This window comes from Chromohalobacter beijerinckii (assembly GCF_023061185.1).
GTDB lineage: Bacteria > Pseudomonadota > Gammaproteobacteria > Pseudomonadales > Halomonadaceae > Chromohalobacter > Chromohalobacter beijerinckii.
In genome coordinates, this window is the sequence record NZ_JAKGAK010000011.1 from 1 (window position 1) to 57,671 (window position 57,671).

Consider the following 57,671-nt stretch of genomic DNA (forward strand, 5'->3'; position numbering starts at 1 on the left):
TAGTGCCGTGATTGTCAAGGCGTTAGCCGAGGTGACAATCGCTGATAGCGGCCGATACGGCGGCGATATCAGAGGCCTTTCGAGGTGCGGCGCATTTTACCGAACTCGGCGTCACTGTCAAGCGAGAAAGCCACCCGAAGGTTTGAATTTCTCAAGCAAGTCAGTCACTTGCGCTACCTCTCCACCGCTGGCTACGAGGTCCGTCGCCGGCAGCGGATGCGTACTTTACGATCCACAGCGGCTGAACGCAAGGGGACGATTTAAAAATAGTTGCCGCTCGATTGGCGGCAGCTATACCTCGCCGCTATTCGCCTTATCCACACCCTGAACGAGGCGGCACATAAAAGAGGGTGTGGATAAGCCAATACCACACCTTGTAGCCACTGGGTGTGAACGAACTCAGCGCATTTTGCGCATGAGTGCGAGCAGAGGCCCCGATACCACATAGCAGCCGAACAGGATCAACAGCATGAGCGAGGGCTCGAGTGAAATCACCACGAACGCGAGCACAATCGCCAACAGCACGACGAAGGGAACGGGGCCCTTGAAATCGACCTCCTTGAAGCTGTGGTAGCGGATGTTACTAACCATCAATACCCCTGCCGCCGCAACGACGAACGCGATGAACAGTTTGAAACCCAGGGCGTCGGCGTCGAACTTATGCAGCGTCCATACGCAGCCGGCGACGAGTGCGGCGGCGGAAGGACTCGGCAAGCCAACGAACCACTTCTTGTCGGTACTGCCGATTTGCACATTGAAACGAGCTAGGCGCAAGGCTGCCCCGGAAGCAAAAATAAAAGCAGCGATCCAACCGATCTTGCCGACGTCTTGCAGGATCCAGGAGAACGCGACCAGAGCCGGTGCCACCCCGAACGAAACCATGTCGGCCAGGCTGTCGAACTCGGCACCGAAGGCGCTTTGCGTGTTAGTCATCCGTGCCACGCGTCCGTCTAGCCCATCGAGCACCATGGAGACGAAAATCGCGATAGCGGCTCCGGAGAAGTTGCCGTTCATCGCCGCGATAATGGAGAAGAAGCCAGAAAACAGCGCCGATAGCGTGAATAGGTTGGGCAACAAATAAATGCCTCGCCGGCGCACGCGCTTCCCGTTCTCGATGGTTTCCTCGATGATTTCGTCTTCGTCCTGAAACGCCGAATTGTCATCCGAGACATCCTCGGTGTCGGCTTTCTTGGGCGATTCTGGCGTGCCCGATTCTTGCGTCATATAAAGTCATCCGTTGCCATGGGACGGCCCTTGATGGGCCATTCCGACATTTTACACACTGCAAGCCTAGTCGACAGACGGCCTCCTTGACGACCCAAAACGTAAACGGGCGCGGCCAATTGGCCGCGCCCGCTCGATAACGACTCGCAGACAGCGCTTAGTTCTTGCTCTTGTCGACCAGTTGGTTGGCCGCGATCCAAGGCATCATGCCACGCAGCTTCGCCCCCACCTGCTCGACCGGATGCTCGGCATTCAGGCGGCGACGCGCATGCATCGACGGATAATTGCTGTTGCCTTCGTTGATGAACATCTTAGCGTATTCGCCGGTCTGAATGTCCTTCAGGGCATGGCGCATTGCTTCTCGCGACTGCTCGTTGATGATCTTGGGACCAGTGACGTACTCGCCATACTCCGCGTTGTTGGAGATGGAGTAGTTCATGTTGGCGATCCCACCTTCGTACATCAGGTCAACGATCAACTTGAGCTCGTGCAGGCACTCGAAGTAAGCCATCTCGGGAGCGTAACCAGCCTCAGTCAGCGTTTCGAAGCCAGCCTTGACCAGTTCCACGGTACCGCCGCACAGCACCGCCTGCTCACCGAAGAGGTCGGTCTCGGTTTCATCCTTGAAGGACGTTTCGATGATGCCGCTGCGGCCACCGCCGATACCGGCTGCGTAGGAAAGCGCCAACTCCTTGGCCTGACCGGTGGCATCCTGCTGGATGGCAATCAGGTCGGGAACGCCGGCACCGCGCACGAACTCGGAGCGCACCGTATGACCCGGCGCCTTCGGCGCGATCATGATCACGTCCAGGTCCTGGCGCGGCGTCACCTGGTTGTAGTGGATGTTGAAGCCATGCGCAAAGGCCAGCGTCGCACCTTCCTTCAAGTTGGGCGCGATATCCTGCTCGTAGATCGCCTTCTGATTTTCGTCGGGCGCCAGCAGCATCACCACATCGGCCGTCTTGCAGGCCTCAGGAACGGAGGCCACCTTGAAGCCCGCATCTTCGGCCTTGGCCACGGACGAAGAGCCCGGGCGCAGCGCCACAGTGACCTCGACGCCGGACTCCTTGAGGTTATGGGCATGAGCATGGCCCTGGGAACCATAACCTACGATGGTGACGTTCTTCGCCTGGATCAGCGAGAGGTCGCAATCTTTGTCGTAATAAACGCGCATGTCGTACTCCAGATATCGAAGAAGAAACGTATGAAGTGTCAGCGTTGATGGCTTTCCGCCATGAGCGTCGTCTGCCGCGACGCTTTGATGTCACCTTACGCCAGCCCCAAGCGTTGCGTAAAACGCTATATTTGCAATACCGTATGCCGAAAATTGAAATGATATTGCCATGGATACTCGTCCCTACCAGCAGTTCCTCAGCCTGGCCGATACCCTGCACTTTGGCCGCTCCAGTGAGTTATGTCACGTCAGCCCTTCGACGCTGAGCCGCACGATCCGCCAACTCGAGACACAGCTCGGCGTTACCTTGTTCGAGCGCGACAACCGCAGTGTCCGCCTGACCCATGAAGGCCGCCTCTTCCAGCGTTATGCACGCGATGCATTGGAGCAATGGGACGTATTTCGTCACTCGCTGATGGCGAAAAGCCGCGAACTATCCGGCGAAATCAGCATCTACTGCTCGGTGACTGCCAGCTACAGTTTTCTCTACGAGTTGCTCAGCGAGTTTCGCCAGCGCCATCCACGCATCGAATTGAAGCTGCATACCGGTGACCCGGCCAGCGCGGTTTCACGCGTCCTCAGCGGCGAAGAAGACATGTCGATCACCGCGCGCCCCGAAACCCTGCCCACACAGCTGGCATTCAAGCCAATCGCCACGTCGCCGCTGTTGTTCATAGCACCGCGTACCATGCCGGAATGGCTGGCCGGCCTCACCGCCACGACGGACGCCGCCAGCTGGGGCAGCATTCCCATGATCCTCTCGGAGTCGGGCCTTGCCCGCGAGCGAACGGATGCCTGGTTCCGCCAGCTGGGGATCAAGCCGCGCATCTATGCCCAGGTCGCGGGCAACGAAGCCATCGTCAGCATGGTCGGGCTGGGCTTCGGGGTCGGCGTAGTGCCGCAGATCGTGGTCGACAACAGCCCATTGGCCGAGCGCATTCAGGCCCTCGAGGTCGAGCCCGCGTTAACGCCTTACGAGGTCGGGCTCTGCGTCACCGAGAAGAAGCTGCGCAATCCGCTGGTCAAGGCTCTATGGTCGCAGATTCGCTAACCTTGACCCCTTAAAGCCAAAAAGGCCGCTCGTGAGAGCGGCCTGTAATGGCATGGCATAAGAGCACAGGCTCAGAGGCTGAGTATCTTGTCACCTCGCGAGATGCCCGATACCCCGGTACGCGCGACCTCGAGAATACCGATCGGCGCCATGGCCTGGACGAAGGCATCCAGCTTGCCGGCATCGCCGGTGATCTGCACCGTGTAGACACTCGGCGTAACGTCGACGATCTGCGCGCGGAAGATATCCACCGTACGCTTGACCTCGTCGCGGCTCGCGCCCAACGCCTTCACCTTGACCAGCATCAGCTCGCGCTCGATGTGATTGCCCTCGGTCAGATCGACCAGCTTGACCACATCGATGAGCTTATTGAGATGCTTGGTGATTTGCTCGATGACGCGATCATCGCCTTCCGTGGTCACGGTCAGGCGCGACAGGCTCGGGTCCTCGGTAGGCGCCACGTTGAGCGTTTCGATGTTGAAGTTGCGCTGGGAGAACAACCCCACCACGCGGGACAGGGCGCCGGGTTCGTTTTCCAACAGGATCGAGATGATGTGGCGCATCAGGTCCGCTCCGTCTTCGAAAGCAGCATGTCACGCATGGCGCCCAGGGGCACCTGCATCGGATAGACGTGTTCCCGGGGGTCGACGTCGATATCGAGGAACACCAGTTCGTCGTTGTCGGCGAACGTGCGCTCCAGCGCCGCATCGAGCTCGTCGTGATGTTCCACCTTGAGCGCCGTGAAGCCGTAGGCCTCGATCAACTTCTGAAAGTCCGGCAGCGACTCCACGTACGAGTGCGCATGGCGCGACTTGTAGTTGAGGTCCTGCCACTGGCGCACCATACCCAGCGTTCCGTTGTTGAGGTTGATGATCTTCACCCCGGTGCCGAACTGCTTACAGGTCGACAATTCCTGCATCATCATCTGAAAGCTGCCCTCCCCGGTGAAGCACACCACGACGTCATCGGGGAAGTTCTGCTTGATGCCCATTGCCGCCGGAAAACCGAAGCCCATGGTGCCCAGCCCCCCAGACGTGATCCAGCGATTGGGCTTGTCGAACTTGTAGTATTGCGCTGCGAACATCTGGTGCTGGCCGACATCGGTGGTCACGAAGGCCTCACCACGCGTGATGTGATACACCGCTTCGATGACTTCCTGCGGTTTGAGGCGCTCGCCCGGCTGAGACGCCTCGTAGAGCTTGCCTTCGCGTTCGGCACGCCAGCCATCGATGGTCGTCCACCACTCCGGCAGCGCCTCGGCATTAGCCATTTCCCGGCCTTGCAGCAGGCTGATCATTTCATTGATGACGCTATCCGCCGGTCCCACGATCGGCACATCGGCGCGCACCGTCTTGGAGATCGAGCTGGGGTCGATATCCACATGCACGATCTTGGCCGTGGGACAGAACTTCGAGGTGTTATTGGTCACTCGGTCGTCGAAGCGCGCTCCGATGGCGATAATCAGATCGGCATGATGCATGGCCATGTTGGACTCATAGCTGCCGTGCATGCCCAGCCAACCCAACGACTGCGCATCGGTCTGCGGATAGGAGCCGATGCCCATCAACGTGGTGGTGATAGGGAAGCCCAGGCGCTTCACCAACGCCGTCAGATTTTCGCTCGCGCCGCTGGTAACGATTCCGCCGCCGGTATAGAACACCGGGCGCCGCGCCTTGAGCATCATGTCCACGGCTTTCTTGATCTGGCCAGTATGGCCCCGCGTGACCGGGTTATAGGAACGGATCTTGACCTTCTTCGGATAGACGTACTCATAACGTTCGGTGGGCGCCGTCATATCCTTGGGGATATCCACCACCACCGGTCCGGGACGACCGGTCGCGGCAAGATAGTACGCCTTCTTGAGCACCTCGGGGATTTCCGAAGGGTGCTTGATGGCGAAGCTGTGTTTCACGATAGGGCGCGTCACGCCAACGATATCGGTTTCCTGGAAGGCATCTTCACCGATCAGATGACTGGCCACCTGACCACACAGCACCACCATCGGGATCGAGTCCATGTAGGCGGTGGCGATGCCAGTCACGGCGTTGGTCGCGCCGGGGCCGGATGTGACCAGCACCGTACCTGGCTTGCCCGAGGCACGGGCGTAGCCATCGGCGGCATGGGTGGCAGCTTGTTCATGACGAACGAGGATGTGTTTAACCTTGTCCTGGCGGAACAACGCATCATAGATATGCAGCGCTGCGCCACCGGGGTAGCCGTAGATACGCTCGACGCCCTCATCCTGCAGGAAGCGGGCGATCATATCGGCGCCGGAAAGCAATTCCACTGGTAGTTCTCCCCTGGAGATAACGAGTGCCATTCCACCGCCGCGTTACGGGCAGTGGAGTGTCGATGCGGCGGTACGCCGCTGCCGGCTGCGCCGGCACCTGATGCCATAATCCTGGCTCTGGGCCCGGGGTGGGGACCCGCACTCATAGAAACCACCGAGACCGGCTGGTCCGAGCGGTTCCTGGCACGGCAGATCGCCGTGTCGGGGTTGGCGGGAACAGGCGTTTGGCCCATACCCTTGATCTCCTTCGACAGGCGGGTAGAGGCATTTTTCAACCTACCCTTCACGCAGCGGCCGGGGATCACCCGTCAATGGCTGCGCCCGCAATCAGGAATCACCTAGATTCCATCAGCGCCCCCGAGCTGTCAACCTCCGACGCTCATACGCGCCCGGCAGCGCTTCGCAATCTCCCCTTAGTGCATCGTTCATCCACTAAAGTTGAATGCTTACCGACGGCATTATTAAGTCATCGCTGCTGTAATTTTGGTTAAGCTTCATAGGTTAGTGAATGGATTCACCCACACTGCAAAGGAGTCGCTCATGTCGCCCATCCTGAAATGGTCCGTCTTCGTCGCCATGGCGGGCTTCCTCTTCGGCTTCGACACTGCCGTGATTTCCGGAGCGGACAGACCCGTGCAAGAACTCTGGGGACTCAGCGATCTCCAACACGGCCTCTTCATCATGTCGATGGCGCTATGGGGGACGGTACTGGGCGCGATCTTCGGCAATTGGCCCACCGACCGCCTGGGACGGCGCAAGACACTGTTCGCGATCGGCGTCCTCTATTTCGTGTCGGCCGTGGGCTCTGCGCTCGCCACCGACCCGTTCTGGTTCTCCTTCTTCCGCCTGATCGGTGGGTTCGGCGTGGGCATGTCATCGGTCGCCGCGCCGGCCTATATCTCCGAGATCGCGCCAGCCGAACGGCGTGGCAACCTGGTAGCGCTCTATCAGTTCAATGTGGTGTTCGGCATTTTCATGGCCTACGTCTCGAACGCGATTCTCGGCAGCTTGCTCGGCGCTGATGCCTGGCGCTGGATGGTCGGTATCGAAGCCGTACCGGCACTCGTCTATACCCTAGCACTGTTCAAGGTACCCGAGAGCCCTCGCTGGTTGATCCTCAATCGCCACGACACCCAGGGCGCCGCCGCGATACTGCGCCAGGTCGATGCCACGCGCGATGTCGATGTGCAAATCGAGGAGATTCAAACCGCCGACCGCGAAGACAACAAGGTTCACTCCCGCTTCTTTTCGCACCGCTATCGACTGCCGATCACGCTGGCGTTCTTGATCGCCTTCTTCAATCAGTTCACCGGTATCAACTTCGTGCTCTACTACGCGCCACGCATTCTCGAGTCGGCACAGCTCGGCGCCAGCGCTTCCTTGCTCTCCACCGCCGGCATCGGCTTAGTCATGGTGATCTTCACCATGATCGGCATGGCGCTGATCGACCGCTTCGGCCGTCGCAAGTTGATGTATATCGGCTCGGTGGGCTACATCATTTCGCTATCGATCATTTCGCACGCGTTCTTTACCGATAACTTGGGCGGCGCGCTGATTCCTCTTCAGCTATGCCTCTTCGTCGCCGCACATGGCATCAGCCAAGGCACGGTCATCTGGGTCTTCATTTCCGAGATATTCCCCAATCGCGAACGCGCCCGCGGTCAGTCGCTGGGCAGCTTCACGCACTGGTTCTTCGCGGCCGCGATCACGCTGGTCACGCCCTGGGTGTTGGGCGTTTTCAACGGCGGGCCGGTGTTTGCTTTCTTCGCCTTCATGATGGTGCTGCAGATCGCCTTCGTTGCCTTCCTGATGCCGGAGACGAAAGGCGTTTCCCTCGAAAAGCTGCAACGCAAACTTTCCCCGCAGGAGTAATCGAGCCTGAAGGCGCTGCCCCAGAAGAGAGGCACAAAAAACCCGCGACACAGCATGTCGCGGGCGGGAAGACGGTCAGGACGCGACCGTGTATGGTGAGAGCATCGGGCGGCCCGGAGTTCCGGGCCGCTCGCGTTACTTGGCGAAGACGAGGTGGCCGTCTTCTGTGGTGACGCGGATGGTGTCGCCCGCCGCGAAATGCCCGGCGAGCAATTCCTGCGCCAGTGGATTCTCGATCCGGCTCTGGATGGCACGCTTGAGCGGTCGCGCGCCAAAGACCGGATCGAAGCCTACCACCGCCAGCTGTGCCAGGGCGTCGTCGCTGACCTCGAGACGAATCTCGCGCTCGACCAGGCGCGCCTGGAGCCGCTCTAGCTGGATCGCCGCAATGGACTGGATCTGCTCCTGCCCCAAGGCGTGGAACACCACCACTTCGTCGATGCGGTTGATCAGTTCCGGACGGAAATGATCGCCCACCACCCCCATCACGGCATCGCGCATCACGGCATAATCGGCGTCATCGCCGCCCATGCGCTGAATGATGTCCGAGCCCATGTTGGAAGTCATCACGATCACCGTGTTACGGAAGTCCACCGTGCGCCCCTGTCCATCGGTCAGCCGGCCATCCTCGAGCACCTGCAACAGGATGTTGAATACGTCCGGATGCGCTTTTTCGACCTCGTCGAGCAGCAGCACCGAATAGGGCTTGCGGCGCACCGCCTCGGTCAGATAACCGCCTTCCTCATAGCCGACATAGCCCGGCGGTGCGCCGATCAGCCGCGCCACAGAATGCTTCTCCATGAACTCGGACATGTCGATACGCACCATGGCCTCCTCGGTATCGAAGAGGAAGTTGGCCAGCGACTTGCACAGTTCGGTCTTGCCGACCCCGGTGGGCCCCAGGAACAGGAACGATCCATTGGGACGATGCGGGTCGGCCAATCCGGCGCGCGAACGGCGCACGGCGTTGGCCACGGCGGTCACCGCCTCATCCTGACCGATGACGCGCTCGTGGAGTGCCTCTTCCATGCGCAGCAGCTTGTCGCGCTCGCCCTCGAGCATCTTGGACACCGGGATGCCCGTCCAGCGCGAGACCACCTCGGCGATCTCCTCCTCGGTGACGTTAGAGCGCAACAGCTGGTGCTTGGCGGTATCCGCCTCGTGCTCGCTGGCCTCAGCGATCTGCTGCTCGAGCTTGGGAATCACCCCGTACTGCAACTCGGACATACGCCCCAGATCGCTCTGGCGGCGTGCCGCCTCGAGATCGATGCGCGCCTGTTCGAGCTCCGCCTTGAACTGCGCCGCCCCCTGGATGCTGGCCTTCTCGGCCTTCCAGACCTCCTCGAGATCGGCATATTCACGGCTCAGTTCGTCGATCTGCGCCTCCAGGGAATCGAGCCGCTTGCGGGTCGCTTCGTCGGTTTCCTTCTTGAGCGCCTCGCGCTCCATCTTGAGTTGGATCAGACGACGGTCGAGGCGGTCCATCTCCTCGGGCATCGAATCCAATTCCATACGAATCCGCGAGGCCGCCTCGTCGATCAAGTCGATGGCCTTGTCGGGCAATTTCCGGTCGGTGATATAGCGCGTCGACAGCTTGGCCGCAGCGATGATCGCGCCGTCGGTGATATCGACGCCGTGATGCACCTCATAGCGCTCCTTGAGGCCACGCAGGATCGCCACGGTGTCTTCCTCGTTGGGCTCATCAACCAGCACCTTCTGGAAGCGCCGCTCGAGCGCCGCATCCTTCTCGATGTGCTGACGATACTCGTCCAACGTGGTCGCCCCGACGCAGTGCAATTCGCCTCGCGCCAATGCCGGCTTGAGCATGTTACCGGCATCCATCGCACCCTCGGCCTTACCGGCGCCGACCATGGTATGCAATTCATCGACGAACAGGATGACGCGACCTTCTTCCTTGGCAAGCTCCCCGAGCACGGCCTTGAGGCGTTCCTCGAACTCGCCGCGATACTTGGCACCGGCCAGCAACGACCCCATGTCGAGTGACAGCACGCGCTTGTCCTTCAACCCCTCTGGCACCTCGCCGTTGACGATGCGCTGGGCCAGACCCTCGACGATGGCGGTCTTGCCCACGCCAGGCTCGCCGATCAATACCGGATTGTTCTTGGTGCGCCGCTGCAGCACCTGGATCGTACGACGGATCTCGTCGTCGCGGCCGATCACTGGGTCGAGCTTGCCATCCCCGGCACGCTGGGTCAGGTCCATGGTGTACTTGTCCAGCGCTTCCCGGCTTTCCTCGGCCGAGGCGTCATCCACCTTGTTACCGCCGCGCAAGCTGTCGATGGCGCTACGCACGGACTGCACGTCCAGACCGGCCTGCTGGAGCACCTTGCTAATGGTGGTTTTCATTTCCAGCGCCGCCAGCACCACCAGCTCGCTGGCGATGTATTGATCGCCACGCTGCTGGGCTTCGCGGTCGGCGAGATTGAACAACTGCGACAACGCCGAGGAAAGCTGCACATTGCCATCGAACTGACCGACGCGCGGCAGATCGTCGAGATACTGAGAAAGCCCGTTACGCAGGCGCGAGACATCGCCGCCGGCCTTCTGCACCAAGCCCTTGATGCCGTTTTCCTGCGCCTCGACGAGCGCCATCAGCACATGGCCGGGATCGAGTTGGTTATGACTACGCCCCACCGCGAGGGACTGCGCCTCACCCAGGGCATTTTGCAATTTACTGGTCATGCGATCGATACGCATCGAACCCCTCCTTCATCGCGACACGCCATCGGCGCGCCGCACGATCATCTTATGTTGACATCATCAATGGAGGTATGCTCGAGGCGTTTCAAGGCAGGGCGTGCAAAAATCGTTCCGACGTTCGATAGACCCGGGGTCGGAAACGAAGCGCCATTCAGCGCAACCAGATCACACTGGCCATGCGACCGGTGTGGCCGTCGTCGCGACGGTGGGAATAAAAACGCGGCTCGCAGGCGGTGCAGAAGTGGCCGCCACCGATATGACCGACGCCCAGCCGCTCGAGACGCAACCGCGCCAAGCGATAGATATCTGCCATATAGTGCCCGAGGCGATAGGGGCTGGGCTCGAAGGCGCTTTCCGCCTCGGGCTGCACGGCCACGAAGGTTTCGAACACTTCAGGGCCGACTTCGAACTGCGCCTTGGAAATCGCTGGCCCCAGCCATGCCATGAGCTCGTCCGGTGACTGCCCCAGAGCCGCCACGCTGGCCTCCAACACGCCGCCCGCCAGGCTCCGCCAGCCGGCGTGCGCCACGCCCACGCGCGTGCCCTGGCGATCACAGAAGAACACCGGTAGACAATCGGCGGTCAGCACGGCACAGGCATACCCCGTGTCGAAGGCCACCGAGGCGTCCGCTCGCGGCGGCTGCTCGGCAAACTCTGTACGGTAGTCCTGCTGGACGGTGGCACCATGCACCTGGTTCAGCCATAACAAAGGACGGGTGTCGTCGAGCTCGGCACTCAACAGGCGGCGGCAGCGGTCGACCGACACGGGATCGTCGCCTACGTGATGCGCCGTATTGAAGGACGCGAAGGCGCCCTGGCTGGGGCCGCTCTCGCGTGTGGTGACGAAGGCACCGACCGTGCTCGGCGCCGGCCAATCGGGCAGAATCAAGGTGGGACGTTCGCTCATGACAGGCTCACTCAGCGTGCGTGTCGGCTGCGTCGCGCAGAAAATCCAGCAACATCAGCATATCGTCCGGCAACGCCGCGCGAAACTCCACCGCCTCGCCCGTACCGGGATGCACGAAGGCCAGCTTGCGAGCATGCAGCGCCTGACGCGGAAAATGGCGCAGCACGTCCTTCAATGCGTCGGTGGCCCCAGCAGGCATCTTGAGGCGACCGGCATAGACCGGGTCGCCGATCAATGGAAACCGGCGATGCGCCAAATGCACGCGGATCTGGTGAGTACGCCCGGTTTCGAGACGACAGCGGACATGCGTATGGGAAGGAAAACGCTCCACCACGCGGTAGTGTGTCACCGCCGGCTTGCCCGAGGGAGTAACGGCCTGGCGCTTACGATCCTTGGGATGCCGCCCGATCGGTTCATCGACACGGCCCCCTGCGGTCATCCTGCCGGTCACCACGGCATCGTATTCACGCGACACCGTGCGCGCCTGCAATTGCTCGACCAGCGAGGCATGCGCCGATAACGTCTTGGCCACCACCATCAAACCGGTCGTATCCTTATCGAGCCGGTGCACGATGCCCGCTCGGGGTAGCTGCATCTGCCCCGGCGCATGATGCAGCAACGCGTTGAGCAGCGTCCCGTCAGGATTACCCGCGGCGGGGTGCACGACCAGCCCCGCTGGCTTGTCGATCACGATGACGTCATCGTCTTCATGGACGATCTCCAGCGCCATGGCCTGCGGCGCGAAGCGCGTGTCTTCCTCGAGCGTGGCCTCGAGCGTCAGTTGCTCGCCGCCGCGCAACTTGTCCTTGGGGCGCGCGGACGCGCCGTCGCAGGTCAGCGCCCCCGACTTGATCCACGCCTTGAGGCGCTCGCGGGAGAAGTCCGCGAACAACGTCGAGGCGGCTTGGTCCAGACGCTGGCCCGCCATCGTTTCGGGGACGCGTTCTTCTCGCTGCACGGTATCTGCCATGGCAATGCTCGGTTCCATTTCGCCACCGGGGGCGTTTGCTTTATAGTGACTCCGAACTGGCGGATTCTAGCACGGCCGCCCCGTATTGGTTGAACGAGGATGACGATGCGATTCCCTTCACTTGGCACGTTCGGTGCGTTGCTGCTTAGTGGCGCGCTGCTCGCCGGTTGCGCCAGCAACGAGCCGGCCCCGGATATACAAGAGCAGGATCTCTATCAGCAAGCTCAAGAGTCACTGGATGCCGGGCGTTACAGCACCGCCGTGACACGTCTCGAGGCGCTGGATACCCGCTTCCCCTTCGGTCGTTACGCCGAGCAGGCCCAGTTGGAGCTGATTTACGCGTACTATCAGACCGAGGACTGGGAGCAGGCGCGCGCCGCCGCCAGCCGCTTCATTCGTTTGCACCCCGATCATGAGCAGGTCGACTACGCGTATTACATGCGCGGCCTCGCGGCGTATCAAGCCGGGCGTTTCAGCCTCGAAGGGCTCGAGCTGATCGATATCTCCAAGCGTGACCTGGGCGCTACTCGCGATGCCAATGTCGACTTCGGCGAGCTAGTCCGGCGCTTTCCGGAAAGCCCCTACGCGGCCGACGCGCGTCAACGCATCGTCTATCTGCGCAACGTGCTCTCGCGTCACGAGCTGCAAGTCGCCGACTTCTATCTTCGCAAGGGCGCCTACCTGGCGGCGATCAATCGCGGCAAGTGGGTGCTTGAACATTACCCACAAACACCTGCCACACGCGACGCCCTGGCAGTCATGGTCGAGGGCTACATGGGGCTGAACATGCCCGAGCGGGCACGCGACGCCTTGCAGACGCTCATCGACAACGACCCCGACAATGCGCGCCTCGATGGCAAGACTTTCGAGCCCGAGCATGTCGACGCCAAGCCGCTGACGCTCTAACGGCGCCCCTCCGGGGAGCTGTAAGTCATAAGAGGTAAGCTGGAAGAAAAATCAAACGCTAAAAACACCTGTCTTGGCAGATAGCGATTCTTCCAGCTTCCAGGCGCGCAGCGCCGCTCTTCCTTCTTATAGCTCCCCGGCGACAGCCGGGGTCATTCCCCCGGCTGCCAGCCGTTGACGATGGGATAACGACGATCGCGCCCGAAACCGCGCGCGGTCACGCGAACCCCCACCGGCGCCTGACGCCGCTTGTATTCGCTACGGTCGACCAATTTCACGACCCGGTAGACATCCTCGCTGGCGAAACCGGCATCGATGATCGCCTCGGCACTCATATCGCCTTCGATATAACGCTCGAGGATAGCGTCCAACTCGTCGTAACCCGGCAAGGAGTCGCTGTCCGCTTGGCCCGGTGCAAGCTCGGCGGAAGGCGGGCGCGTGATGACACGCTCGGGAATCGCCGGCTCCTGCGCATTGCGCCACTTGGCAAGGCGATACACCCATGTCTTGTAGACGTCCTTGAGCGCGTTGTAGCCACCCACCATATCGCCATACAGCGTGGCATAGCCCACCGCCATCTCACTCTTGTTGCCGGTGCTCAGCACCATCAGCCCTTTCTTGTTGGAAAGCGCCATCAACAGTACGCCCCGGCAACGCGATTGCAGGTTCTCCTCGGTGGTATCGCGCTCAGTCCCGGCGAAACTCTCTTCCAACGTCGAGGTGAAAGCTTCCACCATCGGCGCAATAGGCATAACCTCGTAATGCACGCCGAGCAACTCGGCTTGCGCGGCCGCATCCGCCTTGGAGATATCCGCCGTGTAGTGATAGGGCATCATCACCGCCTGCACGCGCTCGGGGCCCAACGCATCGACTGCGATGGCCAGCGACAGGGCGGAATCGATCCCCCCTGAAAGCCCTAGCACCACGCCCTGAAAGCCGCTCTTATTGACGTAGTCGCGAAGCCCGGTCACCAGTGCACAATAGAGGCTTTCTTCCGACGCCAGCAGCGGTTCGCATTCGCCGGCCTCGGGCGCCCATGCGCCTTCAGCGTCGGTAAAGCGTACCGGCATCAAGCCGACTTCCCAGAACGGCGCACGTACCGCAACCTCGCCCTGGGCGTCGAGCACCAGCGAGCCTCCATCGAAGACCAGCTCGTCTTGGCCACCAATCTGGTTGAGATAGACCAGCGGCCGCGCGGCCGACTGAGCACGACGGGCGAATAACCGTTCGCGCTCGAGCGGCTTGTCGCGGTGATAGGGCGAGGCATTGAGCGTGATCAGGATATCGGCGCCGGCCTCGACACTCTGCGTCACCGGAGCACCGTCCCACAGATCCTCACAAACCAGGATGCCCAGTTTGGCGCCGCCATGCTCGACGACCAGCGGCGAGTGCCCCGGAGTGAAATAGCGCTGCTCGTCGAATACCTGATAGTTGGGCAGCGCCTGCTTGGCATATTCGCCAAGCCATTCGCCGTTGTACAACACGCCCGCCAGGTTATGCAGCCGGCCATCGCGCCTGCCGGGATAGCCGATGACCACCATCACGTCTCGCGATACTTTGCGCGCCATCGTCGCACGCGCCTCTTCCAGGCGTGTTTCCATCGATTCGCGCAGCAGCAAGTCTTCCGGCGGATAACCGGTCAGGAACAGTTCGGGGAAGACCACCACATCGGCGCGGTGTTCGATGCGCGCTTCGCGCACGGCTTCGATGGCCTGTGCGGTATTGCCGGGAATATCGCCCACCAGCGGGTCGAGCTGGGCCATCACCAGAGTCAGGTCTTGCATGAGCGGAAAGCGCCTCTCTCATTGCGATTGGCTGTGGAAACTGCCGTCGAGACGGCCTCATGGCTGTATTGTCACGCAACGCCGGCTCGCTGGCAAAACGCCTTGTCGTCAGACGCCACCTAGCCGGTAGGGGGCGGGATCGACCACCGGCGCGCGTTGCAGCAGTTGATCGACCAGCAGACGCGTCGACGCCGGCGCCAGCACCAAGCCATTGCGATAATGGCCGGCATTGACCCATAACCCCTCGATGCCGGGTACCGCGCCGATGGACGGCACGCCATCCGGCGAACCGGGGCGCAAGCCGGCCCAGTGATGCTCCACCGGGCACTCGGCCAGCGCCGGCACGATCGACAGCGCGCTATCGTAAAGCGAGCTCTTTGCTGTCTCGGTGGTACGCTGATCGAAACCCACCTCTTCCAAGGTGGAGCCGGCAACGACACGCCCATCGCCACGCGGAATCACGTAACGGCCATCCTTCAGCACCACGCGCTCGACCAATCCGGGCGACGCCTTGAACAGAATCATCTGCCCACGCACCGGACGCACCGGCAGTGTTACACCGATACCCGCCAGCAGCTGGCCGGCCCAGGCGCCGCCACATACCACTACGCGCTCGGCGGCTTCATGTCCCGCCGATGTCCGAACGCCGCGAAGGTGTCCATCCGCCACATCCAGCGCTTCGACCTCGACATGCTCGCGCAGGGTGACGTTAGGCATCGCCTGCAGGCGGGCCCTCAGCGCCTTGCACAAGCGCGGATTACGAATGCTACCCAAGGTCGGCATCCACAGCGCCGAGTCGAAACCGGGCGCGGCATTGGGCTCCTTGGCGTAAATCGTCTCCGCTCCGACCCGTTCCAGGGGCTTGCCAACCTCGCGCGCCCACGCGAGCGCCTGAGGCTCATCATCGACACGCAGATACAGGAGCCCTCGCTGGCGATACTCGGGATCGATACCGGTTTCTTCCAGCAGGCGCAGCGACAATTCGGGATAGGCGCCTTCGGAATAACGCGACAAGGCGGAAATCGGCGCGCTATAGCGCCAGGGATACAACGGGGAGACGATGCCGCCACCGGCCCAGGAGGCCTCGCGGCCACATTCGCCGCGTTCGAGCAGGGTGACGTGGCGGCCAGCGTCGGCGAGTTGCAGGGCCGTCATCATGCCGATGACGCCGCCTCCAGCGATCAAGAATTCACTCACACGGGCACTCGTTCTTGGCTGGCGAAACCCGCAATCTATCATGCGACGCTCAGCAAGGCAGCGCCTGCCATTGCTTGACTCTCAATGTGTCACCAGCATTTTTCTGGCTGTTTTTGCCCGGTATCGTACAGCTTCAGCACGCCACATTGATCCCCGCTTTGGCTATTGATCGGTATGGCCTTTAGCAGGAAACCATTGCCCTTCTCTTTATTAGGATTTCGCAGGGCTTCAAACTTGTACGCGTCGCTTTTCTCCTGCTTCGCGCCATCGGTATCGTAGAGATTATCTTGCGTGTACTGACGCTCCATCCGGTATGCCCACTGCGTCAGCGTGGCCTGGGCGTCGGTCCGTTGCGCCTTGCGTACATAATCGGTGTACGAGGGAATGGCAATCGCTGCCAAGATCCCGATGATGACCATGACGATCATCAGCTCGATCAGGGTAAAACCGCGGGCTCGATGCATGGCATGGACTCCTGAAAACGAAAACGAGACGTTCAACGCAAGGTACTCAGCGCAAGACCTCGCGCCACGCCGGACGAGTGGGCCCCTCGGGAGAACGGGTAACGCGCGTGTCGTCATTATCGGCCTGCGCCTGGCGGGCTTGAATCAATGCCTCGCCTGACTCGCGAGGCAACATCAGCGTAACGCGGCGCTCGAGTACCGCATGCGTTACCTGGCGTGTACCCCAGCCGAACGCGGTCACCTCGATACGTGCTTGGCAGGGCGCGTCGGCCTCGGAACACGAGCTCGTCAGGACAGTCAGCGTCATCCAAGGCGGCTCGTGAGTATCGAGAGGCATGGGTGCCCCGCTATCGCCATAGGCCACGCCGTCACGTCGCCAACGAGCAGCCGACCATTGGCTGGCATGCGACGCCTGTGGCATCAGGCAATCAGGCGCCGTGCAGTCGCCTTGGGCGTCGGGCAGTGTGTAATCCGCATGACGCAATCGCCATTCGCCTTCTTTGAGTGCTGCCTGCGCTGCTTGAAACGCAACTTGTCGATCCATGACGTTGCGCGCCATGCGCTCCTGCAGGACCGCGCCCTGCAAGCCGGCGAGTCCCAACGCCGTCATCGCCATCAGCAGAATCAGCGCGACGATCAGCGTCATGCCCCGTTCCCGAGAGGGGCCGCTGACGTTCACGATGACGTGTCACCCTGCGAGGTGACAAGCGGCGGGGATGCCACATTACGCAGAGCCACGCTCGTGGCGTACACCCGATACAGGCGACGATCCGGTGCCGTGACGGTTTCGCCATCGAAGACATAGGATGATGCCGTGTCGACGAGTCCATCCTGCCGCGAGGCCACCAGCAATTCGATGCTCACACCCTTGACGCTGGCCCAATCGCCGACGCCCGCGGCACGACGCCAACGACCCTCGACGAAATAGCGCAGCGCCATGGCCTCGACATTCGCATCGAGCGGCTGGGGAGACGTGCCATCCACCGCGCAGTCCAGCCCCTGCGAGGCATTCAGCGATAGCGTCGCCCGCGTGATGTCAGCACTCTCGAGACCCCCGCCCAGGCAATCCTGCAGAGGCTCATCCGTGCTGCCGTAATAGCGGACCCGCAAGGTGCTGCCGTTCCCCGCCACGATAGCGCCCTGGGCAAATTGCGATGTCGCCGGAAAGGTCTGCGCCTTTTGCCATTCGGCATACCCCGCCTTGCGTAGCTCCCGTGTCAGCACGTCAGTCACGAAGCGACCGCTCTCCTGCACCTGGGCCAGTTGCGTTTGCAAGCGGTACTGATGCTGATAGGCAATGAACAGGTCAATGACGCCAAGCAGCACGATCATGCTCAGCGCCAGGCTCACCATCAACTCGATCAGCGACACCCCGCTTTGACGGCGCCGCCCCGGAGTGGGTCGCTCAAAGTCGGGTCTGTAATCGATATTGCCGCTGCCCATCGTCATCACTCCAGCTCACACGCGGCGATCGCCAGACCACCTTCACCATCGCCGTCGCCACATCGTCATCGCCCGTCACCTCGATGCAGCCTTGCGCCTGGGGCAGCGCGCTAACCAGTCCCGTCAGCCAGGCACTTACCTGGGCCGATGCGGCGTTGCCGGGGTCGTCACTGCACGGCTGATCATAGGCACCGGCCAGCGCGCCGTGACGGTCGATGCGCAAGCGTTCGAGCATGGCCCCCACCCGCTGCACCGCCTGAGACTCGGCATCGGCATGCCGCTGGGCACGCAGTGCCTGGGTCTGTGTAGCCGTCAAACCCAGCATGCCGAAAGATAAAATGAACAGCGTGATCAGCACTTCGATCAAGCTGAAACCCGGCGTACATCCATGCCGTGACCGCGCGCCCCTATGTGTTGCCCTCATCGTATTTGCTCGACTGCCAAGACTACTTTATAAACAAACAAAGTAAATACTAATATAAAGTAAGGCAATCGATGCATCCAAAATCGCGGCACATGCGAGGAATGACACTGCTCGAATTGCTCGTGATCATCGTCATTGTCGGCCTGCTCACCACCCAGGGCGTCCCCGCCATGGGTCATGTGCTACGCGATCAACGCTTGCAGGCCGCCAGCCATACGCTCTATCAGGCGCTCTATTACGCGCGCAGTGAGGCTATTCGCCAAGGCGTGCCGGTGATGATGGTGAGTGATTCAGATGGCTGGGAACAGGGTTGGCGCATATTCGCCGATCGCGACGACGATGGCGAGCAATCGCCCTCGGAGCCGACACTACGCGCGGGTGGCGCCCCACCCGGCGGACTCCGGCTGCACGCCAATCAGCCCTTGCGTCGCTACGTGCGTTACGCGTCGAACGGCTACTCGATTCGTGCCTCCGGCAGCTTTCAGATTGGCAGCTTCTATCTATGCACGGCCAAGGCGACGACACCGGCACGGCGGATCGTGCTGAGCCGTGGCGGCCGGGTACGCATCGAGCGCCTGCCCGATGGTGACACTGCCTGCGCGCGATGACTCAGTCCGCGTTGCCGTATGACAAGCCTTCTAGAGACCAACCGGAGGCGCTGGAGTTATCATCGCCGTTGTCACCACTTCCGTCACCGTCGTCTCCTCCACCGCCCGGACCAACGGTCGACTCCATCAGTGCTTCGTCATAGTGAATGCCGGCACCGCCGGAAACCTCGACACGCCGTCCTTTCACGGCACCATACAATCCCCCCCCAGCGGCAACATTGACGGTGCTGTAAGGCGCGAAGATGGTGCCCTTGAATGCGGAGGCTCCGGTGATATTGACGCCGGCGTTCCAGCCGCTGGCACCCTCATCGTTATAGGTCGAGTAGAGAGATAGGATTGGATTGCCGTCGTCGTCAGTCGGGCTGTCAGACGCCACATTGAGATTGCTGCTCAGGTTGAAACGCCCCTTCTCGGTGACGATCTTCAACGAACTGCCCTCGGCGACGCTGAACGTGGCACCGCCGCCAATATCGACATCGCCTTTGACGTAGAGCGTCATATCACCGCCATCGACGACGAAGTTGGCACTGCCATTCAGCGAAAAACTGTCCAGCACAAGGACGTTGGTGGGCTCGGGAAAGATGCCATCGACCGGGACGTCGCGTGAGACCTTGTAGCGCTCGGGATTCGGCACGCTGTTGTTATTACGATCAGACGACACCTGGAGCCCATTCGGCGTCAGCGTATAAGTCTGGCTGCCACCACCAATCGATAGGCTTCCCGATGAGGCGTAAGGTTCCAGCGCATCGGTCAAGTCGCTGATCGTCGCCCCATCGCTCGTGGTAAACGCTTCACAGCTTTGTTGTCCATCCTCCCCTTCAGTGGGCTCGGTAACGACTTCAGGTACTTCCGCAACGTCCGGCGAAGCGGGCTTGATAGCTCCCCCCACCTGCTCGGCCACATCGCGATTACTCGTCGTGCGCACGACCGGCGCGGTGGCATTGCCATCGATGCGCGAACTCCAGTTGCCGGTGACGATTTCCTTGTTTGCCTCGACGTTACCTTGCACATGCCCGCTACTGGTCAAGCGCACCGCCTTGCGTGAGGCGACATTCCCCCCAACATTCGCACCGCCACCATTAATCGTGACATCACCATTGGCGCGGATATTTCCAGAAACACTGCCTCCATTCACCATCTCGACCGACCCACGGCTGCTAACATCGCCTTGAATATCAGCCCCGCCATTACGAATCACGATATCTCCGTCCGCTTTCAGATCGCCATGGATCGTGCCGGAGTTACCGACGACGATTCGCCCCGCAGACTCTACATCTCCGTAGACCGGCTGCCCGCTACTCAGGACGATATCGCCTTCCTGAGAACCCTCTTTCTTATAACTGGATTTTATTGTGGCATTACTTTTATTAGCATTACCATTTTCACCGTACTTTCCATCACGGGAATCGTAACTATCAATAACCCCACCGCCTGATGCGTTAACCCCGTCACAGCCAACCAATGCATCTTGGTAAGGACCAGGAGAACTACCAATAGAATAAACGGCACTCAGAATATCTTGCCCACTTTTACCACTAAACTCACCATCACTATCACTTAAACCCCTTACCCCCCAAAAAATCACCTTTACTCTATCGCCTTCGAGCTTTACGACCTCTTTAATGCCAGCCTGAGTAAAGGCGTACTTTATATCTTCATCGCCAGACTCTTCTTCATTGCTACCCTTGCTTTCTTTATCGCTACCCTTCGCATCATCCTGAGCCCTACTTTTGCGCTCATCAGCGGACAACGAAAGAAGGCCTTTATGGTCTTCATACGAAATGATAGACTTTTTGCCCTCAACCTCCTTACCCTCAAGAATCTCGCCCACCTTATTCTCAACTTCGACCTTCCAACTTTTCTCTTTATCTAAGCCAGCACTTTTATCATTATTTTCAAATCGCCAAAAAGCCTCGTCCGCGCCCGCCTCGTAATTATTGGTGCGTACATAATTACCGGCTTGGCGCTCTTGATACTTCTTGACAGACATGCTGGAAATAACAGCCCCGGACGCCACCGTCAGCAGCAGCATTCCCACAACGAGCACGAACCCGGACTGTTTCGATGCCTTCATCTTCCTACTCCTAACGCCTAAGTAAGATCACGCTTAGCCAGATGGAAGGACACACTTTTACTAGAGCATTCTTCACAACCATGATCATAGTAATTGATAACTACGACGACACCTCTTGGGCTCTGACCCGTCTCACACTCTTTTGTATCTTCTCCTGTAGCGGATAAGCGACAAAATTGGATTGACTCTATTCCCGCCACATTTCCAGACGATAAATTAACGATCTTCTTACTTTTAGCACCATTTCCAGGCTGACACAAAAAATCGGCGCCATCAGCATAATAACTTACCGACCCTGCAGAGCTTTGCCCATTTTGATCAGCCCCCGCCCCTGGACATTTTATTTTTTTAATACCATCACTTGCCGTCGAATTAAACGACGTCAATGTGAGCCGACTTCCTTCATCACTTACTTCGATTTCCTTCGCCACCTTGACGGAAGAAGCGAGCGCCCGATGTATATACATCAGCTCGTCTTGCAGCTTGTAATTGTTATCCCGCTGCTCACTAACACTACTGATCGCTTGGTACGCCGTGATCGTGCCGCCGAGGATGATCAAGCCAAGAAACATGCTGATCATCATTTCGATCAGCGTGAAGCCTCGTTGGCGATGCTGGTTATTCATCCGCTGGCTCCTCGCATGGCAAGAAGGTGACAAGTTCCACGGTGTTATCGTCTTCACTGCCCCACTCAACGGTCAGAGTATAATAGCGTCCATATTCATTGTTATTGTCAGAAAAAGGGGCACTCTTATTGGCGGTTGCGCCAGGCAAAAGTACCTGCGTACCTTCGCCTAGGGCTGCGACATCGCCCTGCCACTTACTCAAAAGCCCTTCAGGGCCCTTAAGATTCTCACAAGTTTCATCCTGCTGCGCCCAGGCGCGTTCGTTCATGTCTCGGACCATGATGGTGGCGATTGTCGTATTGAGACTCTCGCGGGCGGACTGCAAAGACGTGAGCTGCATCGCGGCGAGCCCCAGCATGCCGATGGAGAGGATGGTCAGCGCCACCAGCACTTCGATCAGACCGAAGCCGCGTTGGGCACGAGGGAGGGGCTGCATCGGCAGTGCCATCACGAGCCGCACTCCTCGCCCGGCTCGGCGACATAAGCTCGTCCGGTCATCGTCAAGCACACTTGGCGTGAGGCGCCGTCCGACAGTCCCGCATGGCTGAGACGCCACTCGGTGCCACCGCCGGGATATCCAAGTTCATCGAAGCTCAAGCTGGCAGGTGGCGAGGGGTTATCAGCGATGTCGAGTCGCTCGGGAAACGGTTGATGGACGGCGATCGTGTCTTTTGCCTTCGTGTCATCATCAAAAGTGGCCTTTAATAGCCAACCTTTTGCCCAGTCGTCGCCCCCGCATGTCGCCCCGTCGGCACTCGCACACAGCGTGACCTCATCCTCGCGCATGATGGCTTCACCGCGCGCCAGGCGCAGCGCGGCGACTAGTTCATTGCTGGCGTCGGTGAGCTGTTGCTGCTGGCGCAAGGACTGAAAGCTGGGCACGGCGATGCTTGCCATGATCGCAAAGATCACCAGCACGATCAGCAATTCGAGGAGGGAGAAACCACGGCTATGCGACACGTGGCGAAGGCGATAAGCACGATGCGGCACGTACGACTTCCTGATCAGTGAAGCGGCGCGTTACGTACGCGGCATGGGGCGATACCCCATGCGCTTTGCCAATGTAGCGTACTTTGCAACGAATTGTAACGCTCACATCACATCGAAGGCGTGGTACCTCTCACTCGCTGGCGATCACCTGCTCACGCAGTTCCTTGGGCATGGAGAAGACGATGTCTTCCGCCTGCCCGGCCAGTTCATTGGGGTCCTCGGCACCCAGCGACTTGAGCCGGTCGATGACCGCCTGCACGAGGACTTCCGGTGCGCTGGCACCGGCCGTGATGCCGATGGTTTCCACGCCATCTACCCATTCGGGGCGGATCTGCTCGGCGGTATCGATCAGATACGCCGGCGTGCCGGTGCGCTCGGCCAATTCGCGCAGGCGGTTGGAATTGGAACTGTTGGGGCTGCCCACCACGAGCACCAGGCCGCTTTCGCTAGCCAGTTCACGCACCGCGTCCTGACGATTCTGCGTGGCATAGCAGATATCGTCCTTGCGCGGCCCGTCGATACGCGGGAACTTCTCACGCAGGGCGTCGATGACCCTTGAGGTGTCATCCATGGACAGCGTGGTCTGGGTGACGAATGCCAGCCGGTCAGGGTCGTTGACCTCGAGGCTCGCCACGTCCTGCTCGTCCTCGACGAGATGGATCTGACCGCCGAAGGAGGTATCGTAACGTCCCATGGTGCCCTCGACCTCGGGATGGCCGGCATGCCCGATGAGCACGCACTCCTGACCACGCTTGGCGTAGCGCAGGACTTCCATATGCACCTTGGTGACCAGCGGGCAGGTGGCGTCGAAGATACGCAGTCCACGCCGCTCGGCCTCTTCCTGGACCGCACGCGACACGCCGTGGGCGGAGAAGATGACGATCACGTCGTCGGGGATTTCATGCAATTCCTCGACGAATACCGCCCCGCGCTCGCGCAGACTATCCACCACGAAGCGGTTGTGGACGACTTCGTGACGCACGTAGATGGGCGGCCCGAACACATCGAGCGCGCGATTGACGATCTCGATGGCGCGGTCTACGCCGGCACAGAAACCGCGTGGATTGGCCAGCTTGATTTGCATGCTTACCTCGCCTCGATGCGCCGTGGCATCGTATCGATGGGCGGCGTGCGCCCGTCAAAACTTAATGGGTCGTGGCCGGGCGAACCTCGATCACCTCCACCTCGAAGGTCAGGGTACGCCCCGCCAGCGGGTGATTGAAGTCCACATCGACATTACGCTCGTCGATCTCGGCGATGACGCCGGGCAGCTCGCCGCCGCCCGGGTCGGTGAACGACATCATCGTGCCGACCTCGAGCTCGTCGTCGAACTGGTCGCGCGGCAGGCGCTGCACGTTCTGCGGATTGTGCTGGCCGAAGCCGTGCTCGGGAGTAATGGTAAAACGACCGGTCTCGCCATCGGTCATGCCCTTGAGCGGGGTCTCGAACCCCGGCGGCAGATTACCATCGCCGACCTGGAACGTCGCCGGTGACTTGTCACGGGTGGAATCGATCACCGTCTCGTCTTCCAGTTTGACGGTGAAATGCAACGTCACTTCCATCCCATCGCCGATACGGTACTCACTCATGGGGGTCTCTCTTATCGGATGTTGCCGTGTTTCGTCGGCCGTCACGCAGGGAGGCCAGAATCAAGCCAATGGCCCCCAAGGTGATGGCGGTATCGGCCAAGTTAAAGGCGGGGAAGTAATTTCCCTGCCAATGAAACGACAGAAAGTCGACCACGTAGCCATGCACCAGACGATCGTAGAGATTCCCCAACGCACCACCGATCACCAACGCAATCGCCGCGGCCGACAGCCGTTCATCGGCTTTGAGACGCGTCAACCACACGGTCAGGCCGATGCTCACGGCGAGAGCGATGGCCGCGAACAGCCAGCGTTGCCACCCCGAGTGATCGGCCAGGAAACTGAACGCCGCGCCGGTATTGTGCAGCAGCGTGAAGTTGAACACCGGCAATAATTCGACAGGTTGTGCATAGATCAAGTAAGTGCTGGCGAGCAGCTTGCTGCCCAGATCCAGCACGATCACAAGCAGCGCCAGCCATAGCCAGCGCAGGGGCCGCTTCATAGGCGGCGATACCGATCGATCAGGCGTTGCAGCGTCGTTCATTCGAGCCTCTCATATCATGATCAAGCGGCGCTATGGCCCGTAATGCGTCATCAGGCATAACGGCGCGTTTCGCCCGGCCCGTCGGGCAGGTTGCTCAGGCAACGACCGCACAGGTTCGGGTCGGCGGCATGCGTCCCCACATCTGCGCGGTGATGCCAGCAGCGCTCGCACTTGGTGTGCGGACTTTCCATCACACCCACATTTAGGCCATCGAGCTCGCTGGCCTCGGCCTGCTCGCTGCCCGCTGCGTCCAGCGACGCCAGATGCACTTCGCTGGTCAACAGCACGAAACGTAGTTCATCGCCGAGCTGCGACAAGGTCTCGCGCACGTCATCGTTAGCGTAGAGCGTGACCTCGGCGGCGAGGCTATTGCGTATCACCTTGGCGTTACGCGCGTCTTCCAGGCACTTGTTGACCGCCTGCTTGACCTCGAGCACCCGCGACCAAAACTCACGGCCCATGGCGGCATCCGCCTTCAGGGTCGTCAGATGCGGATAGTATTCCTCCAGCAGCACGCTATCGCCGCGCGCACCGGGGATGGCCTCGTAGATTTCCTCGGCGGTGAAGGACAAAATCGGCGCCACCCAGCGCACCAACGCCTCGACCACATGATAGAGCGCCGTCTGGCAGCTGCGGCGCGCGAGCGAGTCAGCCTGGGTGGTGTACTGACGATCCTTGATCACGTCCAGGTAGAAGCCGCCCAGCTCATGCGCGCAGAAGTCGTGCACCTGCTGGTAGACGTCACGGAAACGGTAGTCGTCATAGGCCGTCCGCATGCGCTCCTGAAGTTGCGCAGCGCGATCCACCGCCCACTGATCAAGCGCCAGCATGTCCTCGAAAGCCACGGCGTCACGCGCGGGATCGAAGCCATTCAAGTTGGCCAGCAAGAAGCGCGCGGTGTTGCGGATACGCCGGTAGACGTCGGCGGTGCGCTTCAGGATCTCGTCGGAGACCGCCATCTCGCCGGAATAGTCGGTGGAAGCCACCCACAAGCGCAGGATATCGGCGCCCAGCTTGTCCATCACCTGCTGCGGCGCGATGACGTTGCCCATCGACTTGGACATCTTGCGGCCCTTCTCGTCGACGGTGAAGCCGTGTGTCAGCAGCGCCTTGTAGGGCGCATGGCCGTCGATGGCGCAACCGGTGAGCAACGACGAATGGAACCAGCCGCGATGCTGGTCGGAGCCTTCGAGATACAGATCGGCGCGCGGCCCTTGCGCGTGCCCCAGCGAATGCGAGCCCCGCAAGACATGCCAATGCGTGGTTCCGGAATCGAACCACACATCCAGGGTATCGGTGACTTTCTCGTAGTCGCTGGCCTCGGAGCCCAGCAGCTCTTGTGCATCGAGACGGAACCAGGCATCGATGCCCTCGGCTTCGACACGCTTGGCGACCTCTTCCATCAGCGCGACGGTGCGCGGATGCCACTCCCCGGTCTGCTTGTGCAGGAAGAATGGAATCGGCACCCCCCAGTTGCGCTGGCGCGAAATGCACCAGTCAGGACGATTGGCGATCATCGAGTGCAGCCGCGCCTTGCCCCAGGCAGGGACGAACTGCGTCGCCTCGACGCCATCCAGCGCGCGCTGACGCAGGGTGCGCCCCGTATCGTCCTCGCGGTCCATGCCCACGAACCACTGGGCGGTCGCGCGGTAGATGACCGGCGTCTTGTGACGCCAGCAGTGCATGTAGCTGTGCGTGATCGGCGTGTGCACCATCAGCGCGTTCACTTCACGCAGCTTGTCGACGATCTGAGGGTTGGCCTTCCAGATCATCTCGCCGCCGAAGAACGGCAGATCATCGCGGTACACGCCATTGCCCTGTACGGGGTTGAGCATGTCATCGAAGCTCATGCCGTGCGCGCGGCAGGTCATGAAATCGTCCAGGCCGTATGACGGCGCCGAGTGGACGATCCCCGTGCTGCCTTCTTCCACGGTCACGTAGTCGGCAAGATACACCGGCGCCATACGCTCGTAGAAAGGATGCTGGAAATTGATGAACTCCAGCGACGCGCCCGTCGTCGTGGCCACGACATCGCCCTCGAGGCCATAGCGCGCCAGACAGCTTTCGACCAGCTCCTCGGCGAGCACCAGCAGCCGCTCGCCGGTATCCACCAGCGCGTAGGTGAAGTCGGGATGCACGTTCAGCGCCTGGTTGGCGGGAATGGTCCATGGCGTGGTGGTCCAGATGACGATCGCCGCCGGCTTGTCGAGCGACGTGAGCCCAAACGCCGTCGCTAGCTTGGCGGGATCGGCGGCGGTGAAGGCGACATCGATGGCATCGGACTTCTTGTCGGCGTACTCGACTTCCGCCTCGGCCAGGGCCGAGCCACAATCGAAGCACCAGTTGACCGGCTTCAGTCCTTTGAAGACGTAACCGCCCTCGACCATCTTCGCCAGCGCGCGAATCTCACCCGCTTCGTTGGCGAAGTCCATGGTCCGGTAGGGGTGCTCCCAGTCGCCGATCACGCCCAGGCGCACGAAGTCGGTCTTCTGCGCTTCGATCTGCGCCCCCGCGTACTCGCGACATAGATCGCGTGCTTCACCGGCGGCGAGATGCTTGCCGTGAGTGGTCTCGACCTTGTGCTCGATGGGCAAACCGTGACAGTCCCAACCAGGCACATAGGGCGCATCGTACCCCGCCAGCGCCTTCGACTTGACGACGATGTCTTTGAGAATCTTGTTGACGGCGTGACCGATGTGAATACTGCCGTTGGCATAAGGAGGGCCATCGTGCAGTACGAAGCTCTCACGGCCGGCGCGTGCTTCGCGCAGGCGCTCGTAGAGGTTCATGTCCTGCCACTGCGATACCCGCCCCGGTTCACGCTTGGGCAACATGCCGCGCATGGGGAAGTCGGTTTCGGGGAGGTTCAGGGTATGTTTGTAATCGCTCATAGCGGAAGGTCAGCCATCGTCTTGGTCGGCCGGGCGAGCGCCGGCCGAGGAGTCGGAAGTCGAAGGCTCGGGCGCCAGGGGCGCCGAGGCCAGCGGATAAGTCCAGCCAGTCGAAGCACACGGCAGCTCGAGCGCGGTGGCATCGAGCGGTGTCGCCGTGCGGAAATAGCGACGTGCCTGCGCCAGATCAGCATGAATCTGACGCGTCAGGGCCTCCAGCCCCGGAAAATTGACCTCGCCTCGCAGCCGCGCGCAGGGCACGACCGTAAGGCGCTGGCCATAGAGGTCACCCTCGAAATCGAACAGATGCACCTCCAGCACCGGCCGCGAGCTGCCCACCGTCGGCCGCCAGCCTATATTGGCCGCCCCCAGCAGCTCGCGACCATCGGGCAACCGCGTGACGCAGGCATAGATACCGCGTAATGCCAGGGAACGCGACGTCAACGGCAGATTAGCGGTGGGCACGCCGATGGTGCGTCCCAACTGCCGGTCGGCAACCACGCGCCCCGAGAGTTGATAGGGCCGCCCCAACAACCGCGCGGCCTGGGCGAAATTGCCGCTGGCCAGCAAGGTGCGTATCCGAGTACTCGAGACGCGTTCATCGTCGAGGGCAAAGGTACGCGTATGCTCGACCTCAAAACCACGGTGCTCGCCCACGCGTTGCAGCAACGCGAAATCGCCCGCCCGGTCACAGCCGAAGCGGAAGTCGTCTCCCACGACGAGATGCTTGACCCCCAGGCCGCGGATCAGCACGCGCTCGATGAACTCATCGGCCGTCAGACTTCGCAGAGCAGCATTGAAGGGCAGGCAGACGATACGCTCGGCGCCATATTCGGCCAGCAGCTCGACCTTGTCGCGCAATCTGCTCAAACGAGGCGGCGCCTGCTCGCCGGCAAAATACTCACGCGGCTGGGGCTCGAAGACGACCACCGTCATCGGCAACCCCAACGCCGTGGCGCGACTCTTGAGCTGATCGAGGATCGCCTGATGGCCACGATGTACGCCATCGAAATTGCCGATCGTCGCCACGCACGGGCCCGCCTCGCGCAGATTGTGCAGTCCTCTGATCAGTTCCATATGCCGTTCATATGCCGGTGAAACGTTCGATTATAACCAAGGGGGCCACGCCTGACAGCCATGCCTGCCCTACCATCAGCCACCCAGACGGAAATGCCTGAGGCGCACGCCGCACAGCGCCAGCCATCCAAAGTAGACCAGGGCGCCGCCCAGGGTCAGTCCGAGCAATGTTGCCGCGCGCTGCCATACGCCCCAGGCCAGCCACTGCTGCCATTCGGGGCATAGCCACCAAAGCCCGGCTCCCATGACGACGCAGCCGCCGCCCAGTGTCAACGCGTAGCGTCCCCAGCCCGGCTGAAACGTCAGTACGCCGCGCCGGCGTAGCCCCCAGCCCAGCAAGCCAGCATTGAGAAACGCCGATAGCGCCGTGGCCAGCGCCAACCCCGCATGCGCCAGCGGCCAGATCAACAGCAGGTTCAAGACCATGTTGGCGACCATCGCCACGACCCCGATCTTGACCGGCGTCTTGGTATCCTGGCGCGCGAAGTACCCCGGCGCCAGCACCTTGATGAGCATGAAAGGCAACAGACCTAACGCATAGGCCCGCATGCTGCGTGCCGCCATCACGATATCGTGATCCGTCATCGCCCCATAGTGAAACAAGCTCACCAGCAATGGCTCGGCCAGCAACACCAAGGCCAAGGCCGCGGGCAGCCCGACCAATAGCACCGCGCGCAACGCCCAGTCGAGCATCTTCGCAAAGTGCTCTGACGACTGCTCGGCATGGCGCTTGGAGAGGGCCGGCAGGATCACCGTGCCCAGTGCCACGCCGAACACGCCCAGCGGCAACTCCACCAGGCGATCCGAGTAGTAGAGCCAAGACACGCTACCTGACGCCAGCAGCGACGCCAGCACGGTATCCAGCAACAGGTTGATCTGCGACACCGATACCCCGAACAACGCCGGCGCCATCAGCGCCAGGATGCGACGCACACCCGGGTGCCGGAAGTTGGGCCAGGGACGCGGCGTCAGCCCCAAACGCGCCAGGAACGGCACCTGAAACCCCAACTGAACGACACCCGCGATCAGCACCCCCCAGGCCAGCGCCATGGCCGGGTCCTGCATCCAGGGCGTCAGGCCCAACGCCGCGCCGATCAACGACAGATTGAGCAGCACCGGGGTGAACGCCGGCACGGCGAAACGGTTCCAGGTGTTGAGCACGCTACCCGCGAAGGCGGTGAGCGAAATCAGCCACAGATAGGGAAACGTCAAACGTAGCATGTCGGCGGTCAGCGCCAGCTTGCCCGGGTCAGCGCTGAAACCTGGCGCGAATAGCCACACCAGCCAGGGCGCGAGGAGCACCGCCACGGCGCTGAGCAGGGCAAGTATCACACCAAGACTGCCCGATACCGCATCGAGCAGTTCGCGTACCTCTTCACGGGTCCGTTGGGTGGCATACTCAGACAGCACCGGAATGAACGCCTGATTGAAGGCGCCCTCGGCGAACAGGCGACGCATGAAGTTGGGGATCTTGAAGGCGACGAAGAAGGCATCCGCACCGCTGCCGGCCCCGAACAAGGCCGCGATCACGACATCGCGCGCCAGCCCCAGCACGCGCGAGAGCATGGTCATCGTGCTGACCACCATCCCCGAGCGCAACAGACCGCCACGCGCCGGTCGCTTCGCTGCCGACTCGCCGTCTTCCGGCGCTGCCTGCGATTGCTTACTCGTCACCGACTACCTCCACACCTCCGACGCCCAAGCGCCACTTACAAAAAAACCGGCCGAAGCCGGTTTTTTCACGCGTTAACGCCAAGTCCCGGCTTCAGGCAGCCAGGGCCTTAATTCGCTTGTTCAAGCGACTCTTGATGCGTGCAGCCTTACGCTTGGAGATCGCGTCCTTGTCGGCGATGCGGTCGATGACCGGCTGTGCCGCCTTGAGCTCGGCCATGGCCTGACCGTGATCGCCGCTTTGGATCGCCTTGACGACGCGCTTGATATACGTGCGCACCATGCTGCGTTGGCTGGCATTGTGCTGACGACGCTGCTCCGCCTGGCGGGCGCGTTTACGGGCCTGTTTGGTGTTCGCCACCGTCTACTCCTTGGAGATGTTGACAGTCATATTCTGTAAGAAATTGATTCGTATGACTTTTTACTACGTCACGCGAATCGGCCAAAACGGGATCGCCACTCGCGAGGCGTCCCATCAACGGGCCGTGTCTGAGAGGATGCGGCATTCTAGCATGGTCCGCGTGGAAACGGCTATAGGTTCACCGATCGACTCCTCGACATCACGCCCTCAGATGATGACCAAGTTATCGCGATGAATGAGCTCCGGTGATTCCATGTAGCCAAGCAACGTCTCGATACGATGACTGGGCTGACCCACGATACGACGTGCTTCGTCGCTGCCGTAGTTGACCAGCCCCTTGGCGACTCGGGCGCCTTGCTCATTGACGCAGACCACCATGTCGCCGCGCTTGAAGACGCCCTCGGCGCGCCGCACGCCCACCGGCAGCAAGCTCGATCCATGGCGATGCAGTACCTCGACCGCGCCATCATCGAGCACCAGCGTGCCGCGCACCTGAAGCTGCCCAGCCAGCCACCGCTTGCGCGCTGCCAGAGGGGCATGATCCGGCATCAACAACGTACCCAACGTTTCACCTTCCGCCAGCCGCGTGAGCACCGACGCCTGACGCCCACTGGCGATCACTGTCAGCGCGCCGGAGCGCGCCGCCAAGCGAGCCGCACGCACTTTGGTCGTCATTCCGCCACGCCCCAGGGCACCGCCGTCACCGGCGACCGCGGCCAGCGCCGGATCATCGGCACGCCCCTCGGCAATCAAACGCGCCTCGGGGTCGTGACGTGGATCGGCATCGAACAAGCCTTCCTGATCGGTGAGCAGGATCAACGCATCCGCTTCCAAGAGGTTGGCCACCAGAGCGCCCAGCGTATCGTTATCGCCGAAGCGGATCTCGTCGGTGACCACGGTGTCGTTTTCGTTGATCACCGGCACCACGCGCAGTGCGACCAGCGTGCGCAACGCCGAGCGCGCATTGAGGTAACGCTTGCGATCGGACAGATCATCATGCGTCAGCAGCACTTGCGCGCTACGCAAACCATGCCGTGCGAAATGGCCCTCGTAGCATTGCGAAAGACCCGATTGCCCTACCGCGGCGGCCGCTTGCAGTTCATACACTGCCGAGGGCCGAGACACCCAGCCCAGGCGCGCCATGCCCTCAGCTACCGCTCCGGACGAGACCAGCACGACCTCGATACCGCGCGCATGCAGGGAGGCGATCTGATCGACCCAACCGCCGACGGCCTCGGCATCGAGGCCACGGCCGTCGTTGGTCAACAATGCGCTGCCGATCTTGATCACGACACGCCGTGCACCTCGCAAAGCATCACGGCTTGTCGACTGCGACTCACTCACCGGCTTCTCTCCCTTCTTGCCTCGGCTCAGGGGGCGTATTCCACTTCGACATCGTAATCATCATCGTCGAAGTCATCGTCATCTTCCTGAACCGGCTTGCGCTTGCGCGACATGCGCGCTTCGGTACGCGCCACGGCCTCGTCTTCCATACGCTGACGCATCTCGCGCTCATGCTCGAAGGCCACTTCGTCTTCCGCCTCGAGCTGACGTTGCTCGGTCAGCCAGCGATGCGCCGCCTGTACCAGCGGCTGGGTGCCCTCGCTACTGATCGCCGAAATCCGATACACCGGCCCTGTCCATTCCAGGCGCGCGACGATATCGTCGACCGTCGCCTGGCGCTCCTCCTCGGGGAGCAAGTCGAGCTTGTTGAGCACCAACCAGCGTGGCCGTTCGGCCAGCGTGGTGGAGAATTGCTCGAGCTCGTACGCGATGGCCCTCGCACTCTCCACGGGATCACTTTCATCGAACGGCGCTACATCGACGACATGCAGCAACAACCGCGTGCGGGTCAGGTGCTTGAGAAAGCGCAGTCCCAAACCTGCACCGTCGGACGCACCTTCGATCAATCCGGGCACGTCGGCCATCACGAAATGCTCATGCGTCCCCAACTTGACCACCCCGAGATTGGGCACCAGCGTGGTGAAGGGATAGTTGGCGACCTTGGGTTTGGCGGCCGAGACGGCACGAATCAGCGTCGACTTGCCGGCATTGGGAACGCCCAGCAAGCCGACATCGGCCATCACCTTCATCTCGAAGCGCAGGTTGCGGCGCTCGCCCTCGGTACCCGGCGTCGTCTTGCGCGGCGCCCGGTTAGTGGAAGACTTGAAGTGAATGTTACCCAGCCCTCGGCGGCCCGCCTGCGCCACCAGCTCGACTTGGCCGATCTCGGTCACGTCGGCGATCACCTCGAGGGTGTCCTCGTCGATCACCGTGGTCCCCACCGGCACCTTGACGTACAAGTCTTCGCCGTTGCGGCCGCTCATCTGACGGCCTTGGCCCGGCTGCCCGTTGGGCGCCTTGTAGAAACGCTGATACTTGAAGTCGATCAACGTGTTGAGCGCGTCGTCACCGATCAGATAGACGCTGCCGCCGTGCCCACCGTCGCCGCCGTCCGGCCCGCCTTTGGGAACGTACTTCTCGCGCCGGAAACTCAGGCAGCCGTTGCCACCCTTGCCGGCCTCCACAATGATCGAGGCTTCGTCGACGAATTGCATGGACACTTCTCCCGACGGCTACGGCCGCCCTATACGAAAAGGCCCCGCCTGAGCGGGGCCTTTCCTTTCACCGTTCGTGGCGGTCTCAGGCGGAGACGACGCTCACGAACTTGCGGTTTTTCGGACCCTTGGTCTCGAACTTGATCACGCCTTCGTTCAGAGCGAACAGGGTGTGATCCTTGCCGATGCCAACGCCGCTGCCCGCGTGGAACTTGGTGCCACGCTGACGCACGATGATGTTGCCGGCGGTCGCCGCCTGGCCACCGAACAGCTTGACACCAAGGCGTTTGGATTCGCTATCGCGACCGTTACGAGAACTACCGGCAGCCTTTTTATGAGCCATTGCAAATACCTCGCGTTATCTAGGGAATATCGCTTACGCGGAAATTCCGGTGATCTTGACTTCGGTGAACCACTGACGATGGCCTTGACGACGCATCTGGTGCTTACGGCGACGGAACTTGATGATCTGGACCTTTTCGCCACGACCATGTGAAACGACTTCTGCCGTTACCTTGGCCCCGTCGACCAGCGGCGCGCCGACCTTGATATCATCATCATCGCCGACCAGCAGAACTTGGTCGAGCTCGAGGGTATCACCCGTGGCCACTTCCAGCTTCTCGAGCTTCAGGGTCTGGCCTTCCTGAACGCGGTACTGCTTGCCACCGCTCTTGATTACTGCGTACATGTCACTCTCCAGCACTCATCGGGGTTGCGCTCTTCATCGGCCTGCGGCGAGTGGCGCCCCTTCCGGCAGCCATCTGACAGGGAGCATGATGAGTCGAGCCGCGTATTATAGCGACACTCGGGCATACCGGGCAAGCGTCTTTCACGCCATAACTGGCGCGGCCTGGCGAGACCTCGGCATGCGCCTTGACGCCTCCCGGGGGGCCCCCTAGCATAGCCCGAGCCCAAGGCCGCAATAAGAGGCGGCCCAACCCCTTATTGCGACAAGCCGACCCATGCAGCCCAACGCATCGCCCATCCATGCGGCGGTCGCGGATGATTTCGCCGCCGTCGACCGCACCATCCTCGCCCAACTGGCTTCCCGGGTTCCCCTCGTCGAAACCATTGGCCGCTACATCATCGAAAGTGGCGGCAAACGGCTGCGCCCTCTGCTCGTGCTACTCGCGGCGCGCTCGTTGAATTATCCGGGCGATCGCCACGTGACCCTGGCCACGCTGATCGAGTTCATGCATACCTCGACACTGTTGCACGACGACGTGGTCGACGAATCACACCTGCGCCGTGGCAAGGCCACCGCCAACGACGCCTGGGGCAACGCGCCCTCGGTGCTGGTAGGCGACTTCCTTTATTCGCGCTCGTTTCAGATGATGGTCGAAGTCGGCTCGATGCGCGTGATGGAGATTCTTTCCGGCGCCACCTGCGTGATCGCCGAAGGTGAGGTGCTGCAGCTGACCAATATCGGCAACCCCGATATCGATGAGGCCGCCTACTTCGACACCATCCAAGGCAAGACCGCCATGCTTTTCGAGGCCGCCAGCCATAGCGGCGCGGTGCTCGCCGAGGCAAGCCCCGCGCAGGAAGAGGCACTCAAGCTCTACGGACGCTATCTGGGCCTGGCCTTCCAGCTCGTCGACGACCTGCTCGACTATCAGGGCGATGCTGACGCCATGGGCAAGAACGTCGGCGACGACCTTGCCGAAGGCAAACCCACGCTGCCGCTCATCCATGCCATGGCCGTCGGCGATGCCGAACAGACCAAGATGATTCGCCGCGCCATCCGCCAGGGCGGGCTCGACCATCTCGACGAGGTGCTGGCCATCGTCAACGACACCGGCGCGCTGGAATATACTCGCCGCCGCGCCGTGGAAATGGCCGACCGCGCCCTGGCTCAGCTCGAGCTGCTGCCCGAGAGCCGCTACCGCGACAGCATGGCCGAACTCGCCCATCTCGCCGTCGAGCGTCAGACCTGACCCGCCGCCTCGCAAAAGGGTTGCGCGCGCATCGCGGATGCGTATAATGCAGCCCCGTCGAGTCGGCACCCCCGGCACGAACGGAGTATAGCTCAGCTTGGTAGAGCGCTGCCTTCGGGAGGCAGAGGTCGTAGGTTCGAATCCTGCTACTCCGACCAAGAATACGAGCAAAAACGGCCACTTAGCTCTTCGGAGCGGTGGCCGTTTTTGGTTGCGGCGCTCTCCAGGTTCCACGCATCGAAAAGTCCTCAGCCAAGACTGTGTAACCGCGCGCTGCACGGGCGGCGCCTGCTTGAGCTTATCGAGACAAGAAGTTGCTGGCAGGTACCGAAAAAGCGTAAAACCTGAAATCAGGCGGATAACAAGAACCGGAAGGAGCAATCCATGAGCCGTTATCATGCTCCCGGCGCCCAAGGCAGTGCCGAGCCTGGCTCGGATGGCAAGGTCATGGCCAACAAGTTGGGCCTTACCGATCAGGAAAGCCTAGATGAAGCGGAAACCGAACTGCTTCTCAAGCTCTATGAAGACGTGTTCAGCACGCTGGAGGAAGACCAGTCCATCGATACCGAGATGCTGAAGCGCTGGCATCGCCGTTGGCTGGGTAGCCTCTACGACTGGGCGGGGGAGGAACGCCAAGTCAACCTGGAAAAGGACGGCTTTCCGTTTGCGGCAGCGGCTCAGCTACCAAATTTACTGCATCAGTTAGACAAGAAATGGCTGAGCCCACTGACGCCATGTAGTGGCATGACCCGAGAGGCAGCCATCAGAGCCATCGCTCAGGTGCATGTCGAGCTAATTCTGATCCATCCCTTCCGGGATTGTAATGGACGCATCGCGCGTCTGCTGGCCGATGCCATGGCCTATCAGGCGGGGATGAACCTGCTGGACTATCACGACTGGGTCGAGAACAAGGACGCCTACATAGGCGCGATCCACGCCGGCCTTAGCGGCGATTACGGGCCGATGATAGAACGAGTCAGTAAAGCGGCAGGGACTTGAAGCGAGACTGGCTAGTGCTCAGCTTTGTCTCAATAGCGTGGCTAGACTTACCGGTTTCCACGGCAGTGGACGTGGCAACGGCCTTCAGTAGAGCTTTGCGATCCACTGTGCGACGTTTTTTGAGCGCGGTGGAAGCTGTCATGGAAGTCCTCCTCATTCGATAGACTCTATTTTACGCGTTTTCCCAAGAACCTGCAGCATTCAGGTTCTCGTCCTGGCGCCGCCGGGAGCGTGCCATGCCTATGAGCAGCAGAAAGGATAGCTGATACGGCACGGTATCGAGGTGGAAGGGCTGATACGCCGATGGTTACCACTACTTAACCCAGGTTATCGATAACCTGGGCGAATAAGCACAACGTGACCAAGCTAGGAAGCTCAATGGCACACGGATGTGCCAACCTTCCTTACCCTTCATCAGTACGCTCACCAGGCCGTTTGCTTCACAACGTCGATAGGCATGATGTATCCGCACCATAGTCATGCCGTGCTTTCCAGTGGCGCGTCAGCATCCATACTGATGGATACGCCCATCGGCGTCTTGGGAGTCCATCATGCAACGTTTATCGCTGGAACCCGCCGCACTTCATGTCGCGCGACTCACCCCCTTGCTGGAATGGCTACAAACGCATCTGGCATTGCAGATCTTGTTGCGTACTCCGTACAGCGCTTATCTTGAACTGCACTGCGAAGGCCATAACAGTCATGTGCTACTGCTTGAAGAGCATCCTGATGCTCCCGCCAGCACGCTAGGCCTAGAAGCCGACAATGCAGAGTTCGAGCATCTTGCGCCCCGACTGACCAGCCAAGGTGCACGCTGCTTGGAAGCATCGCGCGAACATCCCAGCGCATCGCGTGGCTGTGCTTGGCGGGTACTGACCATGCCGCTACCCGGTGACTGGCAACTAATGCTACTGGCCCTTGATCCATACCGCTGCCAACACTTGGGCCCACACGGGCTGGCTTGAAAAGCCTCATCACTCTTCGTCTTCTTTCGCTCGCCTGACCCGTTCGGCCATGGCGCGGCGCTGTTTATTGCGACGATAGCGGCGCATCAGCGCCACCCAGCAAGCCGCGAGAAGCATCAACGCCAGAGTCATACCCTGCCAAGGGCGCGCCGCGTCGCCCAGACACGTCTCCAGCGTCATGATCAGGATGAACCCCAGGGCCTGACTGGCGATGGCTGCCGCGCGCAACCCATCGATTCCATAGCGCGAACTCACCATGCATTCTCTCCCTTCCGCCTCGCCCTGACGCCGCGCGAGGACTTCAACCCAGCCACCACGCTTTAAAGAGGCGACCCCAAGGGCGTTAGTGTAACGTGTCAGGCATCGCGATTCGTCATCGCCACCATGAGGGTCCCATGCCGCCGATCATGCTCGGACACGTGCCACTTCCACCTGCGCCTCTATACGCCTTCGTCACGGCGCTCGGCTTATTAGCGCTGGGCGCATTGTTGCGCCTATCCCGCACGCATCGACGCCAGTGGTTGAGCGGTACGCTGGTGGCAGCGCTGATCGGGGCTCGCCTGATGTATATCGTGCTTCATGCCGAGGCTTATCGCGAGGCGCCGTTCGAGGCTTTCACGCTGTGGCAAACCGGGTATCATCCGCTGGGCGCCTTGCTCGGCGCTGTCGCGTGGACACTGTGGCGCCTGCGCGACCTGCCAGCGCAGCAAATGCGACGAGCCACTGGTGCGCTCATGGTGTGCAGCGCGCTATGGTGGGGATTGAACGTCTGGCAACCGCTGGCGGGCGATCCTCCGCCCCCACATCTGCCGAGCCTGACATTGAAGGCACTCGACGGCACGCCGACGTCCATCGAAACGCTGGCGTCGGCGTCTCCGCTCATCGTGGTGTTGTGGCGCAGCGACTACCGGGCATGCCGCCGCACGTTGGCGCGGCTCGCCGACCTGAACCCCGATACCGCCGTATTGACGGTCAACGAAGGCCAGACCCTACTTCAAGCCGCACGCTATCTCGATGCTCAGCATGCCGCCTTCACCCATGACCTGCGTGACCCACGACAACGCCTGCAGGCCTATTTCGGGATGCCTGCACTGCCGCTGGTAATGCGCCTCGACGCCCATGGCAGGCTTCGCGATTACCAGGCAGGCGAGGTTTCCACGGCGCATCTCATGCGCTGGCTGACGCCCACGACCTGAAAACGCAATCGCCTGTTAAGCCCTTCGCCGCTTTCCGGTAGAATACCGCGCCCCGCCGTCCTGCATGCTCCCCCGGCAAGACGGCGCGCCACGTACCGTTACATCATCATCCCGAGGCATCATGAGCGAATTCATTCCGGGCCAGCGCTGGGTCAGCGACGGCGAAGCCGAGCTGGGGCTGGGCACGATCCTGAGCTGTGACGTCCGAAGCGTGACCGTTCTCTTTGCCGCCAGCCAGGAAACGCGCACCTATAGCGTTCGCCAGGCACCGCTAACCCGCGTGGTCTTCGGCGCCGGCGACCGGATCGAAGCTGCCGATGGCCGCACCCTGACCGTCGACGACACCAAGGAAACCGACGGGCTGCTGGTCTATATCGTCGAGACGGCGGACGGCGAATACGACGAGCTTCCCGAAAGCCGCCTCGCCGATAGCATGCGCTTCCAACAGGCGCGCGATCGGCTGCTCACCGGTCAGGTCGATCGCAACGACTGGTTCGAGCTGCGCTACCGCACCCTGCATCACTATCACCGCATCGCCCAGCATCCAGCGAATGGCCTGGCCGGCCCGCGGGTGGACCTCATCCCCCACCAGCTGTACATCGCCGACGAGGTCTCGCGCCGTCATGCGCCGCGCGTACTGCTGGCCGACGAAGTGGGCCTGGGCAAGACCATCGAAGCCGGTTTGATCCTGCATCGTCTGCTGCTCACTGGGCGTGTCGAGCGTGCGCTGGTCCTGGTGCCCGACAGCCTGAGCCATCAATGGCTGGTGGAAATGCTGCGCCGCTTCTCGCTGCATTTCACCTTGCTCGACGAACAGCAAAGCCAACACAGCACGGGCAACCCTTTCGAGAGCGCCCAGCTGGTGCTGGCCAGTCAGCAATGGCTGTTCGCCAATCCGCACCGCCAAACCCAGGCCCAGGCCTGCGACTGGGATCTACTGATCGTCGACGAGGCCCATCATCTCGAATGGACGCCCGAGACCAGCGGCCCCGGCTATGCCTGTGTCGAGCAGTTGGCGCGCGTCATCGACGGCGTGCTGCTGCTCACCGCCACGCCTGAGCAAATGGGCCAAGCCGGCCACTTCGCGCGACTGCGTCTGCTCGACCCCGAGCGCTACACCAGCCTGGAGGCCTTCGCCGCCGAAGAAGCGGGATATGCCAAGGTCGCCGAGGCAGTGGACGCCCTCGAGCGCCTGCCCGGCGATGCCGCGGATCGTGACGCCGTGGGCGCCGTCATCGACGACGCGGACAGTCAGGCACTGCTCGAAACGCTGTTCGACCCCGAAAGCGACGAGGCGCAGCACCATAGCGCCCGCCGCCAGCTCCGCGAGCAGTTGCTGGACCGTCACGGCACCGGCCGCGTGATGTTCCGCAACAGCCGCCGCCATGTCGCCGGCTTCCCCGAGCGTCATTTGCACGTCACGCGTCTAACCCCGCCTTCCAGCTACCGCCGCGAGCTACGCAAGCTGGACCGCGACATGGACTACCTCGACGACCTGCTGATCGCTACCGGGCTCGATCACCCCGAGGTGCTGCTATATCCCGACGCCATGTACCGCGCGTTGAGTGACAATTCGCCGGGCGACATTGCGCTCAATAGCGAACCCTGGTGGCAGATCGACCCACGCGTGACCTGGCTCCTGGAGCGCCTGACCGAGGTCGGCCGCGACAAGGTGCTGGTCATCGCTCACGATCGCGAAACCGCCAGCGATCTCAGCGAAGCGCTGCGCGTGCTAGGCGGTCTCCAAGCGCCGGTGTTCCACGAGGGCATGACGCTCATCGAGCGCGACCGGGCCGCGGCGGCCTTCGCCGACGACGAAGACGGCTGCCAAGTGCTGGTGTGCTCGGAAATCGGCTCCGAAGGGCGCAACTTCCAGTTCTGCCGACATCTGGTGATGTTCGATCTACCGGCGCATCCCGATCAGCTCGAGCAGCGCATCGGTCGCCTCGACCGTATCGGCCAACAGCACGCCATCGAGATCTACGTGCCGGTGTTCGAAGATAGCCCCGGCGAGCGACTGCTGCGCTGGTACGATGAGGGCATGCGTGCTTTCAATGCCCCGCATGGCATCGGCAGCGAGCTCTACGATGCCTTCGGCGATACCGTGGCCGACTCCCTGCTCGACAATGACGCCCTCGTTGAAGTCATCGAGGAAACGCGCGCCTATTTCGAAAGCCGTCTTGCTGCACATGAGGCCGGCCGCGACCGGCTCTTGGAATGGAACGCCTGCCGCCCGGAACGCGCCCAAGACATTACCGAGGCCATCCGCGAGCTGGACGAAGACACGACATTGCCACGTTACGTCGACAAGGCCCTGGACGTGTTCGGCGTCGAGAGTCGCGATCTCGGTGGCGACATCCAGCACCTGCTGGCAGGACCGCACATGCTCGATGGCCTGCCAGGATTGGTCAAAGGCGAGGAAGGCTTCTCGGCGACGTTCGATCGGCAGCGTGCCCTGGCCCGTGACGACGTACAGCGCCTCTCCTGGGAACATCCACTAGTGCGCGAAATGATGGAGCGCATTCTCGACGGCACCCTGGGCAACACCGCACTGGCGCTGCTTCAGCACCCCTCGATTCCCGGTGGCAGGCTGATGGCCGAGCTGGTGTTCCGGACCCATTGTCCGGCACCTCGGCACCTGAATGTCGGGCGCTTCTTGCCACCCACCGCGGTTCGCTTGTTACTCGACGAGTCGGGCGCCAACCTGACTCAGAAGGTCTCATTCGGGGGCCTGGCGAAGAACCTCAAGAAGGTCAAGAAGGCCGTGGCGCGAGACCTGATCAAGTCGCGCCATGCGCAATTGCGGGAGCTGTTGACCAACGCCGAGGGCGAGGCCGAGAACGAGTTGCCGAGTATCGTCGAGGCCGCACAGACGCGCATGCGCGAGACGTTGGACACCGAGTTGGCCCGCCTCAAGGCCTTGGCACGCCATAACCCGTCAGTGCGCGACGCGGAAATCGACGCCCTCGCCCACGAGCGCCAGGCGCTGGATACGGCCATCGATGCCACGCGGTTACGCCTCGATGCAGTGCGCGTGATCGTCACTGTCGACCCACCCGAGTAAATCCAGGTCGAGAGACCCCGCGTCAGCGCCCGAGAATCGCCTTCAGGGCGCTGTCCAGCGTCGGATAGTGAAACGTGAACCCCGCCGCCTCCAGGCGCGCGGGGCGCATACGCGCGCCGGTCAACAACAGGCGTGACATCTCGCCCAAGGCTAGCCGCAGTAAGCCTGCAGGCACCTTCATCAGCGCGGGGCGATGCAGATGATGCGCCAAGGTACGCGTGAAGTCGGCATTGGTGACGGGATGCGGCGCGGAGGCATTGAAAGGCCCTTCGAGGTCATCCCGTTCGAGCAACAACAGCACGATGCGCACTAGATCCTCGCGATGAATCCACGGCATGTACTGACGCCCACTCCCCAGACGACCACCGAGACCCAGCCGGAAAGGCGGGAGCAGCTTGCTCAGCGTGCCACCACCGGCATCGAGCACCAGCCCGGTACGCAACAGCGCGACCCGCACACCCAGCGGTTCGGCCGCCCGCGCCGCCGATTCCCATTGCGCGCACAGGCGATGGGCGAACTCATCGGTGGGCGGCGTCTGCTCGGTGACGTCGCGCTCTCCTTGATCGCCGTAAAAGCCCATGGCCGACCCGGAGACCATGACCCTCGGCGGCGTCTCCAGACGCTCGCACAACGCCACCAGCTCGCGCGTGATGTTCAGCCGCGATTCGAGCAAACGCTTTTTCTGCGCCTCGCTCCAGCGCTTGTCGGCAATGGGCTCGCCAGCGAGGTTGACGATCGCCTCGGGGGCGTCTTCTGCAAATGCCATGACCGACTCGCGGATCTCGATGCCCTCGGGCAGATGCGTTTGCGCCCGGGCGGGCGAGCGCGATACCACTAGCAACCGATGGCCAGCCTCATGTAGACGATGGCAAAGCAGCCGTCCGACGAAACCGCTACCGCCGGTGATCAGTATGCGCATGATGACTCTCCGAATACGTATTATACGACCGTTGTACAGTTTGCTAGAGTTGTCCAGGTAAATATGTATTGGCCTGAGCGAACAGCATAGCTCATGGCCACCCGCCACGCGGCTGTCGTCGCCACGCAAGGCGCCACGCAAGGCGCCACGCCAAATACCATAGGAGATTGCTCGATGAGCCACGCTTTGATATTACTTGCCCATGGCTCCAGCGATGCGCGCTGGCGCGCGCCTTTCGAGACGCTCGAACACGACCTGCGCGCACGCCTCGAAACCCCCGCTGTCATCGCCTATATGGAACTAAGTGAACCCTCGCTGGAAACCCGAGTCGCCGAACTTTATGACCAAGGCCATCGACGCCTCGACATCTTGCCACTGTTTTTCGCCGCCGGACGTCACCTGCGTCAGGACGTACCAGCCCAGCTTGAGGCATTGCGCGCGCAATATCCCCAGGCGGCACTGACGCTACTCGATCCTGTCGGCCAGCACCCCGCCTTCGTCGAAGCATTGGCAGGCATCGTGACGGCCCGCGCAGAAGTATCGCCGGAAAACTAAGACGTGATGGGGATTGTACAAAATCATTGCGACGTACAACTTCATCCCCCATGCTGAGTGGCAAGATTCATAGGAGGAACCTAAGCGCATGAGTGAACAGGCGATGGATCCGGCCAGTTCGCCGCTGTACCCGATCCGCGAGGTTTCACGGCTGACCGGCGTCAATTCCGTGACCTTGCGCGCCTGGGAGCGCCGCTACGGCCTGATTCGCCCGCAGCGTACCCCAAAGGGACACCGTCTCTACGCACGCGAGGACATACGCCGCGTCGAACGCATTCTGCAATGGCTAAACCGGGGTGTTCCCGTCAGTCAAGTACGCGATCTGCTCGAGCAGGCCGAGCCCACAGCCAATGATGCCCCACCGCCAGACATCAGCGACTGGGAAAGCCAACGCCAGCAACTGCTGCAGGCCGTCGACGCGCTGGATAACGATACGCTGGAGGCCCTGTTCAGTCGCAGCATGGCGCTTTATCCCGCTGGTTTGTGCGTGACCGAGTTATGGCAGCCGGTGATCGATCAACTTGAGGAACGCTGGAGCGATCAGTTCGGTGCCGAGTTGCAGCGCCGCTTGCTGGAAAGCTTCTTGCGCACGCGGGTCGGCATTCGCCTTTACCACGCCAACCAAGCCTCACGGGGGGCGCGTCTACTGCTATTGCGCCTGCCCGAGGAGCGCGACCTTTTGCGCCTGTTGCTTTTGGCACTGGTCGCGTCCGCCTCGGGATTTCGGGTCGAATGGCTGGATACCGACCTACCGCTCAACGAGTTGCCACTGGCCGCGGAGCGCTTCAAGGCAGACGCCGTGCTCATGACTAGCGGATACGCCGAGCGCAGCGATCTCATCCGGCGTCAGTTGCCACGCTTGGCGGAGCAACTCGAGATGCCGCTGTGCTTAGTTGGCCCCGTGGCACGCATCCGCGGTGCGGAACTGGAAAACACCCAGGTCGCCACGCTCGGCAACGAATTACCCGCCGCGCTCAGCCGCCTGCATGGGCTGCTGGGACGCTAACCCTTACACCTGCGCCAGGGATGGGCCATGTCCGATGTGCAATTGATGTGGTTCCGCAGCGACCTGCGAACCTTCGATAACCGCGCCTTGCATGCCGCCGCCGAACGCGGACCGGTAATCGCCGTTTTCTTGATCAGCTTTCCGCAGTGGCAACATCACGACCACGGCGCCAACAAGGTGGACTTCTGGCTGCGTGGCGCAGCAGCGCTTCGTGAGCACCTGGCCGGTCTCAATATCCCCTTGCTGCAACGACGCATCGCGACCTACGACGAGGCACCCGCAGCACTGCTCGAACTGGCGCGCACTCATGGCGCCAGCGCGCTGCACTTCAATCGCGAATATCCTCTCAACGAGTCCCGCCGCGATGCGGCAGTGGAATCTGCCTTCCAGGCGAACGGGCTGGCAGTATGGGGCCACACCGATGCCGTCGCCTACGCCCCCGGCGAGCTGCTCACCGGCAAGGGCGAGCCATATAGCGTGTTCACGCCGTTCGCCAAGGCTTGGCATCGCCAGTTGGCGTCACGCCGCATCGCCTTGGTGGAAGAACCTGAGCCCCAAGCCCAACTGGCTATCGACGCCGACCCGCCGCCTTCTCGTGATCTCGAGGCGATGGCCGACGCGCCACTCGACCCGAGTCTGTGGCCCGCGGGACAGGACGAAGCCGGCGACCGCCTCGAACGCTTCCTGCGTTTTCGCGGCCATCATTACAAGCGCCAGCGAGATTTCCCCGCACTCCCCGGCACCAGCGAACTGTCGCCCTACCTGGCGCTGGGCATGATCTCGCATCGCCAGTGCCTGCACGCGGTGATGAGCAACAACGAGGGCCACCTGGCCGACGGCGATGCCGGCCTCACCGCATGGGCCAATGAATTGATCTGGCGCGAGTTCTATCTGCATATCGCCGCCAGCTTTCCCGACATCAATCGCCACTACCCCTTTCAGCCGCATACAAAGGCCTTGGCCTGGCGCGACGATGATGCGGGGTTTCAGGCTTGGTGCGAAGGGCGTACAGGCTACCCGCTGGTCGATGCCGCAATGCGCCAGCTCGTCCATTGTGGATGGATGCACAATCGCCTGCGCATGGTGGTGGCGATGTTCTTGTCCAAGCACTTGTTGATCGACTGGCGTCGCGGCGAAGCCTTCTTCATGCGGCATCTCGTCGACGGCGACTTCGCCTCCAACAATGGTGGCTGGCAGTGGGCCGCTTCCACTGGCACCGATGCCGCGCCGTATTTCCGCATTTTCAATCCCACCACTCAGGCGGAACGCTTCGACCCTGAAGGTCGCTTCATCGCAGAGTACCTGCCGGAACTGGCCGAATTGCCTCTCAAGTCACGCTTTTTCCCCGACGCGACGCAACGCCGGCAAACCGGCTACGCCGAACCCATCGTCGACCACAAGGCAGCACGCCAACGCGCGTTGGACGCCTTCAAGTCACTGACGACGTAACCGCGCGCCAAGCTCAGGCCACAACCCCTTTCGGAGGACAGCATGCGCCAGGACCCTACCTTGGAGGCGTTTTGCCATGCCTTCAAAAAGCTGGACAAAACATGTACAAGAGACCTCCAGAACCTCTACACTGAAGATGTGTCATTCACGGACCCATTACACCATCTCGAGGGGCGCGACGTGTTACTGCGCTACTACGCCGAGATGCTCGACAACGTGACCGAGTGCCGCTTCGACACTGGACACTGTCAGCGTGAGGGCGATGACGCCTGCGTCGACTGGGTTATGTATCTCACGCACCCCCGGCTGGCCGGTGGGCGCGAGATCGAGGTCGCCGGATGTTCGCGACTGACGTTTCGCGGCGAGCGGATCTGCCGGCAACGCGATTACTTCGATGCCGGCGCAATGCTCTACGAGCATCTTCCCGTGTTCGGCGCACTGATCCGCTGGCTCAAGCGGCGCGTGGATCCGGCGAGCCACTCGCGCTAGGCATCCCGCACCACGTGCGCTCGGCATCTAGAGGAGAGCCCATGGCGACCCCAACGGCACCCCGACGTATCTGGCTGACCGGCGCCACCTCCGGCATCGGTGAAGCCCTTGCCAAGCGGTTGTTGCAAGACGGGCACCGCGTGGCCCTGACCGCACGTCGACGCGACGCACTGGAGGCACTCGCAGCACCTTTCGAGAATGCCCTGGTCGTTCCCGCCGACCTGACCGATCGCACCTCGGTCACTGCCGCCGGGGAGCATATAGAGGCTATCTTCGGCGGCCTCGAGCTGGCGTTGCTCAACGCCGGCACCTGCGAATACGTCGACGCGCAACACTTCGACGTCGACCTGATCGAGCGCGTGCTCGCCACCAACCTGCACGGCACCCTGTATGCCATCGATGCGGCACTGCCGTTACTGCGCCGCACTCGCCATGGCACGCAGCGTCCGCAGTTGGCCGCCGTTTCCAGCGCTTCGGCGTATTTTCCGTTGCCGCGCGCCGAGGCTTACGGCGCTTCCAAGGCCGCGATCAGCTACTTCCTCGCCTCCCTGCGACTCGACCTGGCGGCGGAAGGCATCGATGTCAGCGTCATACACCCGGGCTTCGTGCGCACGCCGCTAACCGAGCGCAACGACTTCCCCATGCCCATGCGCGTCGAGGTCGATACCGCCGTCGAGGCCATCCTGCGCGGCCTGGAAAAACGCGTACTGGACATTCACTTTCCGCGCCGCTTCACCTTGCTGGTCAAGCTGGCGGGCATCCTGCCGCCTGCGCTACGTCATCGGCTCGGGCGTCTCTTGACCCGTAACACCGCCGAAGAGGGGCGCCCGTGAACGTGCCCACCTCACGCATCGCGGTGGTCGGTGGCGGCATTGCCGGCATGGCCTGCGCCCATTACCTCTCGCAACGCCACGAGGTGACGCTGTTCGAGGCCAACGCACACCTCGGCGGCCACACCGCGACCGTCGATGTCGAACTGGACGGGCAACGGCATGCCATCGACACCGGCTTCATCGTCTTCAACGACCGTACCTATCCGCACTTTCAGCGCTTGCTTGCGCAGTTAGGCGTGGCCGCGCAAACCACCGAAATGAGCTTCTCGGTACATGCCACGCACGAGGACTTCGAATATAACGGCCATACCCTCGACACCCTGTTCGCCCAGCGTCGCAATCTACTGCGGCCCGGCTTTCACGGCATGCTGCGCGATATCCTGCGCTTCAATCGCCGCGCGGTACGCGACCTATCACACGGCACCTTGCCGGAGGGCATGACGCTAGGCGAGTACCTAACACGGGGCGGCTACGGCGAGCTTTTTCGGCGCCGTTATCTACTGCCCATGGGCGCCGCTATCTGGTCCGCCAGCGAACGCGACATGGCGGACTTCCCACTGATTCCTTTCGTGCGTTTCTTTCATCATCATGGGCTACTGTCGGTGAGCAATCGGCCCCAGTGGTACACGCTGACCGGCGGCGCACGGCGTTACATCGCCCCGCTGACGGCCGCCTACGCGCAGCGCATTCGCCTGGCTTGCCCGGTGCTGGGTATCGAGCGCGACGCAACGGGCGTGGCCCTGACCACGCCCCAGGGCCAGGAGCGTTTCGATCAGGTGGTGCTCGCCTGTCACAGCGACCAAGCACTGGCGATGCTGGCTGCCCCCAGCCACGCAGAGCGTGAGATCCTCGATGCCCTGCCTTATCAGGACAATGACGTTGTCTTGCATACCGATACCCGAATGCTGCCACGACGGCGCCGCGCCTGGGCGAGCTGGAACTATCGCATCGACGGACGCCAGGAAGACGCCCGCATCTCGGTGACCTACGACATGAATCGTCTCCAGCATCTACCAGGCGCGACGCGCTTCTGCGTGACGCTCAACGACAGCGACGCCATCGCCCCCGAGTGCATGCTACGCCGCTTCGTCTATCGTCATCCCTGCTTCACGCTGGCGGGGGCCGCCGCCCAAAAGCGTCATGCAGAAATATCCGGTCTGCACCACCGTACGCATTTCTGCGGCGCGTACTGGCGCCACGGTTTCCACGAAGACGGCGTCTGGAGCGCGCTGCGCGTGGCCCGTGCACTGGGCTGCGATGAATCCGGTGTTCTGCAAGGGTCTCTCTCGCCGGCCAACGCAACACCTGAAGGAGTCCAGGTATGAGCGCCTCCTTGCATAGCCGAGTCACCTTGGGCGAACTGCGCCATCGACGATTCACGCCGCGCACGCACCGCTTCACCTACCGCGTATGGATGGCCTGGCTCGACCTGGACGAGTTGCCCGAGCTTTTCGATACGCTACCGGGCTTTAGTGCACGACGTGCGGCGCTGGCGCGCTTTCGCCGCGAGGATTACCTGGGGCCCGTGCACTTGCCACTCAAGACGGCGGTGCGCCAGCGACTTCGCCACGAGCTGGGCGAAGCACCCGACGGCCCGGTTCGAATGCTGACCCAGCTGCGCCTCTGCGGGGTGCTCTTCAACCCCATCACGCTGTATTACGCCTACGACCGAGACGAGCGTCTGTGCGCCATTCTCGGCGAAGTTACCAATACGCCGTGGCGGGAGCGCCAGGTCTATGCCTACCGGGTAACGCCGACGCGCCATGTCCACGCCGCCCATTTCGACAAAGCCCTGCATGTCTCACCGTTCAACCCCATGGACATGCAGTATCGGTGGCGCTTCAACACACCGGACGAGCACCTGCTGATGCATATGGAGGCGTGGCGCAACGCTACGCGCCATTTCGACGCCACGCTGAGTCTGCGTTTTGCGCCAGCGGGGCGGCGTGCATGGCTCACCGCACTGGCACGCGCGCCCTGGATGAGCCTCAAGACACTGGCCGCCATTCATTTCGAGGCAATGCGCTTATGGCTGAAGCGCGTGCCACTCTTTTCTCATCCCCGTGGCGAGGAGACACGCCCGTGACGACCACCCGTTCCGCTACCAAGACGCCTGTCCGCACGCTCGATGCGCGTGTAGCACGTTGGCTCAAGCCACGTCTGCTGCGCCAACTGTCGACCCTTGAGGGCGGCGTGCTGATCGTCGAGGAAGCCGGACACACGCATCGTCTCGGCCAGGGCGGGCCACTCACGGTACGCCTGCGGATACATCACGACCGAGTCTGGCGGCGCATCGCGCTGGGAGGCAGCGTCGCGGCCGGGGAAACCTATATGGATGGTGACTGGCACTGCGACGACCTGGTCGCGCTGATTTGCTTGCTCGCGCGCAACCTGGAACACGTCAACGAGCGTCTGGAGAAAGGCCCTGCAAGACTGGCGCACGGTGTCCTCAGCGCTCTCCAAGCCCTGCAACGCAATACCACCAACCGCGCCCGGCGCCATGTAGCTGCACATTACGACCTCGGCAATGCTCTCTTCGAGACGTTCCTCGATCGCGAGCACTGGCTTTACTCCAGCGCCATCTTTCCACGCCCCGACGCCAGCCTGGAAGACGCGTCGACATACAAGCTAGAGCTCATTCTCGACAAGCTGGATGTCGGCCCCGAGCATCACCTGCTGGAGATCGGCACCGGCTGGGGTGGACTGGCACTTTATGCGGCGCGCACCCGAGGCTGCCGCGTCACCACCACGACCATTTCCGAGGAGCAGTACGCGCATACCTCGCAGCGCATTCGCGACGCCGGCCTCGAGGATCGCATCACCCTACTCAAGCGCGATTATCGCGACCTCGAGGGGCGTTACGACCGCCTGGTATCGGTGGAAATGATTGAGGCAGTGGGGCATCAGTACCTGGACACTTATCTGGCCACCGTCGACCATCTCCTCGACGATGACGGCCTGGCGCTTATTCAGGCCATCACCATTCGCGACCAGCGCTATGAAGCAGCCAAGCGCGAGGTCGACTTCATCAAGCGTTACATCTTTCCTGGCGGTTTCCTGCCTTCCCACCAGGCGATGTTGGAAAGTATCGCGCGGCGCACGCAACTCAACGTACTCGTCCTCGACGAGATCGGGGCACATTATGCGCGTACGCTTTGCGAATGGCGCCAGCGCTTCGAATCCAGCCTCGAGCGCGTTCGAAGTCTCGGCTACGACGAGCGCTTCATCCGCATGTGGCGCTATTATCTGTGCTACTGCGAAGGCGGCTTCCGCGAGCGCACCATCGGCGCCTCGCAGTGGCTACTGGCCAAACCTGGCAGCCGGCGCGCACCGCTCACCGGCGCACCTTGACCCCATGCTTGGCAAGGTTTTAAACGCGCTCGCGTTTCAAGTCGGCTGGCTAGCCTGCGTGCTCGGTGGTACGCCCTGGGCCTTGCTCACGGTCACGGTAATCGTGACGTGTCACCTGCGGTGGCTGGGCATACCGGGAGAGTGGCGCTGGCTGGCGGGATTCGCGCTACTCGGCGCGGGCGTGGACGGCACGCTGACATTGCTCGGCGGTTTACGCTTTACCGATGGATCGGAACTCACTCCGGTACTGCCGCTATGGCTGTGGCTGCTCTGGCCGCTATTCGCGACCACCATTCACCATTCACTCGCTTGGCTATGGTCGCACCCGTGGCTGGCAATGCTGGGCGGGGCGCTCGGCGGGCCGAGCTCCTACCTAGGTGGCGCACGCTTGGCAGATGTCGAACTGGCGCCTTGGGCAGTGGCGGTGCAGGCCGTAGTGTGGAGCGGTTTATGCGGATGGTTGGCGCTCAGGAAAGTGACACCTCGAGATCGCCCTTGAGCCGCCTCTCGACATCGGTGACACGCTCGGGGCGGGCGTAGAGGAAGCCCTGCACCATGGCACAGCCCTCTGCACGCAGGTAATCCCGCTGCGCCTCGGTTTCCACCCCCTCGGCGACCACATCCAACCCCAAACCACGTGCCATGGCGAGCACAGCCGAGGTGATGGCAGCGTCGGCGCTATCGTCAGGCAGGGCGCGCACGAAGGCACGGTCGAGCTTGAGTTTATCCACCGGCAATTGCTTGAGATAAGCCATCGATGAATAACCGGTGCCGAAGTCGTCTATGGCAATCGGATGCCCCTTGTCACGCAGCGCGATGAGACGCGTCGAGATATCCCCAGCGCGCTCATCGAGCAGCACCGACTCGGTCAGTTCCAGTCCCAGCATGGCCGCAGGCACGTTGTGCTTGGACAAACTGGCAGACAACCGCGACTCAAGGTCGCCCTGGATTAGCTGCACCGCAGAGATATTGATCCACACAGGCACGAACGATAATCCTTGCTGGCGCCAGGTCGACAACTGCGCGCAAGCATGGTCGATCACCCAGTCGCCCAGCGACGCCATCAAACCGTGACGTTCGGCCAGGGGGATGAACGTTCCCGGCGAAATCATGCCATGCGTGGGGTGATACCAGCGCAGCAGGGCTTCCATGCCGGCCAGACGCCCGTCATCGAGATAGTGCTGGGTCTGGTAGAAAAGTTCGAGTTGCGTACCGTGCGCCAAGGCTTGGCGAAGCTCGTTTAGCAGCTCGAGTTGCGGATCCCCCGCGACTTCCAGCGAAGGACGGAAGCGTTGACTGTGGTTACGTCCGTGGCGCTTGGCAGCGTAGAGTGCCGACTCGAGACGCTGGAACAGCACTCCGGAATCACGCCCATCTTCGGGCGCACGGCAAGTGCCGATGGTCAGCCCCAGGCGAAGAGGTTTGTCGCCAACCTCGAACGGTTCGCTAAGATGCCCGCGTAGCCCTTCTACCCATTGTTCGTGATCGTCATAGGTCGTGGTGCGAATGACCATGAACTCATCGCCGCCCAGGCGGCCTACCACCCCTCCGGCAACGAAGGCGGCGAGCCGTTGTCCGAAGCGCGATAGCAGGCGATCGCCCTTGTCGACACCCATGGCATCGTTGACGGCCTTGAAGCCATCGATGTCGATCAATGCGATATCCAATCCCTCGCCGGCACGCAGGCGTTGCAAGCGCGAGGCCAGCAAATCATGCAGGCGCCGGCGATTGGGTAAGCCGGTCAACGGATCTTCGAAGCCGATACGCTGCAGATCCTGCTCGCGCGCTTTATGACGCGTGATATCGGTGAACAATCCCACGTAATGCGTGACGCTCCCCTTGTCATCCGTAATCGCCCGCACACGCAGCCATTCGGGGAATTGATCGCCATGCTTGCGCTGATTCCAGACCTCTCCTTCCCACTGCCCGGTAGCATTGAGCGTTTGCCAATAATGCTCGTAGAAAGCCTTGTCGTGGCGACCGGAGGAGAGCACCGACGGATCGAGGCCGCGTATCTCGTCGTCGCTGTAGCCGGTGATTTGCGTAAAGGCCGGATTGACCGCCTCGACGCGATTGTGGGCGTTGGAAATCACCACGCCATCAGGGGAGAGCGTGAGCGCCGCTTCGGTCAGTTGACGACGAGTCGCCTCCAGACGAATCTGCCGCCAGGCATCCAGGCCACCGATGACAACGACCACCAGAGCCGCCAGTCGCAGCATCAGCGTCGGCAAAAGGCTCATGGAGGCCATGGCAGCAATGCCCGTCCATACCAAGGGACGGTTAAGCGTAAAGACGGACCACATGGCGAGTTAGCGGCTCAATCAATAGAGGTTCGTGAAGTGCAGGCATCATGCCCCTTCTCTTGCGACCGGCGCAACCCGCACCCATCCGCGGATTGCACCCATAACGCGCGCCCGGTAGGCTAGCCCAGCGTGCATTCATTCGGCACTGCCAGTAGACTAAGGTGTTCGTGCTCTGCGACGCACCACAATTTCGACTCTCGGAAAGACTCAGTGACCAAGCAACATTCTTTCAGCTACGAAGAACTGCTGGCATGCAGCCAGGGCGAGCTTTTCGGCCCGGGCAACGCCCAGCTGCCGGCCCCCAACATGCTGATGCTCGACCGCATCACGCAGATTCAGGAGGGCGGAGGCGAGTACGACAAGGGCGAACTCATCGCCGAACTGGATATCCACCCCGACCTGTGGTTCTTCGACTGCCACTTCCCCGGCGACCCGGTCATGCCTGGCTGTCTAGGCCTAGATGCAATGTGGCAACTGGTGGGCTTCTACCTCGGTTGGCTGGGACATCCTGGCCGCGGACGCGCCCTGGGCTGCGGCGAGGTCAAGTTCTCGGGCCAGATAATGCCGAACGCCGAGAAGGTCACCTACCGGATCAACCTCAAGCGGATTATTACCCGGCGGTTGATACTGGGGATTGCCGACGGCACCGTTTCGGTCGACGGTCGCGATATCTATCAGGCCAACGATTTGCGCGTTGGCTTGTTTACCTCCACCGCGAATTTCTGATCAGGAGGCTTCCATGCGACGAGTGGTAGTCACCGGCCAAGGCATCGTGTCTTGCCTCGGCAATGACCAGCACCAGGTACTGGACGCGCTACGCAGCGGGCGCTCGGGTATTCGTTACAAAGATGAATACGCCGAACGTGGCTTCCGCAGCCACGTGGCCGGTGCCATCGATATCGATCTCGATACCTTAATCGACCGTAAGCTGCGTCGCTTCATGGGTGATGCCGCGGCATTCGCCTATGTCTCGATGGAACAGGCGATCCGTGATGCCGGCCTCGACGAAAGCGATATCTCCAACGAGCGTACCGGCCTGATCGCTGGCTCCGGCGGCGCGTCCAGCGCCAACCAGGTCGAAGCCGCCGACGTCCTGCGCGAGAAGGGGCTGCGTCGTGTCGGCCCCTACCGGGTCACGCGGACCATGGGCAGCACGGTCTCCGCCTGCCTCGCCACGCCGTTCAAGATCAAGGGCGTCAACTACTCCATCTCCTCGGCCTGCGCGACCTCGGCCCACTGCATCGGCAGTGCCGTCGAGCAGATCCAGCTCGGCAAGCAGGACGTAGTCTTTGCCGGTGGCGGCGAAGAGGAACATTGGACGCTGTCCTGCCTGTTCGATGCCATGGGCGCACTCTCGACTAGCTATAACGACGCCCCCGAAACCGCCTCGCGTCCCTATGACGCCTCGCGCGATGGCTTCATCATCGCTGGCGGTGGCGGCATGCTAGTGCTCGAAGAGTTGGAACACGCCAAGGCGCGTGGCGCCAAGATCTATGCCGAAATCGTCGGCTATGGCGCTACCTCCGATGGCTACGACATGGTCGCACCCTCCGGCGAAGGCGCCGCGCGCTGCATGCGGCAAGCCATGGCGAACGTGGACGGTCCGATCGACTATATCAACACCCATGGCACCTCCACCCCGGTGGGCGACATCGCCGAGCTCAAGGCAGTTCGCGAGGTGTTCGGCGACACCACGCCGGCGATGAGCTCCACTAAGTCGCTGACGGGGCATTCGCTGGGCGCCACCGGCGTGCAGGAGACCATCTACTCGCTGTTGATGATGGAGCATGCCTTCATCGCCGCCTCGGCTAACATCAGCGAGCTAGACGATGCTGCCCAGGGCTTCGATATCGTCGAGCAACGTCGCGACGATGTTGCCATCGAGCGCGTGCTGTCCAATAGCTTCGGGTTCGGCGGCACCAACGCCTGCCTGGTGCTGCAGCGCTACCGGGACTGATCCACGACCTCAGCGCCGTGCATTCCCCGGTAACACGAAAAAGGGGCGCCTCTCACGAGGCGCCCCTTTTTGAGTGCTGGTACACCTTCCGTCGGCAGAGGCTCAGGCTGGTACCTTGGTGGGCTCGCCCTCGGCCTCGGGACGCGGCACCGCGGAGATCTCGCGAAGCTGCGCCTCGATCCAATGCTCGACCTCGGCCAATACCTCGTTGGTGGAACGCCCCTGCGTGGCAATCGGCTCGCCGACCACCACATGCAAGTCTCCAGGCTTCTTGACCCAATGTCGTCCCGGCCAGTGTTCGCCGGCATTGTGGGCCACGGGCAACACCGGTACACCAGAGCGGCAAGCAATCACCACTCCACTCTTGTTGTAGCGACGCCGCTGCCCCGGCGCCACCCGCGTACCCTCGGGAAAGATCAGCACCGACAACCCCTCGGCCAAGCGCTGCGTGCCCTGCTCGAGCACCATGCGCATGGCCCGCGACGGACGCGAGCGATCCAGCGCGATGGGTTTGATCAAACGCAGTCCCCAGCCGAAGACCGGCATATTGAGCAACTCACGCTTGAGTACCGTGCATACCGGCACCTTAAGCAGCTGCAGGAACAGGGTTTCCCACTCGCTCTGATGATTGGCGAGCACCACGCAGGGACCCTCAGGCACGTTATCGCGCCCACTGACGTGATAACGCACCCCGCAAGACACGGCAAACCAGCTCACGATGAAGCGGTTATACAGATTCAGCAGCCGAAAACGCGAAAACAACGGCAAGAACGGTGCGGTCGGTAACAACACCAAGCCGCTGATCAGCAGCGCCAAAAAGTAGCCGGTATAAAATACGATACTGCGTAACACCTTCACGTCGCCGACTCCTTGTCATGCAGCAGGCACCAGTCATCCAACATGCGGCTCAGCTCGAGCCGCCAGGGCTTCTGGTGGATACCGAAAACGTCCAATACGCGGCGACAATTCAGGACACGCCGTAAGGGATGGTCGTGATGATGATGCAAGGCGTGCAATGTCCCTAATGTGGCGTCACGCTCCTGCCGCTCGAGATGCGTGGTGAGGTAGGTGCGTACGACGGAAGCGAACGTATATGGGCTGATCGGCTCGGTACCTGCCAGATGATAGGCGCCCCAAGCGTCGGCGCCACACCCTTGCTGCTGCATCATGCCGATCAACGCCATGGCCACCGCATCGACCGAAGTCGGGCACAGGATGATGTCTTCCGCGGCGCGCACTTCGTCACCCGCCAGCAGCGTGTCGAGTAACTCGGGTAACCAAGCATGCGCGCCGCCGAGCGCGAACAGCGGCCCCAGCCGTACGATGAGATGTCTCGGCAGACACTCACGCACCCGGTCGCCGGTGGCAATCAAGCGCTTCAGACTGTCATCGCGTGGCGCCGGGATGACATGCTCGTCGAGCGGCCCGTCGCCCCCATCCTCATAGAGTTCATCGGATACGCACCAGATCAACGGCACATCGTATTCCCGACACAGCGCGAGATTGGCGTCGACCGCCTCGACATGGGCCATGACCTCAGCGGGCGCCAGACGTGACGGCGCCGATAACGGTGGCACCACCAGCGCATCGGGCCGGGCTTCGGCCAAGGCCTCCGCCGAGACCTGTGTCTCCTCGACGATGGTCAATTGGGTATCGCGACGTCGATTGGCCTCACGCGCCAGCGCCAGGCTCAAGCAATGTCCTGCATCCGCCAGCAGCAGCTTCACGGCCTCTCCTTTCGCATACTCGTCTCCTCGATTCGTCGTCCACCTCGTCGACAGGGGCACATATTCGCCCATCGCCGTATTGTCTGTCATCCTCCGTGCCGCCGACAGGCCGCACAAGGAGACACACCGGGGTCGTACGCAAGACTGGCATTCTACGCCATGCAGGCGGCGGACTCAGCCCGAACCGCTGGGATGCCCAGTGACCAGGCTGCCCAGCACACGCTCCATTTCCAGAGCGGGCATGGGACGGAAGAAATAGAACCCTTGGACCAAATCGCAGCGCATCTCCCTGACCAGCGCGAGCTGCTCACGATTTTCGACCCCCTCGGCCACGACTTCCAGACCCAGGCGGTGGCCGATGAAGATCGCAGCCTCCATGATCGCGCGATCCTTGGGCTGATCCGGGGCATCCCGCACGAAGGCACGATCGATCTTGAGTGCCGTGACCGGGAAGTGTTTGAGATAACTCAGCGACGAGTAGCCGGTGCCGAAATCATCGATGGCGATGCGAAAGCCCAGGTCATGTAGCCGGCGTAACCCCTCCAGGATATGGTCGTCGGCCTCGATGAGCACATTCTCGGTGAGTTCCAGCCCTATGTCCCGAGGACCCAGGCCATGGCGCGCCAGGCAATCCTCGAAGCGCTGGAAGACATCGGGCCGACTCATCTGTCGACCGGAGAAGTTGATATCGATGCGCCCGATTGCCAGCCCGGCATCCCGCCACAGCACACGCTGCTGACAGGCAGTTTCCATGACCCAGTCACTAAGACGATGGATCAAGTCGGAGCGTTCGGCGAGGGGAATGAACTCGGCCGGTGAGACCGGTGGACCATCCGCCGGCTGCCAGCGCAGCAATGCCTCGAGATTCTCGATACGCCCGCTCGCGGCAGACACCTGAGGCTGGTAATGCAGCGAGAGCTCTCCGCTATCCAGAGCCTTCGCCAGCCGATCGACAAGGCGGTGCTGGTAGAGCAGTTGGTCATGGAGCTGCTGGTCGAAGAACCATACGCTACCGCGACCATCCAGCTTGGCCCGGTTCTTGGCCACGTCAGCGTTACGGATCAGCTCGCTGGCCGTTTTGCCGTTGTCCGGATAGAGGCTGATCCCCAGACAGGCCGTCACCTGATGCCGAGAACCATCCAACAGAAAAGGAGAGTGAAGAACCTCTTGAACCTTGTGAACCAGCTGCAAGAGCATTTCCTTGCGCTGACACATCGGGAAGGCGATGACGAATTCATCGCCGGAGAGCCGCGACATGATGTCTGACGCTTCCGTCACTCGATGCAGCCGCCGGGCCAACTCGACCAACAGCCGATCACCCTGTTCATAGCTTAGGGCGTCATTGATCGCCACGAAGTCGTCGATATCCAGATAGACCAGCATCATCCCGGCACTCTGTCGGCGACAATCGACGATGGCCTCGTCCAGCTGCACCTCGAACGTCTGGCGATTGGGCAGACGCGTCAGGGCATCGAAACGCGTGGCAAAATCCAGCTCGCGATACGCCC

General features: G+C 61.7%; 54 protein-coding genes and 1 tRNA gene (1 of these 55 running past the window's edge). 21 read left to right on the forward strand and 34 right to left on the reverse strand.

What is annotated here, in order from left to right:
* Positions 1–399 precede the first annotated feature (399 nt).
* Both pssA and ilvC read right to left on the reverse strand, forming a co-directional pair.
* Entirely contained in the window at positions 400–1,224 is an 825-nt protein-coding gene (gene pssA, locus L1075_RS09650; RefSeq protein ID WP_040239209.1) for a CDP-diacylglycerol--serine O-phosphatidyltransferase, read from the reverse strand.
* Positions 1,225–1,381: 157 nt separating this feature from the next.
* Complete coding sequence (ilvC, locus tag L1075_RS09655; RefSeq protein WP_246941622.1) at positions 1,382–2,398, reverse strand: ketol-acid reductoisomerase; 1,017 nt, start codon at positions 2,396–2,398, stop codon at positions 1,382–1,384.
* Between the two features lie 169 nt (positions 2,399–2,567).
* On the opposite strand from ilvC, the gene ilvY reads away from it, so the two are divergent.
* A complete protein-coding gene (ilvY, locus tag L1075_RS09660; RefSeq protein WP_040239213.1) occupies positions 2,568–3,449 on the forward strand; it encodes an HTH-type transcriptional activator IlvY in 882 nt (293 codons plus the stop codon).
* 71 nt (positions 3,450–3,520) lie between these two features.
* On the opposite strand, the gene ilvN is transcribed toward ilvY, so the two are convergent.
* Positions 3,521–4,012, reverse strand: a complete 492-nt coding sequence (ilvN, locus tag L1075_RS09665) for an acetolactate synthase small subunit (protein ID WP_075368568.1) — start codon at positions 4,010–4,012, stop codon at positions 3,521–3,523.
* Positions 4,012–5,736 (reverse strand): acetolactate synthase 3 large subunit, encoded by a 1,725-nt coding sequence (locus L1075_RS09670; protein WP_040239217.1) that lies wholly within the window; start codon positions 5,734–5,736, stop codon positions 4,012–4,014. The genes ilvN and L1075_RS09670 overlap by 1 nt, the downstream gene beginning before the upstream one ends.
* A gap of 543 nt (positions 5,737–6,279) precedes the next feature.
* On the opposite strand from L1075_RS09670, the gene L1075_RS09675 reads away from it, so the two are divergent.
* The gene (locus L1075_RS09675) at positions 6,280–7,611 is read left to right on the forward strand and encodes a sugar porter family MFS transporter (RefSeq protein WP_246941624.1); all 1,332 of its coding nucleotides are present in this window, start codon (positions 6,280–6,282) and stop codon (positions 7,609–7,611) included.
* Between the two features lie 135 nt (positions 7,612–7,746).
* On the opposite strand, the gene clpB is transcribed toward L1075_RS09675, so the two are convergent.
* The 3 genes from clpB to rluD form a co-directional block, all read right to left on the reverse strand.
* Entirely contained in the window at positions 7,747–10,329 is a 2,583-nt protein-coding gene (gene clpB, locus L1075_RS09680; protein WP_040239221.1) for an ATP-dependent chaperone ClpB, read from the reverse strand.
* Positions 10,330–10,483: 154 nt separating this feature from the next.
* On the reverse strand, positions 10,484–11,239 hold the full coding sequence (gene pgeF, locus L1075_RS09685; protein ID WP_246941626.1) for a peptidoglycan editing factor PgeF: 756 nt from the start codon (positions 11,237–11,239) through the stop codon (positions 10,484–10,486).
* 7 nt (positions 11,240–11,246) lie between these two features.
* On the reverse strand, positions 11,247–12,209 hold the full coding sequence (rluD, locus tag L1075_RS09690) for a 23S rRNA pseudouridine(1911/1915/1917) synthase RluD (protein ID WP_246941628.1): 963 nt from the start codon (positions 12,207–12,209) through the stop codon (positions 11,247–11,249).
* A 105-nt stretch (positions 12,210–12,314) separates the two neighbouring features.
* On the opposite strand from rluD, the gene L1075_RS09695 reads away from it, so the two are divergent.
* Positions 12,315–13,115, forward strand: a complete 801-nt coding sequence (locus L1075_RS09695) for an outer membrane protein assembly factor BamD (protein WP_246894774.1) — start codon at positions 12,315–12,317, stop codon at positions 13,113–13,115.
* 152 nt (positions 13,116–13,267) lie between these two features.
* On the opposite strand, the gene L1075_RS09700 is transcribed toward L1075_RS09695, so the two are convergent.
* The 6 genes from L1075_RS09700 to L1075_RS09730 all read right to left on the reverse strand — a co-directional run bounded on the left by L1075_RS09700 (position 13,268) and on the right by L1075_RS09730 (position 18,427).
* Positions 13,268–14,899, reverse strand: coding sequence for an NAD+ synthase (locus L1075_RS09700; RefSeq protein ID WP_040239230.1), 1,632 nt, complete (start codon positions 14,897–14,899; stop codon positions 13,268–13,270).
* Between the two features lie 108 nt (positions 14,900–15,007).
* On the reverse strand, positions 15,008–16,096 hold the full coding sequence (gene thiO, locus L1075_RS09705) for a glycine oxidase ThiO (protein WP_246941631.1): 1,089 nt from the start codon (positions 16,094–16,096) through the stop codon (positions 15,008–15,010).
* 89 nt (positions 16,097–16,185) lie between these two features.
* Positions 16,186–16,560: a type IV pilin protein gene (locus L1075_RS15740; RefSeq protein ID WP_281504139.1), complete on the reverse strand. Its 375-nt coding sequence runs from the start codon at positions 16,558–16,560 to the stop codon at positions 16,186–16,188.
* A 46-nt stretch (positions 16,561–16,606) separates the two neighbouring features.
* Positions 16,607–17,206, reverse strand: coding sequence for a pilus assembly PilX family protein (locus tag L1075_RS09720; RefSeq protein WP_246941633.1), 600 nt, complete (start codon positions 17,204–17,206; stop codon positions 16,607–16,609).
* 29 nt (positions 17,207–17,235) lie between these two features.
* Positions 17,236–18,003: a PilW family protein gene (locus L1075_RS09725; protein ID WP_246941635.1), complete on the reverse strand. Its 768-nt coding sequence runs from the start codon at positions 18,001–18,003 to the stop codon at positions 17,236–17,238.
* Positions 17,966–18,427, reverse strand: a complete 462-nt coding sequence (locus L1075_RS09730) for a prepilin-type N-terminal cleavage/methylation domain-containing protein (protein WP_281504140.1) — start codon at positions 18,425–18,427, stop codon at positions 17,966–17,968. The genes L1075_RS09725 and L1075_RS09730 overlap by 38 nt, the downstream gene beginning before the upstream one ends.
* Before the next feature lie 92 nt (positions 18,428–18,519).
* On the opposite strand from L1075_RS09730, the gene L1075_RS09735 reads away from it, so the two are divergent.
* The gene (locus L1075_RS09735) at positions 18,520–19,035 is read left to right on the forward strand and encodes a GspH/FimT family pseudopilin (protein ID WP_246941637.1); all 516 of its coding nucleotides are present in this window, start codon (positions 18,520–18,522) and stop codon (positions 19,033–19,035) included.
* Position 19,036: 1 nt separating this feature from the next.
* Here the strand turns inward: L1075_RS09735 and L1075_RS09740 are convergent, their stop codons facing one another.
* The 15 genes from L1075_RS09740 to rplU form a co-directional block, all read right to left on the reverse strand.
* Complete coding sequence (locus tag L1075_RS09740; protein ID WP_246941639.1) at positions 19,037–21,109, reverse strand: polymer-forming cytoskeletal protein; 2,073 nt, start codon at positions 21,107–21,109, stop codon at positions 19,037–19,039.
* 17 nt (positions 21,110–21,126) lie between these two features.
* A complete protein-coding gene (locus tag L1075_RS09745; protein WP_246941641.1) occupies positions 21,127–21,735 on the reverse strand; it encodes a prepilin-type N-terminal cleavage/methylation domain-containing protein in 609 nt (202 codons plus the stop codon).
* Positions 21,728–22,183, reverse strand: a complete 456-nt coding sequence (pilV, locus tag L1075_RS09750) for a type IV pilus modification protein PilV (RefSeq protein ID WP_246941683.1) — start codon at positions 22,181–22,183, stop codon at positions 21,728–21,730. The genes L1075_RS09745 and pilV overlap by 8 nt, the downstream gene beginning before the upstream one ends.
* Positions 22,183–22,725, reverse strand: a complete 543-nt coding sequence (locus L1075_RS09755; protein WP_246941643.1) for a GspH/FimT family pseudopilin — start codon at positions 22,723–22,725, stop codon at positions 22,183–22,185. Before L1075_RS09755 ends, pilV begins: the two co-directional genes overlap by 1 nt.
* Positions 22,726–22,855: 130 nt before the next feature.
* Positions 22,856–23,809, reverse strand: coding sequence for a 4-hydroxy-3-methylbut-2-enyl diphosphate reductase (gene ispH / locus L1075_RS09760; protein WP_246941645.1), 954 nt, complete (start codon positions 23,807–23,809; stop codon positions 22,856–22,858).
* A gap of 61 nt (positions 23,810–23,870) precedes the next feature.
* Positions 23,871–24,314 carry an FKBP-type peptidyl-prolyl cis-trans isomerase gene (gene fkpB / locus L1075_RS09765; protein WP_246941647.1) on the reverse strand — a complete coding sequence of 148 codons (444 nt, stop codon included), beginning with the start codon at positions 24,312–24,314 and terminating at the stop codon, positions 23,871–23,873.
* Positions 24,307–24,813: a signal peptidase II gene (lspA, locus tag L1075_RS09770; protein WP_378111809.1), complete on the reverse strand. Its 507-nt coding sequence runs from the start codon at positions 24,811–24,813 to the stop codon at positions 24,307–24,309. Before lspA ends, fkpB begins: the two co-directional genes overlap by 8 nt.
* Positions 24,814–24,905: 92 nt before the next feature.
* Positions 24,906–27,746 carry an isoleucine--tRNA ligase gene (gene ileS, locus L1075_RS09775; protein ID WP_246941651.1) on the reverse strand — a complete coding sequence of 947 codons (2,841 nt, stop codon included), beginning with the start codon at positions 27,744–27,746 and terminating at the stop codon, positions 24,906–24,908.
* 9 nt (positions 27,747–27,755) lie between these two features.
* Positions 27,756–28,823, reverse strand: a complete 1,068-nt coding sequence (ribF, locus tag L1075_RS09780) for a bifunctional riboflavin kinase/FAD synthetase (protein ID WP_178999526.1) — start codon at positions 28,821–28,823, stop codon at positions 27,756–27,758.
* A 75-nt stretch (positions 28,824–28,898) separates the two neighbouring features.
* Complete coding sequence (gene murJ, locus L1075_RS09785) at positions 28,899–30,497, reverse strand: murein biosynthesis integral membrane protein MurJ (RefSeq protein WP_378111812.1); 1,599 nt, start codon at positions 30,495–30,497, stop codon at positions 28,899–28,901.
* 91 nt (positions 30,498–30,588) lie between these two features.
* A complete protein-coding gene (gene rpsT, locus L1075_RS09790; RefSeq protein WP_040239257.1) occupies positions 30,589–30,855 on the reverse strand; it encodes a 30S ribosomal protein S20 in 267 nt (88 codons plus the stop codon).
* 207 nt (positions 30,856–31,062) lie between these two features.
* A complete protein-coding gene (proB, locus tag L1075_RS09795; protein ID WP_246941653.1) occupies positions 31,063–32,199 on the reverse strand; it encodes a glutamate 5-kinase in 1,137 nt (378 codons plus the stop codon).
* Between the two features lie 26 nt (positions 32,200–32,225).
* Entirely contained in the window at positions 32,226–33,413 is a 1,188-nt protein-coding gene (gene cgtA, locus L1075_RS09800; protein WP_246941654.1) for an Obg family GTPase CgtA, read from the reverse strand.
* Positions 33,414–33,498: 85 nt separating this feature from the next.
* The gene (gene rpmA / locus L1075_RS09805) at positions 33,499–33,756 is read right to left on the reverse strand and encodes a 50S ribosomal protein L27 (RefSeq protein WP_040239264.1); all 258 of its coding nucleotides are present in this window, start codon (positions 33,754–33,756) and stop codon (positions 33,499–33,501) included.
* Between the two features lie 33 nt (positions 33,757–33,789).
* Positions 33,790–34,101 carry a 50S ribosomal protein L21 gene (rplU, locus tag L1075_RS09810; RefSeq protein ID WP_040239266.1) on the reverse strand — a complete coding sequence of 104 codons (312 nt, stop codon included), beginning with the start codon at positions 34,099–34,101 and terminating at the stop codon, positions 33,790–33,792.
* 274 nt (positions 34,102–34,375) lie between these two features.
* Between rplU and ispB the strand changes: the two genes are divergently transcribed.
* The 4 genes from ispB to L1075_RS09830 all read left to right on the forward strand — a co-directional run bounded on the left by ispB (position 34,376) and on the right by L1075_RS09830 (position 37,314).
* Positions 34,376–35,350, forward strand: a complete 975-nt coding sequence (ispB, locus tag L1075_RS09815; protein ID WP_075368589.1) for an octaprenyl diphosphate synthase — start codon at positions 34,376–34,378, stop codon at positions 35,348–35,350.
* Between the two features lie 81 nt (positions 35,351–35,431).
* Positions 35,432–35,508: transfer RNA gene (locus L1075_RS09820), tRNA-Pro, on the forward strand.
* Positions 35,509–35,734: 226 nt separating this feature from the next.
* Positions 35,735–36,349: a Fic/DOC family protein gene (locus L1075_RS09825; RefSeq protein ID WP_040239314.1), complete on the forward strand. Its 615-nt coding sequence runs from the start codon at positions 35,735–35,737 to the stop codon at positions 36,347–36,349.
* A gap of 551 nt (positions 36,350–36,900) precedes the next feature.
* Positions 36,901–37,314, forward strand: coding sequence for a VOC family protein (locus tag L1075_RS09830; RefSeq protein ID WP_246941656.1), 414 nt, complete (start codon positions 36,901–36,903; stop codon positions 37,312–37,314).
* Between the two features lie 9 nt (positions 37,315–37,323).
* Here the strand turns inward: L1075_RS09830 and L1075_RS09835 are convergent, their stop codons facing one another.
* A complete protein-coding gene (locus L1075_RS09835; RefSeq protein ID WP_040239321.1) occupies positions 37,324–37,572 on the reverse strand; it encodes a hypothetical protein in 249 nt (82 codons plus the stop codon).
* Positions 37,573–37,709: 137 nt separating this feature from the next.
* Here L1075_RS09835 and L1075_RS09840 point away from each other — a divergent pair, with 137 nt between their 5' ends.
* Together L1075_RS09840 and rapA are read left to right on the forward strand one after the other, a co-directional pair.
* A complete protein-coding gene (locus tag L1075_RS09840; RefSeq protein ID WP_246941658.1) occupies positions 37,710–38,510 on the forward strand; it encodes a prolipoprotein diacylglyceryl transferase family protein in 801 nt (266 codons plus the stop codon).
* 121 nt (positions 38,511–38,631) lie between these two features.
* On the forward strand, positions 38,632–41,574 hold the full coding sequence (gene rapA, locus L1075_RS09845; protein ID WP_246941660.1) for an RNA polymerase-associated protein RapA: 2,943 nt from the start codon (positions 38,632–38,634) through the stop codon (positions 41,572–41,574).
* 22 nt (positions 41,575–41,596) lie between these two features.
* Here rapA and L1075_RS09850 read toward each other — a convergent pair whose 3' ends face one another.
* Positions 41,597–42,493, reverse strand: a complete 897-nt coding sequence (locus L1075_RS09850) for a TIGR01777 family oxidoreductase (RefSeq protein ID WP_246941662.1) — start codon at positions 42,491–42,493, stop codon at positions 41,597–41,599.
* Between the two features lie 174 nt (positions 42,494–42,667).
* Between L1075_RS09850 and L1075_RS09855 the strand changes: the two genes are divergently transcribed.
* The 9 genes from L1075_RS09855 (at position 42,668) to L1075_RS09895 (ending at position 50,675) form a co-directional block, all read left to right on the forward strand.
* Complete coding sequence (locus L1075_RS09855; protein WP_246941664.1) at positions 42,668–43,048, forward strand: sirohydrochlorin chelatase; 381 nt, start codon at positions 42,668–42,670, stop codon at positions 43,046–43,048.
* 88 nt (positions 43,049–43,136) lie between these two features.
* Positions 43,137–44,054, forward strand: coding sequence for a MerR family transcriptional regulator (locus L1075_RS09860; RefSeq protein ID WP_075369389.1), 918 nt, complete (start codon positions 43,137–43,139; stop codon positions 44,052–44,054).
* Positions 44,055–44,081: 27 nt separating this feature from the next.
* Positions 44,082–45,503: a deoxyribodipyrimidine photo-lyase gene (gene phrB, locus L1075_RS09865; RefSeq protein ID WP_246941666.1), complete on the forward strand. Its 1,422-nt coding sequence runs from the start codon at positions 44,082–44,084 to the stop codon at positions 45,501–45,503.
* Positions 45,504–45,545: 42 nt separating this feature from the next.
* Positions 45,546–45,992 (forward strand): nuclear transport factor 2 family protein, encoded by a 447-nt coding sequence (locus tag L1075_RS09870; RefSeq protein WP_246941667.1) that lies wholly within the window; start codon positions 45,546–45,548, stop codon positions 45,990–45,992.
* Between the two features lie 41 nt (positions 45,993–46,033).
* Complete coding sequence (locus tag L1075_RS09875) at positions 46,034–46,825, forward strand: SDR family NAD(P)-dependent oxidoreductase (RefSeq protein ID WP_246941669.1); 792 nt, start codon at positions 46,034–46,036, stop codon at positions 46,823–46,825.
* Positions 46,822–48,150 carry an NAD(P)/FAD-dependent oxidoreductase gene (locus L1075_RS09880; protein ID WP_343311067.1) on the forward strand — a complete coding sequence of 443 codons (1,329 nt, stop codon included), beginning with the start codon at positions 46,822–46,824 and terminating at the stop codon, positions 48,148–48,150. Before L1075_RS09875 ends, L1075_RS09880 begins: the two co-directional genes overlap by 4 nt.
* A complete protein-coding gene (locus L1075_RS09885; protein ID WP_246941671.1) occupies positions 48,147–48,911 on the forward strand; it encodes a DUF1365 domain-containing protein in 765 nt (254 codons plus the stop codon). The genes L1075_RS09880 and L1075_RS09885 overlap by 4 nt, the downstream gene beginning before the upstream one ends.
* Complete coding sequence (locus tag L1075_RS09890) at positions 48,908–50,176, forward strand: class I SAM-dependent methyltransferase (RefSeq protein ID WP_246941673.1); 1,269 nt, start codon at positions 48,908–48,910, stop codon at positions 50,174–50,176. Before L1075_RS09885 ends, L1075_RS09890 begins: the two co-directional genes overlap by 4 nt.
* A 4-nt stretch (positions 50,177–50,180) precedes the next feature.
* Positions 50,181–50,675 (forward strand): DUF2878 domain-containing protein, encoded by a 495-nt coding sequence (locus L1075_RS09895; protein ID WP_246894746.1) that lies wholly within the window; start codon positions 50,181–50,183, stop codon positions 50,673–50,675.
* Here L1075_RS09895 and L1075_RS09900 read toward each other — a convergent pair.
* On the reverse strand, positions 50,644–52,479 hold the full coding sequence (locus L1075_RS09900) for a putative bifunctional diguanylate cyclase/phosphodiesterase (RefSeq protein WP_246894745.1): 1,836 nt from the start codon (positions 52,477–52,479) through the stop codon (positions 50,644–50,646). The two genes, L1075_RS09895 and L1075_RS09900, sit on opposite strands and share 32 nt — an antisense overlap.
* Before the next feature lie 210 nt (positions 52,480–52,689).
* Here L1075_RS09900 and fabA point away from each other — a divergent pair, with 210 nt between their 5' ends.
* Complete coding sequence (gene fabA, locus L1075_RS09905) at positions 52,690–53,205, forward strand: 3-hydroxyacyl-[acyl-carrier-protein] dehydratase FabA (RefSeq protein ID WP_040239351.1); 516 nt, start codon at positions 52,690–52,692, stop codon at positions 53,203–53,205.
* A 13-nt stretch (positions 53,206–53,218) separates the two neighbouring features.
* Entirely contained in the window at positions 53,219–54,436 is a 1,218-nt protein-coding gene (gene fabB, locus L1075_RS09910) for a beta-ketoacyl-ACP synthase I (RefSeq protein WP_246894744.1), read from the forward strand.
* Between the two features lie 102 nt (positions 54,437–54,538).
* Here fabB and L1075_RS09915 read toward each other — a convergent pair whose 3' ends face one another.
* From L1075_RS09915 to L1075_RS09925, 3 genes are all read right to left on the reverse strand, one after another.
* On the reverse strand, positions 54,539–55,294 hold the full coding sequence (locus L1075_RS09915; RefSeq protein ID WP_246894743.1) for a lysophospholipid acyltransferase family protein: 756 nt from the start codon (positions 55,292–55,294) through the stop codon (positions 54,539–54,541).
* Positions 55,291–56,163, reverse strand: a complete 873-nt coding sequence (locus L1075_RS09920; RefSeq protein WP_040239358.1) for a sugar nucleotide-binding protein — start codon at positions 56,161–56,163, stop codon at positions 55,291–55,293. Before L1075_RS09920 ends, L1075_RS09915 begins: the two co-directional genes overlap by 4 nt.
* A gap of 174 nt (positions 56,164–56,337) precedes the next feature.
* Positions 56,338–57,671 carry the 3' portion of a putative bifunctional diguanylate cyclase/phosphodiesterase gene (locus L1075_RS09925; protein ID WP_378111821.1) on the reverse strand. Its footprint extends 514 nt past the window's final position, so the window shows 1,334 of its 1,848 coding nt (coding positions 515–1,848); its start codon lies beyond the right edge, outside the window; the stop codon is at positions 56,338–56,340.

Bases quoted from the DNA above. Each gene is read 5' to 3' on its own strand.
- pssA (WP_040239209.1), bottom strand. From the start codon at position 1,224: ATGACGCAAGAATCGGGCACGCCAGAATCGCCCAAGAAAGCCGACACC.
- ilvC (WP_246941622.1), bottom strand. From the start codon at position 2,398: ATGCGCGTTTATTACGACAAAGATTGCGACCTCTCGCTGATCCAGGCG.
- ilvY (WP_040239213.1), top strand. From the start codon at position 2,568: ATGGATACTCGTCCCTACCAGCAGTTCCTCAGCCTGGCCGATACCCTG.
- ilvN (WP_075368568.1), bottom strand. From the start codon at position 4,012: ATGCGCCACATCATCTCGATCCTGTTGGAAAACGAACCCGGCGCCCTG.
- L1075_RS09675 (WP_246941624.1), top strand. From the start codon at position 6,280: ATGTCGCCCATCCTGAAATGGTCCGTCTTCGTCGCCATGGCGGGCTTC.
- clpB (WP_040239221.1), bottom strand. From the start codon at position 10,329: ATGCGTATCGATCGCATGACCAGTAAATTGCAAAATGCCCTGGGTGAG.
- pgeF (WP_246941626.1), bottom strand. From the start codon at position 11,239: ATGAGCGAACGTCCCACCTTGATTCTGCCCGATTGGCCGGCGCCGAGC.
- rluD (WP_246941628.1), bottom strand. From the start codon at position 12,209: ATGGCAGATACCGTGCAGCGAGAAGAACGCGTCCCCGAAACGATGGCG.
- L1075_RS09695 (WP_246894774.1), top strand. From the start codon at position 12,315: ATGCGATTCCCTTCACTTGGCACGTTCGGTGCGTTGCTGCTTAGTGGC.
- L1075_RS09700 (WP_040239230.1), bottom strand. From the start codon at position 14,899: ATGCAAGACCTGACTCTGGTGATGGCCCAGCTCGACCCGCTGGTGGGC.
- L1075_RS15740 (WP_281504139.1), bottom strand. From the start codon at position 16,560: ATGCATCGAGCCCGCGGTTTTACCCTGATCGAGCTGATGATCGTCATG.
- L1075_RS09720 (WP_246941633.1), bottom strand. From the start codon at position 17,206: ATGACGCTGATCGTCGCGCTGATTCTGCTGATGGCGATGACGGCGTTG.
- L1075_RS09725 (WP_246941635.1), bottom strand. From the start codon at position 18,003: ATGGGCAGCGGCAATATCGATTACAGACCCGACTTTGAGCGACCCACT.
- L1075_RS09730 (WP_281504140.1), bottom strand. From the start codon at position 18,427: ATGAGGGCAACACATAGGGGCGCGCGGTCACGGCATGGATGTACGCCG.
- L1075_RS09735 (WP_246941637.1), top strand. From the start codon at position 18,520: ATGCGAGGAATGACACTGCTCGAATTGCTCGTGATCATCGTCATTGTC.
- L1075_RS09740 (WP_246941639.1), bottom strand. From the start codon at position 21,109: ATGAAGGCATCGAAACAGTCCGGGTTCGTGCTCGTTGTGGGAATGCTG.
- L1075_RS09745 (WP_246941641.1), bottom strand. From the start codon at position 21,735: ATGAATAACCAGCATCGCCAACGAGGCTTCACGCTGATCGAAATGATG.
- pilV (WP_246941683.1), bottom strand. From the start codon at position 22,183: ATGGCACTGCCGATGCAGCCCCTCCCTCGTGCCCAACGCGGCTTCGGT.
- ispH (WP_246941645.1), bottom strand. From the start codon at position 23,809: ATGCAAATCAAGCTGGCCAATCCACGCGGTTTCTGTGCCGGCGTAGAC.
- fkpB (WP_246941647.1), bottom strand. From the start codon at position 24,314: ATGAGTGAGTACCGTATCGGCGATGGGATGGAAGTGACGTTGCATTTC.
- lspA (WP_378111809.1), bottom strand. From the start codon at position 24,813: ATGAAGCGGCCCCTGCGCTGGCTATGGCTGGCGCTGCTTGTGATCGTG.
- ileS (WP_246941651.1), bottom strand. From the start codon at position 27,746: ATGAGCGATTACAAACATACCCTGAACCTCCCCGAAACCGACTTCCCC.
- ribF (WP_178999526.1), bottom strand. From the start codon at position 28,823: ATGGAACTGATCAGAGGACTGCACAATCTGCGCGAGGCGGGCCCGTGC.
- cgtA (WP_246941654.1), bottom strand. From the start codon at position 33,413: ATGCAATTCGTCGACGAAGCCTCGATCATTGTGGAGGCCGGCAAGGGT.
- rpmA (WP_040239264.1), bottom strand. From the start codon at position 33,756: ATGGCTCATAAAAAGGCTGCCGGTAGTTCTCGTAACGGTCGCGATAGC.
- rplU (WP_040239266.1), bottom strand. From the start codon at position 34,101: ATGTACGCAGTAATCAAGAGCGGTGGCAAGCAGTACCGCGTTCAGGAA.
- ispB (WP_075368589.1), top strand. From the start codon at position 34,376: ATGCAGCCCAACGCATCGCCCATCCATGCGGCGGTCGCGGATGATTTC.
- L1075_RS09825 (WP_040239314.1), top strand. From the start codon at position 35,735: ATGAGCCGTTATCATGCTCCCGGCGCCCAAGGCAGTGCCGAGCCTGGC.
- L1075_RS09830 (WP_246941656.1), top strand. From the start codon at position 36,901: ATGCAACGTTTATCGCTGGAACCCGCCGCACTTCATGTCGCGCGACTC.
- L1075_RS09835 (WP_040239321.1), bottom strand. From the start codon at position 37,572: ATGGTGAGTTCGCGCTATGGAATCGATGGGTTGCGCGCGGCAGCCATC.
- L1075_RS09840 (WP_246941658.1), top strand. From the start codon at position 37,710: ATGCCGCCGATCATGCTCGGACACGTGCCACTTCCACCTGCGCCTCTA.
- rapA (WP_246941660.1), top strand. From the start codon at position 38,632: ATGAGCGAATTCATTCCGGGCCAGCGCTGGGTCAGCGACGGCGAAGCC.
- L1075_RS09850 (WP_246941662.1), bottom strand. From the start codon at position 42,493: ATGCGCATACTGATCACCGGCGGTAGCGGTTTCGTCGGACGGCTGCTT.
- L1075_RS09855 (WP_246941664.1), top strand. From the start codon at position 42,668: ATGAGCCACGCTTTGATATTACTTGCCCATGGCTCCAGCGATGCGCGC.
- L1075_RS09860 (WP_075369389.1), top strand. From the start codon at position 43,137: ATGAGTGAACAGGCGATGGATCCGGCCAGTTCGCCGCTGTACCCGATC.
- phrB (WP_246941666.1), top strand. From the start codon at position 44,082: ATGTCCGATGTGCAATTGATGTGGTTCCGCAGCGACCTGCGAACCTTC.
- L1075_RS09870 (WP_246941667.1), top strand. From the start codon at position 45,546: ATGCGCCAGGACCCTACCTTGGAGGCGTTTTGCCATGCCTTCAAAAAG.
- L1075_RS09875 (WP_246941669.1), top strand. From the start codon at position 46,034: ATGGCGACCCCAACGGCACCCCGACGTATCTGGCTGACCGGCGCCACC.
- L1075_RS09885 (WP_246941671.1), top strand. From the start codon at position 48,147: ATGAGCGCCTCCTTGCATAGCCGAGTCACCTTGGGCGAACTGCGCCAT.
- L1075_RS09895 (WP_246894746.1), top strand. From the start codon at position 50,181: ATGCTTGGCAAGGTTTTAAACGCGCTCGCGTTTCAAGTCGGCTGGCTA.
- L1075_RS09900 (WP_246894745.1), bottom strand. From the start codon at position 52,479: ATGTGGTCCGTCTTTACGCTTAACCGTCCCTTGGTATGGACGGGCATT.
- fabB (WP_246894744.1), top strand. From the start codon at position 53,219: ATGCGACGAGTGGTAGTCACCGGCCAAGGCATCGTGTCTTGCCTCGGC.